Genomic DNA, 57,671 nt, shown 5'->3' with positions numbered 1-57,671 from the left:
AATGTCCAAGTTATTTTCCGTAACGAAGAAACGAACCGGGATGAACAGTCGATTGTTGACGGTCAGAGTCGAAGCGTTGAGAACCAACTGCTCGCTTTTCCCGTTAACCGTCTTAGTAACGGATTTCGTGTCTTGTCCGATCGAATAGACGACGTCGCCCTTCGTCAATACGGCGGCTTTTGTCTTACTGTCATAAGACACTTTGTAACCGAGAGCTTGGCCTACGGCGCTGAGCGGCAACAGAACGGCGTTCGATTTCTGTTGGGCGGGAACATCGGATTTCACGAGACTTCCATTGAACAGCACTTTAATCGATTTATCCGTCGGCAAGTTCGCGGGCTTGGCATATTTCTGAAGCACGCGTACTTTGTTTCCGTATTCGTCCACGACGACAAGACGTCCATCGGCTAGTACGGCAACATCGGTAGGATGATTGAATTGCGCGGAGCCGGCAACTCCGTCCGCTTTCCCGAATTCGGTCGGAACGCCGGCTAGCGTCGATACCTTGCCGTCTTTTACGATACGGATCGCATGATTTAAGCTATCCGCGACGATCAAGGAACCATCGGACGTAAGCGTCAAACCTTCCGGCGCATTAAAGCGGGCTTGCGCTGTTGTCCCATCCGCATAGTCTCCAAGTACGTATGGATCTTGTTTCCCGATCTGGCCGCCGCCGGCAACCGTCGTTACTACCCCCGCAGCGAAATCGATATACCGAATGCGCTGATTGCCTCGATCGCTGACATACAGATTGCCTTTCGGGTCGATCGCGAGACCGCTCGGCTCGTTGAATTTAGCGGCGGAAATCGAACCATCCAGGTAGTCTCCCGTTTCATCAACCGCTCCTGGGAAGTATTCCACGACTCTAGTAGACGCGGCCGTCAATGTCGACACTGTTCCGTCCGGCGCGATTTTGCGAATTACGTTGTTCAAGGTGTCGGCGACGTAAACATTGCCTTTACCGTCAACCGCAACGTCGGACGGCGCGTTAAACGTCGCTTTGCTTCCCACGCCATCGTCGGATCCCAGCAAACCGTTTCCGGCTAACGTAGTCACTTTACCATCCTTAGCAATTTTCCGTATGGCATTATTGTTCGTATCCGCCACGTAAACGTTGCCTTGTCCATCGATCGCAAGACCGGATGGCGTGTCGAATGCCGCTTGGGTCAACACGTCGTCGTTATATGCGCCGATCGGCTGGTTCGATTCGTCCTCGCCCAGATTCAATCCCGCATAAGCGGATACCGAATCTACGGATATCGTACGAATAAAATGATTGCTAGAATCGGACACGAGCAACTTCCCGTCCGGTAGGGCGACTACCGATCTCGGATGATAGAAGGTTGCCTGTCCGAGAGTGCCGTTGGCATGTCCGACATCGGATTTGCCTGTCAATGTGCGCACTTCGTAAAGTCTTGAAGACTGGGTCCAGTCGGTGTTCGCGGCTGCGGACGCAAAACTTGGGGCGGAAAATGCCATTACCGAGATCATCGTTCCAATTAAAATCTTGTTTCTTATTCTATTCATCGTATTTCTCCTTTTATTCAAGCTGGGTTACCCGGAAAAACGACTTCGTATTTTATCCGTCGACCCTGATTATCAACGACGACAAAACTAAAAATCTGAGCCCACACGAAGCTCGTTACTTTCCACTTGACTTGATAATGTCCTTGGGACGTTTTCACGACGGTTAACGAATCATCGTTTTCGTCGTATAAACTAAGATCTAGGTTGGAACTGGAGTCATTCAAAACGAGATTAAGAGTGACTTGTCCCGACTGCTGCAATGTACCGGTAAAAGTAAAATCCTCTACATTCCTGTAATCAGAAACTTCGTGAAGGACAGATGATTCACCTAAAGTACCTGATATGGACGATAAAGCTAAGCTATTCGGGATTTCCCCGACATAAATCCATAATCTGAACGTTTTCCCCGTTCCGTTATGAAAAGGATCGTAAATAATCGTGACCGAATTGACGCCGTTTTCTAATCCTTGGATATAATAATAATTCGACCCTTCGGAATACCATGGCCGTTTTATTTCGGCATTGTGCCAAATGAACCGAATATCATTTGTCGTCGCGTCTAAGTTGCCCAAGAAATTATGCAAATTAAACTCCACGTCTTCCGTGCCCGTCGGTAAACCTACGAAGAATGAAGAATCTTCGGCGTAAATAGCCTGATAATACTCTGCATAGTCACGATAAATACTTGCTTCGATCCCCCCAGCATACAGGAATGCATATTCAGGTTCTCCGACCTTGATCATAAGCTCGAAACTCGATTCTCCAATGACAAGAACGAACTTATTGTAGGCATTATTTTCAACAGGAAGCGAAATTGAGTTGATACCTCCCTCAAGATCTACATTCTCCTGTTCATAATTTACTTGGAGGTAAGCATTCCGGATTCCTTCAACCAACTCTATCTTCAACGTTGTTAGATTCGTCTCGGTATTAGCTATCGATGCCGAGAATCTAGCATCATGCGATCCATAATAACCGGAGACAGGCTGAATGCTATTCTCTTGACCGTTAATCGTCCAAGATAACACGCCAGTCGGTTTTGCAGCTCTCGTAATCGTAAAGGAGTATGCATGGGTATAGTATCCCGACATATCCTCTGTCTCGTAAATAACTTGATTAACTCCAAAATTAAGCTCTATGAAAAATCCGTACATATTATTCAGTTCTACGCCGTTCACTAAAATACGAGAAGGTAGAATACTTGTTTCGTTCTCAGTGAATCCCGGCACGAGATAGATAGTCCCAATTTCCGCAGGAACGACCGCAGCGAAATTTTGATCAAGCGAAATCGATTGTTCGTCCTCGCCCTCTGGATAAAGAGTAAATGCTGCATTGGCATTCGGCCAAACAGGCTCGGATACTCCTCTTAAGACATACAATATAGAACAATTTTCGAATTCGCTTTGAAGCGGATTTGCTTTGGATACTTTAATGCTAAAGACGTTGTAACCCTCATTTGGAATAGAGATCGATTTTATTTCACCGCTAGTTGACCAAGTGGTCACGGTTGGCATAGTTTCTTCCGAATTCAAGGTCATAAGCTCGACTTTCGTTACGTCAGACCCGAAGCTAAATTGCACGTTAATCGAGGAAGCATTGGCACCCGCGTTAACGGAGTATTGCTTATAGAACGAATTGCTTCTCTTCAAGCTCAGCGATTGACTTCCGTTCGTGATACTTAATCCCGTAATGCCGTCAGGCAATGTAACCGGCGGCGTAACGATGCCACCCCCACCCGATCCCGTGCCTGGGCTAGGACTAGCAGTTTGCTGCTGTTGCTTGAGCTCCTCTTCGCGTTTCTTGTTTTCTTCCTCGAACTTCTTCCTCTCTACCTCGGCAAGCTGTTTCTCGTATTCTTCTTTTGCTTTCTTTTTCTTCAGTTCTTCTGCGGCTTTATTCGCATCTTGCGTTTTCTTCTTTTGTTCTTCCAGCTTCTTCAGCAATTCTTCTTGCTTCCGTTTGGCGTCTTCTAATTCTTTTTGCTTCTTGAGCTGATCTTCCTTTTCTTTCAGTTTCTTAAGGATTTCCGCTTGTTTGGCTTTTTCTTTGTCCGTTAGCTCAAGAGGTTGAACGTTATCCAAATTGATCTTCTTGGCTAGGTTCAAGTTGGCTTCGTCGACGATTTTCTTGATCGCGTCTTTGTTCACGATATTGTTGTCGATGGCTTTCTTTACAAGGTTGGAGATGAGGTTATCCAAATTTCTCGAGATGCGTTCGAGATCGGACAGCGTTTTGATGTCGAGCGTCGTATTCGTTTCGGCTTGGCCGCCGTTCTCGAGCAACTGTTTTTGCTTATTGATGAAATCTTCGTTTTCCTTATCGATAGCCGCCTTGGATTTGATGATCTCCTCGATAATCTTAGGAGAAACGTTCCGAATAAGGGAGTCAAGATCGACGGGGATGATATTGCCTTGAAGATCTCCGGACTGACTGTCGTCCAGCGACAGTTGCTGGCTTGGGTAGATAAAATAGGAGTTCCGCGGATCTTGACCGTTAGCCGCTTTCGGAGTGACTTGGCCTACGCCCGAAGCAATGAAAAACTTCGATTCGCCGGTAAGCGGATCGACGCCGACGAATAAATTCGTTCCGCGTACGCCCATGATGGCCGTCGGGGTCTCGAGAGTGAATTGGTCGTCTTTGTTCTTGATCGACTTGACGCTAGACCAGACGGAGCCTTTCAGCATGCTCACTTTCGTGGTCGTTCCGTTGCGGTCGGACAACTTGGAGAACGTGAGCGTCGTATTCGAAGAAACGCCCATCTGGTCATCCTCGGACGTACCGTTCGCGAATTGAAGAACGGCAGAGCCTCCTTCGCCTACGATTAGAATATCCCCCTCGTTCAGGCTCATTTTCGCGAACGCGGTGAACTCTTTGGAGCCCCCCGCTTTCTTCACCTTTACCGAACCTTTGAGTTCCTTCACGACAGCGACGCGAGAAGTTGCAGCGGATGCTCCTTGCGCAAGCGCGCCTAACAGGGGCAATAACGCCAGAATCAAAACAAGAAAACGTAATGTTTGCTTTTTCAACATGACTCTCTCCTTACTCTATTGGAATTTCATTTCTTCTTAGTCCGCCTTGCAAACGTGATTCTTCTTATTCCTTCAACCCCAGCACTTCGTATACTCTAATCGGATGGGATTTCCCCTTGAACATGCGATCTTCGCCTTCGTCGAAGCGGAAATCCTCTTTCGTCTTCTCGTACACTTGCTCGGAGACGTGAACTTGTCCCTTCTTGGTCTGCGACTCGATCCGCGCCGCTATGTTCACGTTATCCCCGATCGCGGTGTAGTCGACCCTGAGATAAGAGCCTATATTCCCGACGACGACGTTCCCTGTATGTATGCCGATTCCGACGTTGACCTCGCATTGGTACTTCTCCATAATCTGATCCCGGATGACTTTCATGCCCTGCTGAATCTCGTAGGCGGTTTTAACCGCCATCCGCTCATGCTCGGCTACGTCAAGCGGGGCGTTAAACAAGATCATGGCGGCATCGCCGATAAACTTGTCGATCGTACCCTCGTTCCGAAGCGTCGTCTCGGTAATCATATTGAACATCGTGTTCAGCGTATCGACGAGTTCCGGCGGCGTCAGCTTCTCGGACAAAGGCGTAAATCCGCGAATATCCAGGAACAAAATCGTAATCAGCTTCAGGTCTCCGCCCAGCTTAATATCGATATCTTGCGCCACAATCTGTTTGACGAGATCGGGAGATATATAACGGCCGAATTGGCGCGTAACGAAGCTTTTCTGGGCGCTGTCGAGATAGGATTTCAGGGACACGTTGGTTAGATAGGCCAGCATCATAGCTAGAAGCGCATAAACGACATTCGCATGAATGTTAGATGCCACGTATAATGCGTATTGTCCATAGAGGACGCCTGCGAATACCGCCAAGAAGATCAGAATCGAGTAAATGTTCTTTAGTCTCCACGGCAAGTAAACGAATAGGAAGAAGAGCAATGCGGCGAACAATAGCTCGGCCCAGTTAGGGGTATAAGAGACTACCGTTCCCTTGAGCAATTGATTGGCGATGTTGGCATGCGCGTAAACGAGCTTGATGTTCTTCTCGATCGGCGTCGTCGCCGTATCCTGCCCGCCGTCGCCGGATAAGCCTACCGCGGAAAATCCGATGAATACGATCGCGTCTTTAAACCGATCGGGAGGGATAACGCCGTTCAACACGTCGACAAACGAAAAAGTCGTGAAATCGTCCGTCTCCAGTTGGAAATCGATCGTTACGGTGTTCTTCGCGACGTTCTCCTTCGTTTTCTTCGGATCGGTCAAGCCGTCGTACTTGCTTAGGTCCGCTCCGGCCATTTCCGCGGCTTTGTATGCGAGCGAAGGAATGACTTCCCCGTCCGGGCCTTGGATTTTCAGCCACGTCTTGCGAATGATTCCGTCCGGGCTGACAACCCTGTTGATGTGCCCGTGTTGAACGAGATCCGTGAACATGTCGTAAGGCTTGTCCACTTTCTGGGCTTGAATCAATTGAGTTCTCTTCGCGATCGACGTGCTGAATACATCGCCCATAATGCCGACGTCGGGCAATATGACATTTGGATACTGGGACAATGCTTCCGCGAAAGCCATATCGCTATCCGGATTCTGGCTCTCCTCGCTGAACACGATATCGAACGCGATCGCCTTCGGAATGTTGCCTTCCTGGTTCAAATTCGCCAGGAACGGCGCGTACACCGCCCGATCCCAAGGAAATCTTCCCAATTCGGCCAAAGATGCGTCATCGATCGTGATGACGACGATTCTCTCGTTCTCGACATGGTCGGCGGTCTGTTTCATGGAGTAATCGAAGAGCGAGTTATCGATTTTCTGCAAAGATTCGAAATGATAGATTCCGTATGCTATGAGTAGCAACATTACGTTCAGAAGGATTGCAATTCTCTTAATTCTTTCCTTCAACCGTTATCACGCCCTATGTAAAAGATACCAATTAATCATCATTATACCTTATGCAATAGGATTTTTGTTGTATTTTGTCTAATTGATGACTATCATGACGATAGTCACAAAAACCATCGAAAAAAAGCCCTTTCCTAGGTCGTAACACCTAGAAAAGGGCTTTTCTGTTCCGCTTATGATTACATGTTGAACTTGGAATCCGCTACTTTAATGGAATCAGTCGGACAGCCGTCTGCAGCGTCTTGAAGATCGTCGTAAAGATCCTCGGGAATTTCCGTGTTGCCGTGGTTCCCGTCGCTTCCATAGATCGTTTCCGCCAAACCTTCGTCGTCGTAATCGTAAATGTCAGGAGCCGTTGCGCCGCATGCGCCACAAGCAATACATGTGTCTTTATCTACGTAGGTATACTTAGCCATGAGTTAACCTCCTAATATCAACCGAGTCGAATACATAAGTAGTCCACTACTGTTCAATATAATACAAAATCAAGCCAAGATCAAACGAAATCGCATAACGAATCGCTCTTCTTCTTACTTATTCAAAGTCGTCGCCGCCGTCTCCCTTATCTCGCAAAAAATCTTTCTGAAGCGACGTCCCCCTAAGCTTCTTGTTGCGAATGAGCGTCGAAGGATCATCCCCCAGCATGCCTGCCGTAAGAATGGCGTTTTCTCCGTATTTATCCCTCAAGGAATCCATCGCCGTCGTAAGGCGGTCTTTCTTGGGTTTTTCCTCGTACGAAAATAAATCCAGCTGCAACGGCGTTTCTTCCTTGGAAGTTAATCCCTGCAACGTAATGCCGAGCAGCCTTACGGGCTTGCTTTCTTTCCAGTGGGCGTCCATGAGCTTGCAAGCGATCCGGTATACTTCGTCGGAAGCATCTGTCGGTATATTCACTGTAGTCGATCTCGATATCGTCCGCATGTCCGGATCGCGAATCGATATCTGAATCGTCGTGCACACCATCCTTTGATGCCTTAGTCTCCGGGTCGTCTGATCGGCCAAATTCAGAAGAACGCGCCGATACTGTTCCCGTTCGGTTAAGTCGGCAGGCAACGTCGTCGTGTGACCGATCGATTTCGGAGCTTCGTGCAAGGGCTGTACCGGCGAATCGTCTATCCCGTTCGCGGCTTGCTTCATCCACGCGCCGTATATTCCGAATCGCTCGCTCAGCATACGCTCGTCCGCGCCGGCTAATTCGCCGATCGTCCGAATATTTAGCTTCAATAGTTTGTCCGCCGAACGCGCCCCGATTCCATGAAGCGTCTGGCACGGCTTGTCCCACAGAAGCCGAGGCATATCCCGCCTGCGTAAAATCGTAATCGCGTTCGGCTTGCGCATATCGGAAGCCATTTTGGCTAGCAATTTATTCGGAGCGATGCCGATCGAGCAAGGAAGCGAGAGCTCGTCTTTCACTCGGCGGGCAATCGTCTCGGCGATCTCGACGGGCGAACCGAACTGCGAACTGCCCGTAATGTCGAGGTAACATTCATCGATAGAAACGGCTTCGAGCAGAGGCGTATAATTGCCTGCGATTCGCATGAATGCTTTGCTGTATTTTCGGTATATTTCGAAATCCGGACGGATCAGGATCAGCTCCGGGCAAACGTTAAGCGCTTGACGAACGGTCACTCCCGTACGGACGCCCTTTGCCCTCGCCTCGTAAGAACTCGTTACGACGATCCCTTTGCGCAATTCCACGCTGCCGGCGACGGCAGTCGGTTTTCCTTGATACTTTTCCGGTTCTTCGGCGGCATGAACGGAACAATAGAAGGCGTTCATGTCGATATGCAAAATCACTCTGCCTTTGGCGGCAATCGCGTTATCGCCCACGTACATCCCTTCCCTTCCGTTCTTTGTCGTCGTTACTCATTATACCGAGCGGATGAACGCCGCCGCAACGCACCTTGGACTCTACATTTGATGCTAGCCGTGCTATAATAGTTTCACCTGTTTTTACCGAAGGAGGCATTCCGGTTACGCATGTCAACTCCCCTTTGCATTTTTGACACGACCTTGCGCGACGGCACGCAAGGCGAAGGTATCAGCCTAACCGCTGAAGACAAAGTGAAAATCGCGTTGAAACTCGACGCTATGGGCGTCCACTATATTGAAGGCGGCAACCCGGGCAGCAACAGCAAAGACATCGAATTTTTCCGACGCATACGAGAGTCGAAGCTGCAAGCGAAGCTGACGGCATTCGGAAGCACCCGAAGGAAAAATAGCCTCTGCGAGCAAGACATTAACCTAAAGCACTTGACCGAATCGGGAGCCAGAGCGGCTACGCTTGTCGGCAAAACTTGGGATTTCCACGTACACACGGCGCTTCAGACGACATTGGAAGAAAACCTTGCGATGATCTACGAGTCGCTAGCTTTCGTAAAAAATAGCGGTATGGAAGCTTTGTTCGACGCGGAACATTTCTTCGACGGATATAAAGCGAATCCGGATTACGCGCTCGCGGCTCTGGCTAAGGCTAAGGCTGCGGGATCGGCATGGATCGTTCTCTGCGATACGAACGGCGGCACTTTGCCGGGAGAGATTAACGAAATCGTCTCCCGCGTGGTCAGAGAGATCGACGCTCCTATCGGAATTCACACCCATAACGATTGCGAATTGGCGGTGGCCAATACGCTTGCGGCGGTCTCGGCGGGCGCCCGGCAAATCCAAGGAACGATCAACGGTTATGGGGAACGTTGCGGCAACGCGAACCTTTGCTCCATACTACCCACATTGCAATTGAAGATGGGCCATGACTGCGTAAGCGACGAACAACTCAAAACGCTTACGAACGTTGCAAGGTACGTAAGCGAAATCGCCAACGTCCATATGCCGGTGAATCAGCCGTATGTCGGCAATGCGGCATTCGCGCACAAAGGCGGCATCCATGTTTCCGCGATCATGAAAGATTCCAAAACATACGAACACATCGAGCCCCAACTGGTCGGCAACAAACAACGCGTACTCGTATCCGAGCTTGCCGGGCAGAGCAATATTTTGTCCAAAGCGCAGGAAATGGGGCTGGATGTCAATCCTGACAGCATGAAATCGCGTAACGTCATCGACCGGATTAAAGAATTGGAGCATCAAGGCTACCAATTCGAAGGCGCTGACGCTTCCTTGGAATTGTTGCTAAGAGACGCGTACGGCGGATCGGTTCAAATCTTCACCGTCGATTCCTTTAAGATCATGGTCGAGAAAACGGGCGGCCAGATGACTACGGAAGCCATCGTAAAAATCAGCGTGGCCGGCGAACAAGTCTACACCGTAGCCGAAGGTAACGGTCCCGTCAACGCGATGGACAATGCTCTGCGCAAAGCGCTCGTTCAATACTATCCGGGAATTCGCGATATACATTTGACCGACTATAAGGTGCGCGTGCTGGACGAAAAAGACGCTACGGCGGGCAAGGTGCGCGTGTTGATCGAATCTACGGACTTCAAGGATACGTGGAACACGGTCGGAGTCTCCTCAAACGTGATCGAAGCAAGCTGGGAAGCGCTGATCGACAGCATCCGGTATGCTCTGCTCGATATGGTCAAGGACGACATAGAACCCGAATTCGTTGGCGGGACGCATGGTTTAGTTAATCATTAGAAATTACGGAGAGGCTGCGGCCTCTCTTTTTTTGTCGATTTTGGACATGCAAGCGACTGACCTTGCAAACGAGCATAAAGAAATCGCCCGAGCTTCACCCGGGCGATTCGACGATAATGCGTATCAAAGCTGAAGTTACCAGCCTTTCTAGAGCACCTCTTCTAAATATTGCTCCCACTTCTTCCGGTCGATAACGCCTTCGATCCGGTGCCTAATAACGCCATTGCGATCGATGATAAAGCTGATCGGGAAAGAAAACACCTTATACTGGTCTCCGACCGTGCCCTTGGCATCCGTCAGGATCGGGAAAGGGAGTTGCTGCTCTTTAACGAAATCGTTCGCCTCCCTGAGCTTATCGAACTTCGTCGCGTTTACGGCATATAGATCCAATTTATCTTTATGTTTCTCATAGATATCCTTAAGGTCTGGCGCTTCCAATTCGCACGGATAACACCACGCGGCCCAGAAATTGACGATTAGCGCTTTATCCCTTTTGCCGCCGACTTCATAAGTCGTTGTTCCATCCAAACTGGACAACGTAAACGAAGGCGCATAACGGTTATCCTTCGGAGCCGGCTCGGATGGTATTTCGGAATCCGCGCTGCCTGCCGCTACCCCTTCCGATACATTACTCCCCAATGTCTTGCCGCCGGAAGCCTTATCGCGAGTATCCCAGATCCAAGCTGAAGCGGCGACGACCGCCACCAATACAAGTATGATTATGTTTCTTCTCATGTACGAACCAACTTTCCGATCATGTTGTTTCCTTCTATCTTACCCCATTTCTCCGCATATCGCCAAGTTTGCAGGGGCAACTTAATCTTGGTATCCGCAGGGTCATGACAGGGATAAGGGATTCACCAAAAGGAGGTATTCGCATTGTCAGCCACGACGAAATCCCGACGAAAGCTTACGGTTTCCTTTACGAGCGAAATCTCACCCCAGGACGAACAAACCCAAACAAAAGAAAAGTCGTCTAAGGGCTCACAGGGGGGACGAAAAAGCAAGATCGCGGAGTATATCGCCCTTTCTACGGTCCCGCTCGTTCTCGTACTCGGCAACTCCATGCTCGTGCCCATTCTTCCAACGCTCCAGAGCAAGCTAGGCATTTCCCAGTTCCAGAGCAGCCTGGTCATAAGCTTGTTTTCCGTAGCCGCCGCCTTAATCATCCCGATCGCCGGCTATTTATCCGATAAATTCACGCGCAAAGCGGTTATGATTCCTTCGCTTATCGTTTACGGCGGAGCCGGCGTCCTCGCGGGTTTCGCGGCCGTGTGGGATTCGTATGGCCTTTTGATCGGCGCAAGGGCTCTGCAGGGGATCGGAGCGGCCGGAACGGCACCGATCGCGATGGCGCTCGTAGGTGACCTATACAAAGACGGGGAAGAAAGCCAAGCCCTTGGATTAATCGAAGCCTCGAACGGAACAGGCAAAGTCGTCAGTCCGATTCTCGGCTCGTTGCTGGCGTTAATCGTCTGGTATGCCGCCTTTTTCGCATTTCCCGTTTTTTGTCTTCTTTCCCTGATCGCCGTTTTGTTCATGCTCAAGGAACCGAAGCGCAAGGAAAAGGCCAAACCTCTCAAGCAATACTTGCAATCGATCAAAAACATATTCGCCAAGGACGGTCGCTGGCTTCTCGCTTCGTTTTTCGGCGGCTCGCTCGCTTTGTTTATTTTGTTCGGAGTGCTGTTCTTCTTATCCAACATTTTGGAGAAACCGCCCTATTCCATCGAAGGAGTCCGCAAAGGTTTCGTGCTTGCCATTCCCTTATTCGGCATGGTCGCCACCGCTTATATTACGGGGACCAAAATCAGCAAAAACGGCATCCTCATGCGTTGGCTCATGAACATTGGCTTAGTCCTTATGGTCGTTTCGTTGGCTCTGGCCATTTGGTTAAACACGAATTTGTACGTTTTTATCGGCTTGTTGACGGTAAGCAGCATCGGAACCGGCTTATTGCTTCCCTGCTTGAACACGATGATCACCGGCGCCGTCGAGAAAGCCGAACGGGGCATGATTACTTCGCTATATAGCAGTTTGCGCTTTTTTGGCGTAGCCTTCGGCCCACCGTTGTTCGGTTGGTTAATGGATATTTCTCACCAACTCGTATTCATCGTGGTGTCCAGTTTGTCCCTGATCGCATTGGGACTTGTCTTTTTCCTGGTCAAACCGGGCAAGCAGGTTGCCTGACGCGCCTCCATCCCGCATACTGAACGCAGGGAGGCGAGCTTAGATGGTTCAACTGGTAATTATGCCCGAACGACTCGAGGAACGATTAATCGATGCCGCGCGGCAGAGATACCCGTATGAAGCGTGCGGACTCATCTATGGCACGTTGACGGACTCCGCGATACGCGCGGATAACTTCGACCTTGTTCGTAATGTCGCCGTCTACCCGGAGCGCGCATTCGTATTCGATCCGGAACAATGGATCCGCCTCTATTTCGAAGCGCAAAAAAACCAACGAGCGATCGTCGGTTTTTTCCATTCCCACCCTCAAGGTTCATCCGCACCTAGCTTGCAGGACATTCTACAATCGTTTCCTTGGGGCACTTATTGGATTGTCGGCTCAGCGTCGGCCCAGGGCGAAATCTCCGTCTATCGGATCGAATCCGATCGTCGATGGATTCGCCTGCCGGTCGAACGTTTGCCGTAATGGTCTAAGTTAATGGCGGCTCAAATAGGCATATAGCTCGCCCAAAGTCGTCACTTGCCGATCTTTAATAAGCTTAAGAAATTTGAAATATAACTTGGCGGTCATGATCGAATCGTGAAGCGCGTGATGGCGTTCCGTAACCTCGACTCCGAATCTCCCCAACACTTCGTCCAAGCCGTAATGAATCGCCTTCGGCTCCAACCATTTCGCGATCATCATCGTATCCACGATTCGGTGGGTCAAATTCACCTTCGAAGTGCGCCAAAGCGCGCAATTCAGGAATTGCTTGTCATGTCCGCTACCGTGAGCGATCAACACCCTCTTGCCCACGAAGTCCATGAAATCATGCAGCACTTGCATCAGTTCCGGCGCGTTCTCCGCCATTTCGTTCGTAATGCCGGTCAACTCGGTAATGTGCCTCGGTATTTTCCTTTTCGGGTTGACGAGCTGGTAGAACGGCTCCACATCCTCGAAATTGCCCCCCCGTATAACCACTCCGCCGATCGAAAGAATCTCATCTCCGTTATAAGGATAAAATCCGGTTGTCTCCAGATCGAAAACAACCGAATCCATTTCCGAAAGTTGCATTTCCAATGAGCTTTCTTTGCGCTGATCGCGAGACATCGAACGGATAAAGGCCATTTGCTGAGCGTTGGACGAACCGAGCATGGAGGCGATAGCCGGAGTGATCCCGCCCATCTTGTATAAATTCCACATTCTCCCCATGGAGTTCGTATCCTTAGGTTCCTTCATCGCTTTCACCTCCCGCCGAAGCGGCGCTGCAACTCCCGTTGAACCCTGCGTTGCATTTGTTTGCCGGCTTTCAATGCTTGTTTGAGTTGACCGATCGCTTCCTTCGGCAACTGATCGACGCGAATTTTACCCGTGCCCTGCAATTCGCCGTTATCCGGCGAACATGTCGTAATTAATCTCCATCTCAGAAAAACGATAAAAGCCTGCTTGGCGTCGTTCGCTTCTTCGTCCGTCAGCACGTCCGACCGGTTAAGCGCGTCGATTCTTTTTAGCGTGCTCGTTTCTCGGATACCCGCTTGAATGGCCAGGAGCCTGCAAGCGTTCACCATCGGAATGTACGCCCCGTACTTCATATCCAAACTTCCTGCGTTTTCTCCGTACCTTTCGACCAGTAATTGACCGAATACGCCGACCAGAACCTTATGCCGAATCGTATTTTCCATCATTCTTCCGGCGATAACCGGAGTGCCGAGCATATCGCCGAAAAATCGGTTTTGCAATCGCTGGGCTAATTCATGATCTCCCGCGATCGCCCTTCCGTCGGCTACGATGAGCAGGTACCTGACGTTTTCCCAACTCGGCTCCGCGAACCAAGCATCGATTTTACATTCCCACTCTTGAATCGACATGCGCCAGTTCGAATTGGAAGCAATGACTTCTCCTTCGCAAGGCGGATACCCCAGTTCGATCAACGACTCGACCATTACCTGCGACAATCGAGCGAAGTAGGAGCGATTGCTTTCTTCTTCCGATTCGTTCGCCGCTTCCGCATATACGAGACCGCTATCTTGATCGCTATACAGGGTCTGCTCGTAACGCCCTGCGCTGCCATACAGTATATACGTATAAGGCACGGGCGGAGCTGAAAACCCCGACCGTGCCAAATCGTTCTCCGCAAGCTTAAGCACCCGAGCAATCAGCGCGTCGTGAAGTCGATTTAACTCTTCGATTACTTCGTCCGCCGGAGAAGCAGATGAGAGTAATTTCGCCGCCAATCGGTTCTGTTCGCTCTCTCTAACCGACTTTAACTGCTCGATCGTCTCGGCGCCGGCGATGTCTAGCAACCGCGTCTCCCATAAGGGATTAATCATGCGGTTTCAACACCTCCTGTAATTACGCCGGTGGAAGGAATACGGTTAGACCGATGTGCCGGCTTTTTTCATTTGTTCCGGATATCCGTAGTTGCCATGTTCGCTCAGATCCAAACCGATGATTTCTTGTTCTTCCGTTACGCGGAAACCGATAACTTGTTTCACGACCCACAATACGATGAAGGAAGCGGCGAACGCGAAAGCTCCGCAGACGATAACCGATTCCGCTTGCACCCACAGTTGCCCCCAACCGCCGCCTTCGAACAAGCCTGCTTTACCGATGCCGACTTTGCCGGACAATTCTTCCGTTGCAAACAAACCATTCGCCAGCGTTCCCCAAACTCCTGCCGCTCCGTGTACGGATAACGCGAAGATCGGATCGTCGACTTTGATTTTCTCGAAAAATTTGGCGCTGAAGAATACGAGCACGCCGGCTACTAGACCGATCACTACCGCAGCCCAAGGATCTACGAACGCGCAAGATGCGGTAATGGCAACCAGACCGGCCAATGCGCCGTTAAGCATGGCCGTAATGTCGGCTTTGCCGTTAACGAGCCAGGAGATCAGCAACGCCGCTACCGCGCCGGCAGCCGCGCCCAATTGCGTATTAAACGCTACGAAGCCGAAGAAACCGTCGCCGATCGCAACCGTGCTGCCAGCGTTGAAACCGAACCAGCCCACCCACAGGATCAACACGGCCAATGCCGTGAACACTTGGTTATGTCCGAGGATTTCGTTAGCTGAACCGTCTTTATTGAACTTTCCGATCCGCGGCTTCAAGAGAATCGTTGCCGCCAGAGCGCCGATCGCGCCCGTCAAGTGAACGACCGTCGAGCCCGCGAAGTCTTGAGCTCCGTCTTTAGCCAACCAACCGCCGCCCCAGATCCAGTGAGCGACGACAGGATAAATCACGGATACGAAGAATAGCGTAAAGATAAGGTAAGCGGATAGTTTAGCGCGTTCCGCAAAGCCGCCCCATGCGATGGATAGCGATACTGCCGCGAACGCCAATTGGAAAATAAAGAATACCGAGGAAGGATAGCTATCTCCTTCCGCTGCGGCATGGCCCGGGTCGAAGAAGAAGTTGCCGAGTCCGATGAATTTGTTCAGGGATTCGGAAGCATCTCCGCCGAATGTGAAGCCGTAACCAACAGCCCAGTAGACAATAGAAGCAAGACCGAGCGTAAAGATCGTTTTACCGGCAACGTGGCCGGCATTTTTCATCCGGGTCGATCCTGCTTCGAGCAGGATAAATCCGCCTTGCATAAGCAGAACCAGAATACCGGCTAACATGACCCACAATGCATTAAGCCCGACGTTCAATTGCCCGGCTGTTGGATCATCGGCAAATGCCATTGTCGGGAACATCAAGAGAAGAGCACCCAACGCTATCAAACTTTTCTTAACCACAAAGACCACTCTCCTACATGTTATGTTTCATGACATTTCAAGAAAGGCTTAGTGTCATTATAGGGTGATCTTTATGATTTGACAATATGGTTTTCGTAAATTTATCCGAGAATATCGCCAAAAATCTAACATTAACCTTCAGATTCATTTTCAATGTTAGGATTTAGACCATTATTTATTAAAATATATGGGTAGTACCGATTAAAAAGTCCATTTCCCTTCCGAAAAACCTAACATCAATCCACCACACGTGAGTTAACGTCTCACATAGACAATAAAAGCCTATAAGGATAGGCTTAGTCGGCATAAGTATGACGTTTGACTGTACGGTTCGCCTTTCTGTATGATAGAGGCAGAAATCATATGTAGAAAAGAAGGTGAGATCGATGCGGAACGGATCGATGAATGCCGGACGCCTGTACCGGATCGGAGAATTGTCTTCGTTAGCCGGGATTAGCCCTCGCACGATTGATTATTACACGGGTTTGGGACTGCTGGCGCCAGCCAAAAGATCAACGGGAAATTATCGATTATATGATGATGAAACTTTGCAACGCATACGCCGTATAGAACAGATGAAGGCTCAAAAGTTTTCCCTGGAAGAGATCCGCGAGCAATTCACCGCTTTGAACCGGGTAGCCGCAGACGAGGCGGTCACCCGCAAGCTGACCGATCTTCAGTCTCACCTTGCTCAGCTAGAACGGGAAGTCAAGGAACTGGAACCCGTGCTCGACCAAATGAAGCCGCAGCAGGCTAAGCGACTATTCCGCGCGATTACTCCGCAGACCGCAGCTTGTATCGAAGCGCTTTTGCTCCTTTTAGGGAAAAGTAATTTCATGTAATTCGTTCGGGCCTTCGAACGAAAGACATTCGCCCATTACAATGGAGGGAACACGCCATGTTGTTTTTTCATCCGATGGATTTTTTGATTATTATCGCGTTTTTATTGTCACTGTGGGCCCAATTCCGCGTTAGCAGTACGTTTAATCGATGGTCGGAAGTCCAAAACGCTAACGGAATGACGGGTTACGAAGCCGCTCGCCGGATGCTGGACCGTAACGGCCTTCAAGACGTTCCGATCGAACCCGTACCAGGCAAGCTCTCCGACCACTACGATCCGGTACATCGAGTCGTACGCTTGTCGGAGCATGTCTATTACGAAAGCTCGATCTCGGCGATATCCGTCGCCTGCCATGAAGTCGGCCACGCCATCCAGCATCAGCAGTCCTACCCGATGCTCGTAATGCGCCACCGTATGTTCCCGGTCGTTCGCTTCGCTTCCGGGTTCGCGCCGATTCTGTTAATTGCGGGATTCCTGTTGCAGTCGCTTAACTTGATCGGCTTCGGGATCATCTTTTTCTCCGCGGCCGTCGCCTTCCAACTCGTTACGCTCCCGGTCGAATTCAACGCCAGCTCCCGGGCACGCCATATCATGGTATCCGAAGGCTTCATTACGCGCGACGAAGAACGCGGAGTAGCCAAAGTATTGAATGCCGCGGCATTAACTTACGTAGCCGCCGCTTTAATCGCTATGCTGGAATTGATCAAATACATTATGATTTTCACTTCAAGCAATCGCGACTAATCCGCGAAGCGCAAATACGCAGAACAACCCCGCCGATGATCGGCGGGGTTTGTTTATCGTTATCGATCGACGATATCAGAGTGATTTGTATTGGTGCTTAAAGAAATCGATCATGAACGCATGGAACATCTGCACGACAAGAGGCAGTTTCTCCCCGGACCTGCGAATAAGTCCGATCGTACGCGTCACGTGCGGTTCGCGAATCTTTACGACTGCCGGCATCATCGAACTTGTCTCGTACATCGCCATCTCCGGCAATAGACTAACGCCCATTCCCGCGGCTACAAGCCCGCGTATGGTCCCCGCCTCCTCGCCTTCGAACCCGATATTCGGCGTAAACCCCGCCTGTCTGCAGGCCTCCATTACGATAGGGCGCAAAGAATATCCGGCATCGAAGAGAACGAACGTCTCTTCCTTCAATTCGCTAAGCTGGATGGAATCATTCTTCGCCAACCGATGCGAATCGGGAAGAATGGCGAATAACTCCTCAGTTAAGACTACCTCGCCGGTTACTTGCTCGTTCTTGTCCGGGAAGGGCGAGATAAACGCGATATCTACTTCCGCATCGACGACGTCTCGAATCAAAGAAGGGTACATCCCTTGGCGGAATCGGAATTTGACGTTCGGATGCAGCTTGCGAAATGCGGCAACAACCTGCGGAACGAGATGAATCCCTAGACTATGCGGAAAACCCAACCGTATCTCGCCGACCTCCGGATCGAGAAATTCATGAATTTCCATAACCGCACGATCTAGATCGCCAAGTAACGCCTCCGCTCTGCGAAGAAAAAGCTGGCCGACCGGCGTTAATTGAACATTACGCCCACGCTGCATGAAAAGGCGTATCCCGAGCTCTTCCTCAAGTCTGTGGATTTGCCTGCTGACGGCGGACTGGGCCACGTGAAGCTCCTCAGCCGCCTTCGTGACGTGCTGAAGGCGAGCCACTCGAACGAAATATTGCAACTGTCTAAGTTCCACCCGATAACCCCCTCCCAAGACCGCCTCTAGTGCCAAACATTGGACAATGGTATTCGATAACGATTATAATAATTACGGCAAACCTTATCAATGAAGGAGGAATATAAACATGTCCCAAGAACGTTCGGTTACTTTAAAAGGCAATCCTATCACGCTCGTTGGTCCCGTACTGCAGGCCGGAGATACCGCTCCAGACTTCACTTTAAACAAAAATCTGCTCGAAACTTCTTCGCTGCAGGATTTCTCCGGTAAAGTCAAATTAATCAGCGTCGTCCCTTCGATCGACACTGGCGTATGTGACGCGCAAACTCGCCGCTTCAACGAAGAAGCTTCCAAGCTAGGCGACAATGTCGTTATTATTACCGTAAGCGCGGATTTGCCTTTTGCGCAAGCTCGTTGGTGCGGTGCCGCGGGAGTCGATCGCGTCGTTCTCTTGTCCGATTACAAAGATAACAGCTTCGGCAAAGCTTATGGCGTATTCATCAAAGAGTTACATTTGGACATGAGAGCGATCTTCGTTCTTGACGGCGACAACAAGATCACATACGTAGAAGTGTTGAACGAAATGACCGAGCATCCGAACTACGAAGCGGCCGTCGAAGCGGTTAAAAGCTTGATCTAAGCTATCCCGTTCACGCGCAAGCTACCGCATAAAAAAGCGAGGTAAGGCAAATGCCTTCCTCGCCTTTTTTTATGTCCAATACGAAAAGTTCGTTATGTTCTGTATGAGGACAGTTTCTTGTCCAACACACCGTAAATTTCCTGTATGTTTCTATAATTAGAACCTAAATCCCCAAGCGAACCACGTGATGCGGAGTAAATGTCGACCGCGCTATTCCCTGGGCTTGTACCCACGACTTGAATCGTGATGTCCATCGTACGTCCGGACATCGACTTCTTCTCCATTACGATTTCCCCGACCGTCTGAACTTCGTGAAGAACTTTGTAGCCCTTCATTTTCTTCAGAATGGAAGTAACTTCGTCCCATGCGCGATCCTTCGAAAGCCGATAATAATGAGACTTAAGCTTTGGATCTTTGGCCTTGTCGCTCGTATGTTCATGGCTGCGGATTAATCCAATCAGCAATCGTTTCAATGCTTTCTCTCCCTCCGGTTACCCTTGGCGCTACATTCCATCTTATCACGCCTAACCCGGGCATTAAAGTCCAAGGATAGAGAAAACCCGCCTATGCCGTCCGACGTGCATGTTTCTGAACCTGCTTTGGCAGGTGGGTGCCCGCAGCGCGGCTTTTGACTTCCCTTTTCGAGGGCCTGTCAGCTACCGGGCAATCTAGAGCTCCCTGGAAACAAACATTGGTTCAAAACATTTAAGCGTCGTAACGCACAAGGCAGGAGTATTCTCATTATAAGCACGTGAGTAAGAAAAGTAAAATGGTTAGCTCTGGGTTTGCTTCTCTTCTTCCGAATCCGACTCGGAATCGTTCTCCGTTTCGGCCGCTTCCTTCATTAGCATCATTTTTTGAATCACTAGATTAAAGTTGTAGAAGGTATAGATCGCGATAATGCTTCCGAAGAAGAAAGGGATCAAGAATGTGATCCGCGTACTGAGGTACAGCACGGCAGCGGCACCGAGCGCCATAATAATCGATCTGACCGGTCGCCCGATCGTCAGGATTAGCGCGTTCTTGAGCAATTGAACCGTTTTCATATGAAAATGGGACAACAGCGAGAAGAAATGCAGTAAAGATATTAGCAATAAGATCATGAGAGCGATGAACAAGTAAGCGATCAACTGAAATCCGCTCATCTGGTTCAAGTAAACTTGGAAATCGATAATCAGAACCGCGAACAGCAAAGCATAGAACAGGCCGCCAACCATGGCCTGTACATAGTTTTGCTTGTAATTGCGGAAGAAGGTTTTGAAGAGCGGAACATCCGTATCGCCCAGAACCCATTTCCGGGCGACCGAGAACATCGCCGAGGTCGCCGGAAACAGTGTGAAAGGAGCTACGATCGCAAGCATGATAATGTTTGCTTTTAATTGATCCGCGTCTTCAACCTGGAAGAACAGGATGAGCATTAACCAAAACGGAACGGAAGTGACGAGCCACAACACATTCGTAACCGACAACCTCATGACCCACTCGGACAACCTATAAAAGCCGCCCATCATGCCCCGCATTTCCATGGGGATTCCTCCCTGATGACAATCGTCAGTTAGCTACTGGTGAAAATTGAGTGCTTAGATTTTGACGAAATCTTCGCTTTGCGAACGGGTTCCGCGATAATCGTCGCGACGTTCCGGACGTCCGCGATTCGAATCGCGATATCCTTCTCCGCTCGGACGGCTTCCGCCGCTACCGCCGTATGGCTTGCGTTGACCGCCGCCGCTGCCGTAGCTGGAACCGCTGCGACCTTGACCGCCGCCTTGACGGTACGAACCGCCAGAGCCGCCTGTGCCGCCGCTACTGCCGTAACGACGTTGTCCGCCGCTGCCGTATCCGCCGGAGCCGCTGCGATTGCCTTCGAACTTGCGCTTCTTCGAACGGATCGGATCCTCCGGTGTCAGTTCGATGTTCACGTCTTTTTTGTCGCCCGTCATTAACTTCATTGCCGCCGCAAGCAATTCGACCGAATCGTATTGCTCAAGAAGCTGCATGGCCACCCATTTGAACGGGTTGACTTCTTCTACGGAACGAACGGTATCCATAATGCGCTCGGCAAGAATCTTCTGTTTGCCTTCCATCGCCTCGGACAACGTCGGAAGGACTTTTTTGGAAATCCGGTGACGCGTTACTTTTTCGATGAAGTGCAGATGATCCGTCTCGCGATGCGTAACGAAGGACCAGGAAGTTCCTTCTTTGCCCGCGCGACCCGTACGACCGATCCGGTGAACATAGCTTTCCGGATCTTGCGGCAAGTCGAAGTTGATTACGTGAGTTACGCCGGAAACGTCTAGACCGCGAGCGGCAACGTCCGTTGCAACCAGAATATCGATGCTGCCGTCGCGGAACTTCCGCATAACGGAATCCCGTTGATTCTGGGAAAGATCGCCATGCAATCCGTCGCAAGCATATCCGCGTTTCATCAACGCTTCGGACAACTCGGCTACGCGGCGTTTCGTACGACCGAAGATGATTGCCAGTTCGGGCGGTTCCATGTCAAGCAGTCGGCACAAGCCGTCGAATTTCATGCGTTCTTGAATTTCAACGTAGAATTGCTGAATCGAGGGCGCGCTAAGCAGCTTCGATTCGACTTTGACGTGCTCCGGATCGCGTAGGAATTGTTGAGCCAATCTTTGGATGTTCGCAGGCATCGTAGCCGAGAACAGCAAAGTCTGGCGTTCGTCCGGCACGAGCTTCAGGATGGATTGAATATCTTCCATGAAGCCCATGTCGAGCATTTCGTCCGCTTCGTCCAATACGACGCTGCGTACGTCGTCGAGGCGAATCGTCTTGCGGTTAATGTGGTCTAGCAAACGACCTGGCGTACCGATAATGATTTGCGGCTTCCGCTTCAAGGAGCGGATCTGACGTGAGATGTCTTGACCGCCATATATAGCCAAGGAACGAAGTCCCTTGAAACGTCCAAGCTTCTCGATTTCTTCCGATACCTGAATCGCCAATTCGCGAGTCGGGGCCATGATCAGGGCAACAATGCGGTCTTCCGATGCTGCGATTTTGCTAATAAGCGGAATACCGAAAGCAGCTGTTTTACCTGTACCTGTCTGGGCCTGCCCGATCATATCCTTGCCGGCAATGGCAACGGGAATGGCTTTCGCTTGGATTGGGGTCGCTTCTTCAAATCCCATCTCCGATATGGCTTGAAGAACGTCGGACTCCAAACCAAACTCTGCAAATGTGCTCAAACTTTTTCAATCTCCTTCTGTGTTGGGCCTTCAACTTACGGCTTCCAAAAAAATGATCAGTTCATTATAGCACATACCCTCTTGTAAACTCCAGTCTAAGGAAAAGAGTACCAGTCGTTGAATGATCGGCTTTTCCTAGGGGAACCTAAAAAAGGAATCGTCCCATCCCTATCGCAAGGAGTGCTAACATGAAAAGGTTTGCCATAATCGGCCCCGTATTTTTGATGATTCTTAGCGCCGTCGCGGTCGGTTGCGGCTTCCAGCTCCTGCTCATTCCGGAAAAACTGCTCAGCAGCGGCGTTTCCGGCGTAGCCATGGTCATCGGCTATTTAAGCGGATGGAATATCGGCTGGTTGTATTTTGCCCTGAATGTCCCGATTTTGTTCTGGGGATATCGGGTACTTGGGAAACGATTTATATTACTGAGCGTGGTCACCGTTGTATCTACGGCGTTATCCATGCAGATCATTCCCCAGTTCGAGCTGACAGACGACCGTCTGCTCGCTTCCGTATTCGGCGGAGTGCTCGTCGGATTAGGTTCAACGGCAGCGCTGCGATTTGGAGGATCGACAGGCGGCTTTGACATCATCGCCTCCATTATATCACGTTCAAGGAACTTGCCTATCGGAATCCTTATCGTGCTCCTTAATACGATCGTCGTCGCGGCGCTAGGTTTCTTGAAGGACGATTGGAACGCCGCTCTTTATTCTATGCTGTCGATCTATTTAACGGGAAAAATAATTGATGCCGTCCACACCCCGCATCATAAAATTACCGCCTTTATCGTCACCACCCATACCCAAGAACTTGCATCGAGGCTGTTGAAAATCCCGCGAGGCGTTACGATCATTAAAACGCGCGGCGCCTTTACGAGCGAGGAACGCGATATGTTGATGACGGTTACGACCCGTTACGAGCTTGCGGAATTGCGCAAGCTCGTAACGCAAATCGACTCCAAAGCGTTCGTAAACGTCGTACAGACGATCGACGTCATCGGGGAATTTCGCAAACGTTAAACCGATCGAATATTTATCAGGGTAAATATGACCAAATTCCGCAAAATACTACAAAATACCTGTGTCTACTCCCCCCTAACTCGTTTATAATCTTGTTACAGAGCTGATGGGAGAGAGAAAATATGAATATTTTAATGGCTTTATTATTGCTGCTCAATACGACGATAGGCGGTTCGCAGCCCCACGACAAAGGAATTAGTGGATTATGGAAAACGGTTACAACAAAAGCCCAACAGCTCCAACAACAGCCTACGAATGTCTCGGATCCTGCGGATTCGAATTCCGGCGACGGATCTTCGGTACAAGGCGATCCCCAACCGAATGCCCCGGTCGTGAAAGGAATTTACGTAACGGCTTACAGCGCGGGCGGCGAGAAGATGGCTTCGCTCCTCGACTTGCTCGATCGCACCGAATTAAACACGATGGTAATAGACATTAAGGACGATCTCGGCAACATTACATACAAGACGGACAATCCGGAATTGCAAAAACTAGGTAGCCCTCAGCCGTACATCAAGGATATTCATAAGCTGATGACGACACTCGAGGAGCACAAAATTTATCCGATCGCGCGCGTTGTCGTTTTCAAAGATAGCGTGCTCGCGAAGAAACATCCGGAATTATCTTACGTTCAAAAAGACGGCACGCTTTGGCAAAATAAAAACCAAGACAAATTCGTTAATCCCTATCGCAAGGAAGTATGGGAATATAACGTCGCCATCGCCAAGGAAGCGGCCAAACTCGGCTTCAAAGAAATCCAGTTCGATTACGTCCGGTTCCCGGAAGGCTTCGAGAAAAAGGCGGATGGCCTGACATTCACGAAAAGCGAACTTAGTCGCGTCGACATCGTCGCCGGATTCGTGGAATACGCGAAGAAGGAACTCGCACCGCTCGGAGTGAGGATTTCCGTGGATATCTTCGGTTACGCCGCGTCCGTGCCCGCCGCGGAAGGCATCGGCCAAGACTTCGTCAAAATATCGAACGCCGTTAACGTAATCAGCCCGATGATCTACCCTAGCCACTACAGCACGGGTTGGTTTAAGCAGAAGGAACCCGATCTCTCTCCTTACGCTACGATCAAGGGAGCCATGGACGATACCCACAAGAAACTCGATCCGCTAGGCGATAGCAAACCGATTATTCGACCTTGGATTCAGGACTTCACGGCCAAATGGCTCGGCAAAGGACATTATATGACTTACGGCGCGGCCGAGGTCGATGCTCAAATTAAAGCTTTGCACGACAGCGGGGTTCAAGAATATCTCTTATGGAACGCAGGGAACAGATATTCGGAAGGCGCGAAGTTCTAAGGGTTAATGCCATCATACGATTAACAAAAAGCACTTGGGCGGATTGCCCAAGTGCTTTTTGTTTTCGGAGAAGCTATCGCTTTCCTGGGAAGTACGGCTCGCCTAATGCCCCCGGAGCTTTCGAGCGGCCAACCGCTCCGACGAGCACGAGGATCGTCAGTACGTATGGCAACATGTAGATGAACTCTGCCGGAATATGAGACGAGAAGTCGAACAGTTGAAGCACGTTGTTGATCGATTGGGCGAAGCCGAAGAATACGGCGGCTCCCAATGCGCCCAACGGATTCCATTTTCCGAAAATAACCGCGGCGAGAGCGATGAAGCCTTGCCCGGATATCGTGTTATGCGAGAACGTCCCGGTAGTGGTCAAGGCGATCGTAGCTCCGCCGATTCCGGCGAGCACGCCGCTCATCAATACTGCCGTATAGCGCATCCTTAGCACTTTAATGCCGACCGTGTCAGCCGCGCTAGGATGTTCGCCGACCGCGCGCAAGCGCAAGCCGAACGACGTCTTGTAGAGCATGTAGAAGATAACGCCGACCAGAATCAGAGCCAGATAAGTCGTCGGATAGGAATTGAAAATCCCATCGCCGATTATCGGGATATCGGATAAGCCGGGAATTTTCCACTTGTGGAACGTCTGATCGACGAGAGGAGTTTCGCCCGCGCCATCGAACAACAGCTTCACGAGATATAGCGTGGTACCTCCCGCGATAAAGTTGATGACGATACCGCTTACGACTTGATCCGCCCTAAAGGTGATCGTCGCCACGGCGTGAATCAGAGCGAACAAGACTCCGAACAATGCGCCGGCCAGCAATCCGATCCATGGGGACGCTGAGCCGTATCCTGCTTCTTGAGCCCGGTACGCGGATACCGCGGCCGCGAATGCTCCCGCCGTCATCAAGCCTTCGAGGCCGATATTCACGACGCCTGAGCGTTCGGATATAATGCCGCCGAGGGCTGCCAGGATAAGCGCGGTAGAGAATACGAATGCGGTATTGAGCATATGCCCGAGCGTTGCGATATCCATCTAGACCACCTCTCCTTTGCGCTTCTTGGCGGACAACCGTTTCATTAGCCAACGGATAATTCCCGGCGCTGCAACGAAGAAGATAACGGAACCGATAACGATTCGTATAATCTCCGGAGGAACGTCAGCTCCGAAGCTCATTCCGGCCGCACCGTACGATAGCGTACCGAACAGAACCGCCCCGAATAGAACGCCAACCGGATTGTTGCCGCCAAGCAAGGCGACCGCGATTCCGTCGAAGCCGTGTCCGGTCGGACTTGCGGCTATCGCTTGGTTCATGAATACCCCAAGCACTTGGAATACGCCGGCCATACCCGCGAAAGCTCCGGAAATGAACATTGCCTTAACAATGCTTTTGTTCACGTTAATGCCCGCGTATTGCGCGGCATCGGAATTGCTCCCGACTACGCGAAGCTCGTATCCTTGCTTCGTTCTAAAGAGATAGACATAGAAGAATACGACGCACAGCAACGCGAAGAACATACCCCAGTGAACGCGCGCGTCGTCAAGCAGACGCGATAACCATCCGATCGTGACTTGAGCGGAAGGATCGATCATGTAGGATCGGCCTTTGCCCGGTTCGAGCAAGAAATGGTTTACCGTATAGTTCGCCAAATGAAGCGCGATCCAGTTCAACATGATCGTGGTAATGACCTCGTTGACGCCTCTAGCCGCCTTCAGGTAGCCTGCGATCATACCCCAGATTCCGCCGATCAGCGTACCTACGATGATCGCGAACGGAGCGTGGAGGTACCATGGCATATGGAGGTTGACGCCGACGAATGTCGCGCCGGTCATACCCATGATATATTGGCCCTCGGCTCCGATGTTGAACAATCCGGTACGGAAAGCGAATGCGACCGAAAGTCCCGTGAATACGAGAGGCGTAATCGCCGTCAGCGTTTCGCCGAAATCGTAGGGATTGCCGAACACCTTGTTCAGCAACGAGCGATAAGCAAGAATCGGATCGTAACCGCCGATCAGCATGATGATCGCTCCGACGATCAACCCCAGCACGATCGCGATAAACGGGACGATCGCGGATTCTTTCGTGATGATTTTAAGAAACTTATTCAATGTTGTCCGGACCTCCCTGCGGTTGTTTATAGTCCGTCATCATCAGGCCGAGCTGTTGGTCGTTCGTCTCCGACGGTTTAACTTCCCCGACGATGCGTCCTTCATAAATAACCGCTATGCGGTCGGAGAGTTGCATGATCTCGTCCAGTTCGTAGGAAACGAGCAACACGGCTTTACCCATGTTCCGCTGCTCCACGAGACGCTTGTGAATGAATTCGATCGCTCCTACGTCAAGTCCGCGCGTCGGTTGGGCGGCGATCAATACTTCGGGATTCTTGTCGACTTCCCTTGCGATGATCGCTTTCTGTTGGTTACCGCCGGACAAAGCGCGAGCATCCGTCATGATCGAAGGCGTTCGTACGTCGAACTCCTTCACCAGTCTTTCCGCGTGTTTCTCGATGGCGCCGAAATCCAAAAATCCGTTTTTGTTGAATTGAGGCTGGTAATAAGTCTCGAGCACCATATTCTCGCGAATCGGGAAATCGAGCACCAAACCGTGCTTATGGCGATCTTCCGGTATAAGAGAGAGGCCCGCTTCGGATATTTTTCTCGGCGTCTGGCCCGAGATGATCTCGTCGCCAAGCTTAATCGATCCGCTCGTTACCGAGCGCAAGCCGGTTAACGCTTCGATCAACTCGCTTTGCCCATTGCCTTCGACTCCCGCGATACCGAGAATTTCTCCACGTTTCAAGACGAATGACGTTTCGTTAAGCGCATTGAGCCCCGAACGGCCTTTCACGACCAGGCGATCGACCTCGAGGACTGGCTCGCCCAATACGGCATCCTTTTTATCCAGCTTGAGCGACACTTCGCGACCGACCATTTTCTCAGCCAATTGGTTCGGATTCGTTCCGGCCGTCGGCAAGCTGTCAATGACCTTACCGCGGCGCACAATTGTCACCGTGTCGGCAATCGCCATAATTTCCTTAAGTTTGTGGGTGATCAAAATAATCGACTTTCCTTGCTGCACAAGGTTACGCATAATGACCAACAGTTCGCTAATCTCTTGTGGCGTCAGTACGGCCGTCGGCTCGTCGAATATGAGAATATCCGCGCCGCGATATAACGTTTTCAAGATTTCTACCCTTTGTTGCATGCCGACCGAAATATCGTCGATCTTGGCATAAGGATCGATATTCAAACCGTATTGCTTGGATAACTTGCCGATTTTCTCGTAAGCCAACTTCTTATCGACCGAAAGTCCCATCCATTTCTTGGGCTCGCTGCCAAGAATGATATTCTCCGTGACGGTAAAAGGATGCACCAGTTTGAAATGTTGATGCACCATTCCGATCCCGAGACTGATTGCTTTGTTAGGTCCGTCGATGGCTACTTCCTGCCCATTTACGAATATTTCCCCTTCTTCGGGCTGATACAGTCCGAATAAGATGTTCATCAGCGTCGACTTGCCAGCGCCGTTCTCGCCGAGAAGGGCGTGAATCTCGCCCTTGCTCAGCTTGAAGGAGACGTTGTCATTGGCGACGATGCCGGGGAAACGCTTCGTAATGTTCCGCATCTCTACAACCGTTCTCGTCTGTTCCATGAGTAGCACCCTTTATCGGTTATTGATTATTGGGCAGTCGGTACCGTGATTTCGCCGCTGATGATTTTTTGTTTGTACTCTTCTACTTTATCCAAGATTTCTTTGGATACGTTTTTGGAAGAAGTGTCAGGCAAACCAACCGCATCGTCTTTCAGACCTAGCACCGTGATTTTACCAGCAGGGAAATCGCCAGCGATCAATTCTTTGGATACCGTGTAAACCGCTTGGTCAACGCGTTTCAACATAGATGTCAACGTAACGTCGTCGCCGAACTCGATGGATTGGTCTTTATCTACGCCGATAACCCATACTTTTTTGTCAGCGGCAGCCGTTTTGTTGCGCTCTTTCGCTTCGTTGAAGACGCCGTTTCCAGTACCGCCGGCAGCGTGGAAAATGATGTCGTTTTTGTCGTTGTACAGCGAAGCCGCAGCCGCTTTACCAAGATCCGCTTTGTCGAACGCGCCAGTGTACACAACTGTAACTTTCGCATCCGGATTTACCGCTTTAACGCCCGCTACGAAACCAAGTTCGAAACGTTTGATAACCGGAATCTCGATTCCGCCTACGAATCCGATTTTGTTCGTTTTCGTCGTCAGACCCGCAACTACGCCAACGAGGAACGAACCTTCGTTCTCGGCGAACGTAATGGAAGCCACGTTAGGTGCATCTACTACGTTGTCGATGATTGCAAGCTGAGCATCAGGGTTTTTCGTAGCAGCGTCTTTAACTGCATCGCCCATCAAGAAGCCGATACCCCAAGTCAGGTTGTATTTGTCGCGAACGAATTGGTTCATGTTCGTCAAGTAGTTCGTTGCTTCTTTGCTCTCGAGGTATTTCACGCTTGCGCCTGTGTCGGCTTCCAGCTTTTTGAGACCTTCCCATGCGCCTTGGTTAAACGATTTGTCGTTTACTCCGCCTACGTCGGTAACCATAGCGATTTTGAAGCCTTTGCCGCTGTTGTCGGCGGAAGCGCTCGGGCTTGCAGGTGCGCTTGCGCTTGGGGAGCTAGCCCCGTTGTTTGTGTTGTTTTTCGCTCCGCAAGCCGTTAAAGCAAGGGAAGCGACGAGCATAATTCCTGTGAAAATCTTTGTCGATTTTTTCATTTGTGTCTCTCCTTCTGGATAATTAATGGTTATATGGTTGTACTACATAAAACCCGGAGTAACGATTGTCGTTCGATCGCCTTACAGCCGCGATACGATCTCTTTAACAAGGGAGATAAATATCGGCTTCGTGCGATTGGCCACTTCGATAACCTGCTCGTGGCTTAACGGCTCGAGCTCCTCACCGATAGCCATATCCGTGACGCAAGAGATTCCGATAACTTTCATCGCCATATGGCTTGCCACGATTACCTCGGGAACCGTCGACATCCCAACGGCATCTCCGCCCATTTTGCGCAGCATGATCAGCTCCGCGGGGGTCATGTAAGTAGGCCCCGTAATTCCGGCATAAACGCCGCGTTGCACTTGAATGCCAAGCGACTGTGCCGTCTCCGCTACGAGTTCGAGCAATTCTGGTGTGTACGCTCGGCTCATATCCGGAAATCTCGGCCCCAATGCAGGCTCGTTCGCTCCGATGAGCGGATTTGCCCCGGTCATGTTCAAATGATCGGAGATCAGCATCAAATCTCCCGCCTTGAAGTCGGGATTCATGCCTCCGCAAGCATTCGTAACGATAAGGTGGTCAACTCCCAACGCTTTCATTACGCGAACGGGGAAAGTGACCTCTTGCATGGAATAGCCCTCGTAATAATGAAACCGCCCTTGCATTGCGATAACGGTCTGATTATGGAGTCGGCCCGTTACGAGCTGGCCTGCATGCCCTTCGACGGTCGATACCGGGAAATGCGGAATCGATTCGTAAGCGATGCGAACAGCGTCTTGAATGTCGTCGGCGAGTTCGCCCAGACCGGAACCCAGAATCAATCCGATTGTCGGCTGAACGTTAATTTGTGACTGAATATAGGATTTCGCCTCTTCCATTCGCTGAAGCAACTGGCCCATTTTCAAATCACCCCCTTAAAAAAGTATACCCCATTATTACCAACTGCTTGTACGTCGTCAATACTATTTCACTTCTCCCACTAATAAAGGAGGAGGATTGACCGGATTTTCCTGAATCTGTATCGACTTGTATATTTGAGTAATGACGTCGCTTACAGACTCGCCGTTGGCATGAATCGTAGCTAAAGATTCGCCGTCTTTAACCGAATCCCCGACTTTCTTGTGAAGAAAGATTCCGACGGCCAAGTCGATGCTCGACTCCTTGGTCGCGCGCCCCGCTCCGAGGAGCATGGCCGCCAGTCCCATATTCTCTGCGGCGATCGACGATACGTATCCCGCAGCTTTCGCGGGCACCTCGAAGCGATACTTCGCCGAAGGCAACCGTTCCGGTTCGTCCACGACGGACGCATCCCCGCCCTGCGCGGACAAGAACAATTTGAACTTCTCGAGGGCATGTCCATTCGCGATGGATTGCTCCAGCATTTTACGAGCGGCTTGTTGATCGGACGCTACGCCCGCAAGGACGGCCATATGGCTGCCAAGAGTCAAGCAAAGTTCCGTAAGGTCCTCCGGACCGACTCCCCGAAGCGTATCGATTGCTTCCCGCACTTCCAAGGCATTACCGATCGCATTGCCCAAAGGCTGGCTCATGTCCGACAGTACGGCGATCGTACGGCGACCGACGCGGTTACCGATATCGACCATGCACGCCGCCAATTCTTCCGCCTCGGACAATTCTTTCATGAAAGCGCCGTCACCTGTTTTCACATCGAGCACGATCGCGTCCGCTCCGGATGCGATCTTCTTGCTCATGATCGAGCTTGCGATTAGCGGAATCGAATTCACCGTTCCGGTTACGTCGCGTAAACCATACAGCTTCTTATCGGCAGGAGTTAGATTATCGCTTTGTCCGATAACCGCCAATCCGTTGCGATTGACGAGCTCGAGAAATTGTTCGTTATCGATCTCGACATGAAATCCGGGGACGGATTCCAGTTTATCGATCGTTCCGCCGGTATGTCCGAGACCGCGTCCCGACATCTTCGCGACGGGTACGCCGATCGAGGCGACCAGCGGAGCGAGCACGAGAGTCGTTGTGTCGCCCACGCCGCCAGTACTGTGTTTATCCACCTTGATTCCGTCGATGCCGGACAAATCGATCGTTTCCCCGGAATGGACCATCGCCATCGTCAGATCGGCTCTTTCGGTAGGAGTCATTCCTTTGAAGAAAATCGCCATCGCCATCGCGGACATCTGGTAATCGGGAACCGATCCGTCCGTGTAACCGCGAATGAGGATGTTTATTTCCTCTTTAGTAAGTTCTCCGCCGTCGCGTTTTTTCGTAATTAAGTCTACCGTTCTCATTGCTTTATTACCTCCCCGTAACTCGCTATCGTCAGCATAGCCTTTAATAGCCTTGGCCAACCCCGCCGGTGACGATCGCGATGGAAGAACTCGCTCCCAGACGCGTAGCGCCGGCTTGAATGAGCTTGCGAGCGATTTCAAGATCGCGAACTCCGCCGGAAGCTTTAATTCCCATTTCCGGACCTACGACATGACGAATGAGCGCGATATCCTCTACCGTGGCGCCGCCCGTACCGAATCCTGTCGACGTCTTAACGAAATCCGCTCCCGCTTCTTTGCACAATAGCGATGCTTGGCGTTTCTCCTCATCCGTCAAGTAACACGTTTCGATAATTACTTTCAAAGGCGCCTTACCCGCGCATGCCGCGACGACGGCTTCGATATCTTGTTTTACCGCATCTACCATTCCGGACTTCAGGGCTCCGACGTTAAGCACCATGTCGATTTCCGTTGCTCCAGCCGCGATCGCATCGGAAGCTTCAACTGCCTTAATTTCCGTACGGCTAGCGCCGAGAGGGAAACCGATTACAGTAGTAAGTCCAACTTTGCTGCCCGCGAGCTCGCGGGAGGCAACGGGTACCCAGTATGGATTCACGCACACGGTCGCGAAACCGTATTGCTTCGCTTCGGAGCAAATGCGGATGACTTCCGCTTCCGTGCTTACCGCGCTTAACAGAGTGTGATCGATCATTCCTGCGATTTGTTCTGGGGTCATCATAATCATTTCTCCTGTTGTTCCAATTTTTTAAGTAATGCTTTTGCCGTGATTTGATCCGTCACAAGCGTATTGCCGTATCTGCCCTTCAACGCTCCGTAGATTGCGTTAATCTTGGAAGGTCCGCCCGCGACGAGAATCGAGTGCTCTTTGTTTTTCAAATCCGCCAACTCGATGCCGACCGTACGTTCGTCCAGACTAGGTAAGCACATCTCTCCGTTGCTGTCGTAATACCTCGAGCAGATGTCTCCGACCGCCTTTTTCTTCACGATCTCAAGTTCGTCTTCCCGGAAATAATTCGAATTGATGAGTACGGAGTCCGGAGTTAGCGAACCTGCCGTAAACACGGCGATATTCGCGCTCTTGCCCATATCCATCACGCGGCGAATGTGACGGTCCGTCATCATCGACTGCTTAACGAGAATATGATCCACGATTGCCGGCAAATACATGAAGTAAGGCATGATGTTAAATGCCTTGCCGAACAAATGAACAATTTCCGATGGAGAAATGTGCACATCCGCGTCGCTAACGCCGCCATTCAATTGAACCACGTACGAATTAATCAGGGATTTGGATTTCAGTTGCAACGCGACCTGATACATTGTCGATCCCCATGAAGCCCCGATCGTATCCCCATCTTTGACTATCTCCGTCAAGTAAGACGCGGCTGCTTGCCCAATGTACTTCTTGACGATGCTATCTTCGTAAGTCGGGGTAAAGGCGACTACGGCTTGCTTCAGTTCGAATCTTTCTTTTAGCAGGTTGCGCAGCACTTCGACATCTTCCGTCGGATCCTTAATCTCGATCGTAACGATGCCTTCCGCTTTCGCTTGCTGTAGGAGTCTCGATACCGTCGGCCTAGACACGCCAAGGGCATCCGCGATCTGATTCTGGCTATAGTCCAGTTGGTAGTAAAGTTTCGCGGCTTCGATCACCTTTTTAATTTTGTCGTTTTCCAACAAAAGTCACACCATTCAGAGAGAAAATTTTTTTGAAATTTTGTTCATACATGGTGAAATTATGTTCTTCTCCGCTATTATAATGGATAATAGGATTCCGCGCTAGAGTAAATTGCATACAAAAAGCCGATACCTGCGATCGGTGTCGACTTTTTCTTGAAACCGCTTCATTTTTGTTCGATAACGTAAGCGGATCCCTTGTTAGCGCGCTTCTTCTCAACAAGCACGATTTCGCGGATTACGGGCGGAACGACGTAATATTTGGACAGGTGCATCTCCGCTTCGTTCATTACCTCTTCATCGGAATCTCCCATTACGATGAGAACGACTTCCCGATCCGCGAGTAGAACTTCCAACTTATATAGAAACATTATCCAGGTCCCCTCGTCTCTCTATTCGCAAAAGAACTGCCCAATGGATTGTACGATCCCCTTGGGCAGTCCCTTCGCTCGGCTTTATTATTGCGCCAATCTGAGCGCTAAGTTATACAAATCCAAATTAAAGGATTTTTTCGTGGTGATGACCTTCTCGATATCCGTAGCCACGAATTCGCCTTTGATAATGCCGATCCCTTTGCCGGAATCGCCTTCTTGCAGACGTTGTACCGCAAAATCGGCCAATTGGCTGGCAAGAATCCGATCGTTGTGCGTCGGCGATCCGCCGCGTTGAATATGACCTAATACGGTAACGCGAGGTTCAATGCCGCTGAACTCGGTAATTTGTCTCGCTACCTCTTCCCCGCTGCATACTCCCTCGGCAACGATGACGATACCGTGCCGTTTGCCCTTCTGGAAGTTTTCTTTCATTCGCTCGGAAATATCCTTGATATCATGGGGAACTTCGGGTACGAGTATCGCTTCCGCTCCGCTCGCTAGTCCGGCATACAAAGCGATATCCCCGCAATGGCGTCCCATAACTTCCACGACCGACGATCTCTCGTGGGAAGTCATCGTATCGCGCAGCTTATTGATCGCGTCCACGACGATGCTTACGGCCGTATCGAAGCCGATCGTAAAGTCCGTAAACGGAATATCGTTATCTATCGTTCCGGGCAAGCCCATCGTCTTGATCCCTAGCTTGCTAAGTTTATTGGCTCCTTGATAAGAACCGTCTCCGCCGATGACGACGAGACCGTCGATCCCTTGCTCGCGAAGAACTTCGGCTCCGCGCTGTTGCCCTTCGGCGGTCATGAACTCCTTGCAGCGAGCAGTCTGCAGAATCGTGCCTCCGCGCTGGATGATATCGCCGACGCTGCGCAGATCCATCTGACGCAAATCTTGATTCAACAGCCCTTGGTACCCCCGCTGAACGCCGTAAACTTCAAGGCCGCGAAACAAGGCGCTTCTTACGACGGCGCGAACCGCCGCGTTCATTCCTTGCGAATCCCCGCCGCTCGTCAGTACGGCGATTTTCTTTACTTCACTCATGTCCGATTCCTCCCAATACTAGGTGTAACGCTACATCGCTTTTCTTATCCAATGGCTGTTCAGCCAGAAGAAAACTCGAGTCCATGGGCTCCCTTTCATAAGAAGCTTGGCCGTCCGTCTAACGTCCCGCTGATCGCGGACTTTCGGGTCGGACAAATAGAGCGCCACGAGTCCTTCCACGATCATTCGGTGAAAATGTCCGAACGGAAGCTTGTCGGCGGATTCCCGAGCCGCTCGCACCATCTGACCCATTCGGTCGTTCAACGCGCTTTGGTCCTCGTAATAGCTGCAGAAATTCAAGTCTCCGCCGATCCGGTCCTCCGCTTGGTCGATCAAGTAATCGAGCAAAATGTGCAATCCGCATATGGACGGAAAATAATGGTCGCGGATTTCATCCGCTTGATTGGCTCCGAGCTCTCGATCGCTGGCCGCAAGAAACAGCATGAACATACCCAATGTCGAACCCGTCGCGGCAGCGAACTCGTTCCACCTCAATTGCGGATAACGGGATGAATGCCGATCCCACCAATCGAGCAGTTCCCGTTCGCGCTGCGAATGGGCGATATGCTTGTAGACTTGCAAGTCCGCGTACAACTGGACAAGCTCGATTACATGCTTCTGAACATGCCGATAGGAAGGCAATGCCGCGATGGAGCTTCTGCATTGCGCGACAAGCGCGGCCAAGTAACCGCCGTCTTCCTGCTCATCCCTCAGCTCGTAATAATTCACGGTTTGCGCTTCCGGCGTTACGGCATCGAGCATGCTCTGATGCAGCAATCGGAAATCGTTCGGGTCCAAGGAAGTGCTGCGATCGCATAGATTGTCCAAGTAATCGCTTATCGTCTGGAGCGCCACGATTAGCGGTATCAACACATGACGTTGCTCCAGATTCGCCGCGGCGTAAACTCCTCCGCCTTCGCAATGGAACTGCTTCGTGTTCATGCTATCGAGCGCTTGTTTTCTTAATTCCGGGTCCGGAATCTCGTTTGCTCTGATCTTCCAACGCGCCAGCTCGGCGCGCACCTCGGGTAAAATGTATTTATATACCCTCTTCATTAGCGTGAACGGCCCACGAGGCGCCTTCCCCTCCAATAGGCTTTGGCTCTTCATTTCATTTTTCCTCCGCGCGGTTCTATCCGACATGCTGCTTCGATTCGCCGCCCCCAGACAAATCCTGGCTCGTGCGAAACCAAATGTTCAAATCGTTGATCCGGCTTGCCAGATCGGCAATCTCTCCGTTAATCCGACAGGATTGGATGAAGTCTTCTTCTTCGAACAGCCGTTGCTGTTGGATTCGAATCATAGCTTCAAAGCCCATGATCCGGTCCGGTATGCTGCCGCGAATCAATTCCCATCTTTCCAGTATCGCGGTTTGACAATCCAGGCTAAGCTCTTCCCATTCGCACTCCAGGCTAGGAATGGGAATTCCGTGCCTATCGCTATATTCGAACTGGCGTTCGAGCCAGCCATCGCCTATCCGCATCGTCGGTCACCCAATCTTATCTCTAGAGCCTATAAAAAAACATTATTCTTTAATTTATCATTTCAGAGCCCCGAAATCCAGCACTATTGTCCGAATTTCGTCCCCGAAAGACAATCCATATCTGCTATAATACAAGCTGATCAGACGAAATGAACTTGACGACCCATTTAAGGAGCACACTAACTATGGCTTCCAATCATGAGCCGGTCTCGTTGAGACGGCTTTTCCTGTTTTTTATTCCGATGGGCATTTCGGTATTATTAATCAATTTATCCCATGTCATCATAAACGGAACGCTAGCGAGATCGGACAACCAAGAGATCATTCTGGCCGGGTACGCTCTCGCGATGAGCTTGCTCGGCGTAACGGAAAAACCTGGCGTCTTGTTTCGACAGACCTGTTCCGCTCTCGTCCGGGACCGAATATCGTTCCGAGCCGTCCGGCAAGTCGGCTTCTACGTTTTCGGAGCTTCGCTCGTTTTCGGCGGGCTCGTCGCTTATACGCCGTTCGGGCATTGGATATTCGGAGGCGCCTACGGTGCCGATCCGATCGTCGAGCGGGAAGCGGTCCATGCTTACTATGCTTTGATGTTTTTATCCGTTTTTTCCGGCGTGCGTTGCTTGTATCAAGGTATCATTATTTACAAAATGCGGACGCGTTGGCTGACGATAGCCATGATATTCCGATTGGGCGGGATGTTCCTTCTTTCCCAATATTTCCTGCGGGTCGGCGTGGATAGCGCTTTGCAAGGCACGATCATCTTCGTATTCGGTATGATGATCGAAGCCGGCATTAGCATGTGGGAAGCTACGCGACTGCTGAAGAAAATGCCCGAGAAATCGGTCGAGTGCGAGGTTACGCGGCCGAAGGAAGTGGCGGCGTTCTATAATCCGTTGCTTTATTCGTCCTTGGTCGTCGTCTGGCTGTTACCGATTATGAACGCGCTCCTCGGCACGACGACAAGAGGAACGTTAGCCGTCGCTTCCTTCGCGGTGGCAGGCAGCCTCATGAACCTCGTTCTGGGCTTCTTTACATACTTTCACCAAATCGCGTTGCTCTTCGTCAAGACGAATCCGGCGATCGTCCGCAGATTCACGCTGTTGCTCGGCTTCGTTCCGCCAATTTTGATGATCGGCTTAGCGTTTACGCCGCTAGGACCTTGGATGTTCTACCATATTCTCGGAGTCAGAGGAGAGCTGCTGCACGCATGTATCCACGCATTGCGCGGATTTCTTCCTTTCGTATTGCTCTTCCCTTGGCTTGATACGTTAAACGGCATCGTGATGGCGCATGGAGAGACGAAGCTCATGTTCGCCTCGCAACTCGCGAACGCGGCCCTAACCGCTATCTGCATCGTGCTTCTCGTATTATTCCTGCCGGGATGGAACGGCGTGTTGGGATCTCTGGCTCAATCCTGCGGTGTATTGGCCGAATTATCGTTATTGGCTTGGCTTTTCCGGCGTCGCCATCTGTCCGGGTTCACGGGAAAATTATAAGATTAGATAGGAGCTTTACGGCATGAGTACAATGCAATCTATGCGGGGGCAACTCTTGATACTCCGATCGATGCAGTTCGCGAACTACGCGACGATGGTGTTGCTCGTTACTTTCTTCCCGCTCTACTTCGCGAGCGTCGGGTTTTCGAAGCTCCAGATCGGAGCGATCTATTCGATCGGTCCGTTCTTGTCGATTATTGCCAACTTGGCCGTAGGGTTGCTGAGCGACAGGACCAAAAATTTGCGTCGGATTCTTACCCTGGTGTATTTTATGCAAATCGTGGCGTTATCGCTGCTCATGCCCCAGAAGGAGTTCGGGATCATGGCGGGAATTATGGCGTTTTTTTATTTATTTCAGACGCCCGTCAATTCGATGCTGGATAGCGTATCCCTGTTAGCCGCCGACCAGATGAAACGAAGCTTTCCGTCCATTCGCATGTTCGGTTCGCTCGGCTATGCGCTCTGCGCGGTTCTGTTCGGCTACTTGCTGAAGAAGTACGGCTCCGACTTGACGGTCATACTGACTTTGTGCACGCTCGGTGTATCGATTGTACTCTCCCTGTCTCTTGGAAATTTCCAAGCTAGCTTGCGCAAATTCGAATTCGGCGGGCTTTGGGGACTGCTGCGCAAAAGAGAAACGGTCGCTTTCTTCGCTCTCATCATGGTCGTCTCGGTCGCTCACCGAATTAACGAAGGATTCCTCGCGATCGCTATGAGAGAAATCGGCGCCGACGATGCGGTCATCGGTTATGCTTCGCTCGCGTCCGCCGTTAGCGAAATCCCGATGTTCTTCTTGCTCGCGAAGTTCGGGCACCGTTTCCGCGAGTTGCCTTTACTCGCTATCGCGAGCTTCTTCTACGTCGTACGGCTAGGACTGCTTAGCTTTTCCAACGAACCCTGGATGATGGTCGCATTGCAGGCGATGCACTCCCTGACCTTCGCGATTTTCTACATAACGGCTCTGCGCTGCCTGCAAGCCCTCATCCCGGACGAGTACCGGTCCTCCGGTCAAGCGGTCTTCGCGGTCGTCTGGTCCGGCTTGGCCGGCCTCATCGCGGGTACGCTCGGCGGATGGTTGTACGACGCGCTCGGCTTAGCGTACGTGTTCCGTGCCGGAGCCATCTTCGCCTTGGTCGGAACCGTCGGATTTTTGATCGTCCATCTTCGCAGAGGAAGCGTATAACCATCTTCACGCGTACGAAAAAAAGACCGAACAAGGCCGTATCGCCTTTGTTCGGTCTTCCCTATTCCGTTTAGCCCGTCTCCGCCTGAGGCTCCCAGTCGGTATTCTCCGCGCGCGTCACCATTAATCTCGAGACGCGTAAATGGTCGGTCTCCTCGATCGTGAACCGGAAGCCTTCTTCCGAAATGACAAACTGGTTCTTCTTAGGCGGATTCTCGATCTGCGAGTAAATCCAGCCACCTATCGTGTCGTAATCCTCAGTAGAAATATCAAGTCCGAAGAAGCTATTCACTTCCTCGATAAGCATCATTCCGCTAATCGAAAAGGTGTTGTCGTCCCGTCTCTCCAAGTCGGGACGTTCTTCGTCGAATTCGTCCTGAATTTCTCCTACGATTTCTTCCATGATATCTTCCAGCGTAACCATACCGGAGGTGCCGCCGTATTCGTCTATCAAAATGGCGATCTGCGATTTGCGCTTCTGCATCAGCTTGAGCAACGCGCTGATCGGCATGCTCTCGGGAATGGTCGTCATCGGCCGCATCAGATCGCGGATATCGTGGATCGAATTGTCGGGTACTTTTAATAAGTCCTTGATATGAACGAAACCGATAATATTATCCTTGTCTTTCTCGCACACCGGATAACGCGTATGCATCTCGCGAAGGGCGATGCCCTTGTTTTCCTCGAACGAAAGGTTACCGTATAGACAACTCATTTCCGTTCTCGGAATCATGATTTCGCGGGCGTTCGTTTCCGCGAATTCGAATATGTTATCCACCAGCGTGAGTTCCGTCTTGTCGATCAATCCGCTCTCGTGGCTTTCCTTTACTAGGATCCGGATTTCTTCCTCCGTATGCGCGGAGTGCGATGCTTCTTTCGTGTCGATGCCGAATGGCCTCAGAAGCAAGCTTGCCGTTCCGTTAAGTACCCAGATGAATGGGCTCATTACTTTGCGGAAGAACATTAGCGGTCTAGCCGTCCATAAGGTGACGATCTCGGCTTTGCGGATGGCTACGGTTTTGGGAGCCAGTTCGCCGAGCACGATATGAAGCACCGTAATGACCGTGAAGCCGATAATGAACGAGAACGGGTGCACGAGCTTGTCGCTAAAACCCAAGGAATGGAACATCGGTTCCAGCATCCTGGCGATCGCGGGTTCCCCGATCCAACCGAGGCCTAGCGAAGCGAGCGTGATACCAAGCTGGCAAGCGGACAAATAAGCATCCAGGTTTTCCACCAGATGAGTGGCGATCTTCGCCTTCTTATGTCCTTCCTGCGCGAGCGTATCGATCCTCGAGCCTCGCACTTTAACCATGGCGAATTCCGCCGCTACGAAGAAACCGTTAAGAAACACCAACAATACGATCAAGACCAAGTCCACGCTTAATGGAAAGGGGTCACTATCCAAATCATCCCTATTCTCTCCGTCGGAGAGGATAGGTACACCTCCTTTATATATTGAAAAATGATGAAAAACTGCGTTAAGCCAACGAATTCCCGTCGATTCTAGTTGTTCTATATAGCTTAGACGGTTTGGGGCGCTCCGTCAAACGGCGATTGACCGCGTAATTCGCCGTAGTATCCATCTCTATTCGCATCAGCCTGCCACCTATGCCGGATTTTCGAACGAAAAGGCCGGATATCCCCGATTCCAATGAATTGCGAACGTTTTTTACTTTTTCTTTCGGTTCGCCCTTCTTTTCAACTGATTTTGCCGGATTTTATCCTCCATGCCTTGCTCGGTCGCCTCATAGAACACCGGAGAAGACAGCTTGTCCGGAAAATAGTTCTGATCGACGTAATGTCCGGGGAAATCGTGCGGATACTGATAACCCACATGCCCGAGTTGCTTCGAGCCGCTATAATGTCCGTCCCGAAGATGCATGGGTACCTCCGCGGATTTGAGCGCGTCGAAGGATGCCATCATCTTGCCGATCGTCACGGCGATCGCATTGGACTTGGGACTCTCGACAGCGAATAGAATCGCTTGTGCTACGATGTATTTGGCTTCGGGCCAACCTATCCGATGGTACGCTTCCATTGCGCTCACCGCTTGAACCATCGCTTGAGGATTCGCGAGCCCGATATCTTCGCTGCAAGCTACCGTCAACCGTCGCAGGAATACCATCGGATCCATGCCCAGCTTCTCTACCGCGTACAGAAACCAGAACAAGGCCGCATCACTGGAGCCCCTAACGCTCTTATGGAACGCCGATAATATATCGTACTGGGTAGACTCGTCCGCTTGAATCGAAGGCTGCCGGATCGACTCCTCGGCTACTTCCAGCGTTACCCGCACGGTTCCGTCCAGTTCGGAAGGCGTCGTAACGGCGGCTAGTTCCAGTGCGGTCAGGGCGCGGCGAATATCGCCGTTCGCCATCGAAGCGATGTGCGCGAGCGCCTCCTCTTCGATCGCGAGCTTCATGAAGCCTAATCCTCTGCCTTTGTCGGATAGCGCTCTCCGCATCGCTAGAAGGGAATGCTCTCTAGTAAGAGGCTCTAGCCTGAACAGCGTGGAACGGGACAGCAATGCTCCGTTGACTGAGTGAAACGGATTTTCCGTCGTCGCCCCGATAAAGGTGATCGTTCCCCTTTCGACGGATGGAAGCAAAGCATCTTGCCTAGCGCTGTTAAAACGGTGCACCTCGTCCAAGAACAAGGTCGTTTTGCGACCATACATGCTTTTGTTGGTTTCCGCTTGCTCGATGACTTCCCTGACGTCTTTTACGGTTGCATCCACCGCGTTCAAGCGAACGAAGTCGCCTTTCGTTTGTTTGGAGATGATATGGGCAAGCGTCGTTTTTCCGCAGCCGGGAGGACCGAATAACAAGATAGACGACACGACGTCCCCTTCGATGGCCCGCCGAAGCAATTTGCCTTGCCCGACGATATGCTCTTGCCCGATATATTCGTCCAGCGTTTCGGGCCGCATCCGATCCGCCAGCAAACGTGCCCGTGGCTCGGATTGTTCGCCAAAGCTGAATAAATCCATGCTGATTCCGCCTTTCTTCTCTCTCCATCATAGCAGAAACGCCTAAAGACAGGAAGAGAATCGGAACAAGCGTTCTCTTATAGATTTTCCATCTCCGCCTTGACGATCGCTCTTCTATCCCGGATATAAGCGCGAATGACGCCGGACTCGCCGAGAAACTCGGCGTACGGCCGCTTCCGATCTCCTTCTTCGCGAATGTATGGAGCGATCCGGCTAAGCAATCCTTCCGCGATCGGCATGAGCTTGTTTTCCGTAAACGGGCCGTCAAGCGCATTCTGCAATATCCGCTTGTATTGCTCTCTGATACTTGGATAACATAATAACTTGCGCGTCAGGCTATTATAGCCCGTTATCGAGACTAGGTCGCTTTGGACGATTCGACCGTAGCAGTTGCGCCCCCAAGTTCCCTCATAATCCCATGGAATCATTCGCAACTTTCCCGTTGGGCGGCTTCTATAGACGGCATAATTCTGTTCGAACCCGTCGTAATTTCCTGTGAGCACCGCGCCCGCCAGCCAGCGCAAATAGTTGTTCGCGTCCAGCCGCTTCTTGATAAAAGCGAAGCCGCGGACTCCGTTCAACAAATTCAATCCTTTAATGAATGTCTTGAGTCTCGCCTTCTCGGCTGAAGCACCGAATCGATACTCGTATCCCGTAAGCAGCGATGATTTCTTGCGGTTCGTTTCCGGATTGAGAATGCCGAAATCGGCTCGATTATTGATTGCGTAGAACAATGAAGATGCCCCGAGTTTCCTCCTTCGGAAGAACGGTTTTTCCACGCCCTCGATTTCCAAATATACGCCATGCGGTTTGCCGTTGAGATTCAAGAGAACGTGTTTAGTACGAGGAGCAGGCACGCCGATAAGCGGAAAAAAAGCGAACGAAAGCGCATTTCGAATCATCGAGGGATCGTCGAATTCGGCATTGTAGTGGAAGGTTCGATTATTGCTTACGACCTCGTACGATCTTTTCGGGTAGTTTCGGGTATGTCCACCCCTGTATCGGATCGATATCGGCATCGTTTTTCCATTCGTAACGATATTGCCTTTGACGTATTTGTCGTTCCATAGATTGTTCTCTAGTTGCCGGATTGCCGTTTCGCTAATGACCAGAGCTCTGACCGGTAGGGGCAATCGGTATCCGCCTTTCCGCATGCGGCGTCGATTCGTTTGGATCAGCGTATGTCGCCCCGGCATCCGCGGAAACGGCTCATGACCATGAACCAAGCCATAAAAGAAAGGCTATCCTCCCGCGAATTCTCGCCTTGGGAAAGCCTTAAGCCGATTCGATCGATTCATCTATTCAATCGTTTATTTACGGCCGCTCATGAGGTCTCCCGACCGTTGGTCCGACCGTTGGCCCGACCGTTGGCCTGTACGTTGGTCCGTACGTTGGTCCGTACGTTGGCCCGTACGTCGGCCCGCGCATTGGACCGGAATGTCCGACATGACCGCCTGAACGACCGCTTGATCTTCCTTCCGAGCGTCCGCTGCTTCTTCCTTCGGAGCGACCGCTGCTTCTTCCTTCCGAACGCCCTTCCGATTTCCCATCGGGCCTGCCTTCGATAGGTTGAGGGCTATTCCAGACCCAAATAGGTTCTCCCCAGTAGCCCCGGACGAAATGTCCATTTTGATGAATATTATTTCCAGGCGTTGGGTTGACTTCACGTTGATCGTGCGTCTCTTCCTTCTTCGTATGATTCTTCTTCCCGCCGTTAACCGTTTTCCAACATTTGCATCTACGGTGCCGACGCTTCGGACGGACTCTAGCCTTGCTATGCAATTCTATGCTCAATGAATCTGCACCTCCCATTAATGATCCATCATTCTATGATGAAAAATCCGTCACCGATAGAGACAAGCGCAGAATTGCGGTGAAAAAGGGCCAATGTATCCCCTTCCTCTGAAAATTTAAAAGGCTATACCCGGTTTATTAATGCCGGGTATAGCCTTTTATTATGGCATGCTTATTTATCCGACGGCCTCTTCAAGCGTCCGTCCAGTTTCTCGATCGCCTTCAGGATACGAGAGGATCGCGTTTCCTCGCGCTTCGCTTCGATGATCCATACAATATATTCCTTCCGATGGGAAGGAGCGAGTCCTTCGAAGAATGCGGCCGCCGCAGGGTGCTCGGCGAGCGCTGCCCTCAGATCGGCAGGCGTTTCCAACGGAACGGCAGGCACCTTGTTCGCCGATTTTCTCTCGTCCGGGCTGGAACGAGGTCTGGGGCCTGCTGCTCCGACGGGACGGAAACGCATGGCGGACCACGTGTCGTCTACGGAAACGAGCGATACGCCCTCCCAGCCTGCAGCCAGCACGGTCGACCATCCGCTGTCGCGATTGAGATCCGTCTTTATTTTCGACGTTCCTTTCGGATAGCAGAGCCACACAATGCCAGCGGGATGTACGGCCCGTAGCGCATTAGGGGCTAAACGATCGACATCCGCTACGTTAGCCGCGAATAGTTGAACGTAGACGTAAGTCCCGAAGTCGCTTTCCATCGGCACAGCTTGCTCCGAATCAAGGCCGATTTGCTCCAGAAAACCTTCCGGGGCGTTGAATACGGCAATCTTCCCTTCGCTAGGCAACCTGAGCTTTTTGACTAACGCCTCATTCATAAGGCTTGTTCACCTTCGCCAGAAGTTCCTTGAACACGACGCTGACCATGATCAACCCGGCCACGGGCGGAACGAAGGCGTTGCTGGACGGGGGTTGCTGCGCCTTGCGAATGTCTTTAGGCGCGGTATCGGGAACGATCTTCTCCGTCACGTCTACCCGGGGCTTGATCGGGAGCTCCGTGGAGAACACGACCTGTACGCCTTTCTTGATGCCCTCGTTGCGCAGCTTCTTACGAATGACGCGGGCGATCGGATCGACCGTCGTCTTCGATATGTCCGCGACCTGGAAACGGGTCGGATCCGTTTTATTCGCCGCCCCCATGCTTGAAATGATGGGAATACGGCGTTCCAAGCATTGCTTGATGAGATGGATCTTGTAGGAGATCGTATCGGAAGCGTCGACGACGTAATCGAGCGGGTACTTAAACAACTCCTCGTACGTCTCCTCCGTATAGAACATCCGCAGCGCGATCACGTCGCAATCCGGGTTGATCAGCTTGATCCGATCTCTCATAAGATCCGCTTTAGGCTGGCCTACCGTCGTCGTGAGCGCGTGAATCTGCCGATTTACGTTCGTGATATCGACGACGTCCTTATCGATCAAGACGATTCGGCCGATTCCGGACCGGGCCAGAGCTTCGGCGGCAATGCCGCCTACTCCGCCGATGCCAAGCACGGCGACTGTGCTGCCTTTAAGCACGTCCAGCCCTTCCGGCCCGATCGCGAGTTCCGTTCTCGAGAACTGATGCAACATCGGTTCGCTTGCTCCTCTCGCTTAAACCTGGCTTGTCGCCGCCGAAGCCGCTTCGTTCTCGGCCGGGGAAGCGTTTTTCGTTTGCGCTGCGATCGCTTTCGCCGACAAACGTACGTGAAGGTCGTCCAGTTGGCGCTCCGTGACCGGGGACGGCGCATCGCACAGCAAGTCCGTCGCGCTCGCGGTTTTCGGGAACGCGATCGTCTCGCGCAAGTTCGTGCGGCCGGCCAGCAGCATGATCAGGCGATCCAAGCCGAAGGCGATTCCGCCGTGAGGCGGCGTGCCGTATTCGAACGCGTCGAGGAAGAAGCCGAACTTCTCTTGCGCTTCTTCTTGGGAGAATCCGAGCGCTTTGAACATTTGCTCTTGAACTTCGCGACGGTAAATCCGCATCGATCCGCCGCCCACTTCGTAGCCGTTAAGGACGATGTCGTAGGCTTGCGCGCGAATCGCACCCGGATCGGATTCGAACAACGGAAGATCTTCGTCGCTTGGGCGGGTGAACGGATGGTGCTCGGCGACGAATCGTTTGCCTTCTTCATCCCAGCCGAGGAGCGGGAAGTCGACGACCCATAGGAATTTGTACGCTTTGTTGTCGATCAGGCCGAGATCGCGTCCGACTTTCTGACGAAGGTTGCCCATGACGTCCGCAGCTGTCTTGAGTTTGTCCGCGGAGAACGTCAGCAAGTCGCCTTCTTCTACGTTTAGGCGCTCGGTCAAAGCCGCGATTTCCTCCGGCTTGAAGAACTTCACGATCGGTCCGCGCCATTCGCCGTCCTTCACGGTAATCCAAGCGATTCCTTTGCCGCCGTAGCGCGCCGCGAACGGCTGCAGGTCGTCGAGCTCCTTGCGGCTCCAACTCGCACAGCCTTTGGCGTTCAGCGCCTTCACGACGCCGCCGGAAGCGGCTACGGATGCGAACACTTTGACTTCGCTGTCTTTTACGATGTCGGTTACGTCTTCGATCTCGAGACCGAAACGAAGATCCGGCTTGTCGGAACCGTATTTATGGATCGCGTCATGGTAAGTGAGACGTTGGAACGGAGTCGGAATTTCGACGCCGACCGTCTCGCGGAACAGACGAGCCATCAACTGCTCCATCATCGCAAGCAATTGGTCTTGGGACAAGAACGAAGTCTCGATATCGATTTGCGTGAATTCGGGTTGACGGTCCGCCCGGAGATCCTCGTCGCGGAAGCAACGCGCCACTTGGTAATAACGTTCGATTCCACCGACCATGAGCAGTTGTTTGAACAGCTGCGGCGATTGCGGCAACGCGAAGAACTCGCCCGGATGAACCCGGCTAGGAACGAGGTAGTCGCGCGCGCCTTCCGGCGTGCTTTTCGTCAGTATCGGCGTTTCGACGTCGATAAAGCCGTTGTCGTCGAGGAAGTCGCGGAATATTTTCGTCGCTTTCGAACGCAACAAGAGCGTCTTCTGCATTTCCGGACGGCGCAAATCCAAGTAGCGGTACTTCAAGCGCAACGATTCGTCTACTTCTACTCCGTCTTCGATCGGGAAAGGAGGCGTTTTGGCCGCGTTAATGATCTCGACTTCTTGCACCTGAACTTCGATTTCCCCGGTCGCGAGATTCGGGTTATACGTCGACGAATCCCGTTCGACGATCGTACCTTTGACGGCAAGCACGTATTCGTTCCGCGCGCGGCTTCCTAATTCAAGCGCTTGACCGGAAAACTCCGGATTGAATACGATTTGCACGATCCCGGAACGGTCTCGAAGGTCGATGAACAGAATGCCTCCGAAATCGCGCCAGCCTTGCACCCAGCCGTTCAGTACGACCGTTTGGCCGACGTTTTCTTTCGTTAATTTACCGCAATCGATGTTTTTGAGCATCATGAGATTTCGTTCCCCTTTTCTGGTGTGGAAATAAGTGTTTGAATCGTTTGCGCCAAAAGTTCCAGCTTCACCGCTTGTTGCTCGCCTCCGGTTATCGGCCTGAGCGAGATTTCCCCGCGGTCAAGCTCGTCGTCGCCGAGAACGGCCGCGAACTTAGCCCCGCTGCGTTCCGCCGCTTTGAACTGAGCTTTGGTCTTGCGCGCGAGATAGTCGCGTTCCGCCGATACGCCCGCGTTGCGCAGCCGTTGCACGAGAGCGGGCAACGCCTTCTCCGCACGTTCTCCTAACGCGACAAGATACACGTCCGCCCCGTTGTTCAACTCCGGCTTCACGCCTTGGCTGTCGAGCAGCAGTAGCGTCCGTTCCAAGCCGATCCCGAAGCCGACGCCAGGACGATCTTCTCCTCCGATTGCTTCCACAAGACCGTTGTACCTGCCGCCGCCTCCGATCGTATCGATAGCGCCGATGCCTTGAGCTTTGTATTCGAACGCGGTGTGCGTATAGTAATCCAAACCGCGTACGAGTCGAGGATTGATATTGTATGGAATGTCCATCTCGTCCAAGCACTCGCGCACGCGAGCGAAATGCGTTTCGCACTCCTCGTCAAGGCAGTCGAGGATGGACGGCGCGTCCGCAAACTTATCTTGATCGACTTTACAATCCAGCACGCGAAGCGGATTTCGTTCCATTCTCGCTTGGCAGTCCCCGCAAAGCGTTTCTTTTATCGGCCGGAGGAAAGCAAGCAGCTTCTCCCGAAACTCCGCGCGGACGGACGGCGTGCCGACCGAATTCAGGTCGACCGAAACGCCCGTAAGACCTAACTCGCGATAGAAGGCATACCCCAATGCGATCACCTCGGCATCGAGCGCCGGGTCGGTTGAGCCAATCGCCTCGACTCCGAATTGGTGAAACTGCCGGTAACGACCGGCTTGCGCGCGTTCATATCTGAACATCGGCCCGCTGTAGTACAACTTCGCGATGTCCGGTTCTCCGTACAGTTTGTTCTCGACGTAAGCTCTAACGACGCCGGCCGTCCCTTCCGGCCGAAGCGTCAAGCTATTCGGCGGAGTATGACGATCCAGGAACGTGTACATCTCTTTCTCCACGATGTCCGTCGTCTCGCCGACTCCCCGTTTGAATAGCTCGGTTCCTTCGAAGATCGGCGTGCGGATTTCTTGATAACGATACCGCCGGCACAAGTCTCTCGCTTTGCTCTCTACGTATTGCCACATCGCCGTCTTTGCGGGCAAGAAATCTTGCGTGCCCGATGGCTTCTGGTAACCCATAATCATTCGCTCCCTCTTCGGAAAATCAAAAAAAGCCCCCGCCCCGCGACGATCCGAAGATCGTCGGGGACGAGAGCTCGATATACATGCTCCCGCGGTGCCACCCGCCATTCAAGCCGTAAATACCTTCATCCATTATTGGGGACGCGGTCTTCTTAGGCTTGCGCTTAATCCGGTTAACGCCCGGCTACGCCGCGAAGCTAATGAGCGTTACCCCTCGTTTATAGGGTATAGCCGTTCGCATCGGGTTCTCGAGGATGTCTTTCGTCCAATCATCGCCGGAAAGCTTGCAGCCAAGTGGCTTTCCTCTCTGGGGGCGTGGGGTCGGAGTACTTCTTCCCGTCATTGAATTCAAGGCAAGATACAATTGATATTTATTGTAGTCTGTCGCAGTTAGCATGTCAAGACGAGACGAAACCCGGCACAAAGAAAATAACCTGCCGAAGATCGGCAGGTTCAATGATCATTATATTGAAAAAGGGGGTCGTCATTAGAATATTCGATTTACTTTAAGAAGGCGTGAAAAATAGATTACAGTTTCTTTACAAAAAAGACAGCGTTATCATGCTTAGCTTACTTGAGGCGAAAAACATCGTAACGGCAACGTTTCTCCCCGGAATTACGCAGCATGCGATGAAAAACATCGTTAGGGTGCTGGATTTCGGCGGAATAGGGGCTTTTGGGGTGCTCTTGCGATGAAAATCATCGTAAGGGCAATGTTTCTCCCCAAAATTACGCAACATGCGATGAAAATCATCGTAAAGGCACCGGATTTCGGCGGAATGAGGGCATTTGACGTGCTCTTGCGGTGAAAAACATCGTAAGGGCAATGTTTCTCCCCAAAATTACGCAACTTGCGATGAAAATCATCGTAAAGGCACCGGATTTCGGCGGAATGAGGGCATTTGACGTGCTCTTGCGATGAAAAACATCGTAAGGGCAATGTTTCTCCCCAAAATTACGCAACATGCGATGAAAATCATCGTATGGGAACCGGATTTCGGCGGAATGGGGGCATTTGGGGTGCTCTTGATGCAAAAAATCCCCTGATTCCGATGGGCGCATGGCCTTGCGGAACCGAGGGGATTTCATGTTGCCGCGCATAACCATTTCCCGAGGCCACTTGTTCTTAGCCCCGGCCGCCGGGCGGATGACGTCTGCCATGCGAAGCGCCCGCCGGAGACCCCGTAGAACCCAGTTCTCCGCCGAATTCCTCGCGCGTCGTGTTAGAGAAGGCCATAGCTTCCCTGCGCTCGGGCATTAAGCCTTCGCGCATCATCCATTCCATATTCGCTTCCTTACGAGATTGCCTCATGCCGCCATCCTCCGAATAGAAGAGATTGACATGTAGTGTTGCCTAATCCTGACGATTTCAATCGTTCTTGCTATCAACGATTAGCGTAACCGGTCCGTCGTTAACAAGAGAAACGTCCATCATCGCGCCGAATTTACCGGTTTCCACTTGCAAGCCTTTGGAGCGAAGCCGTTCATTGAAAGCCTCGTAGAACGATTCCGCTAACTCGGGACGCGCCGCGCCCATGAAGTTCGGACGTTTGCCCTTTCGGCAATCCCCGAATAACGTGAATTGCGACACGGAAAGGATCGCCCCTCCGACGTCTTCGACGGAAAGATTCATTTTCCCGGACTCGTCCTCGAAAATCCGCAAGCCGGCGAGCTTGTCCGCCATCCAATTCAAATCTTGCTCGTTGTCCTCTTGTCCCACTCCGACCAGAAGCAACAATCCTTTGCCGATCTCGCCGACGATTTGTCCATCAACGGCGACTTTCGCTTCCTTCACGCGTTGCAATACGACTTTCATTCCCGCTTCCCCTTCCAAGCCGTTTCATCTTCGTTGCTCTATTGCATCATCCGCTGGACGGAAAAAATATCTTTGACCCGCTTGATCTTGTCTACGACAGATTGCAGATGGTCCTTATTGCGAATGAGTATCGTCATGTGCATGATCGCCATCTTGTTCTTGTCCGAGCGGCCGGAAACGGCAGACATGTTCGTTTTGCTTTCCGATACGGCCTGCAGCACTTCATTCAGCAAGCCCCGGCGATCATGTCCGAGAATCTCGATCTCGACGCTGTAATTCGACTCGACGGTCGTTTCCCATTCGACCTCGATGACGCGAGCCGCTTCTTCGCCGTCATCCGCGGTAGGGATATTCGGACAGTCGGACCGGTGGACGGACACGCCCCGGCCTCTCGTAATATAACCAATGATGCCATCTCCCGGAACCGGGTTACAGCATCGGGCGAACCGAACGAGCAGATTATCGACGCCTTTCACGCTAACGCCGTACGTCTGTCTCCGTTTATTCGCCGACGAAGCCGGGGCCTTCATTTCCTTCACTTCGGTCGTCAATTGAATCTGCTGCGCCTCTTCGGCTTCCTTGCGCAATTTCTCGGTCAGCTTCGTGCAGATTTGGGCTGCCGTAATGCCTCCGAAACCGATCGCCGACATCATGTCTTCCATATCGTTAAACGTGAATTTTCTCGCGACTTCTTGGAGCTTGTCGTCCGTCATCCATTCGTGAGGCTCCAAGTTCAGACGCTTCAATTCCCGCTCGAGCAATTCGTGGCCCTTATCAACGCTTTCCTCGCGCTGTTCCTTCTTGAACCATTGGCGAATCTTGCTTCTGGCGTGGGAAGATTGTGCGATTTTGAGCCAATCCTGGCTTGGTCCGTAAGAATGCTTGGACGTCAGAATTTCCACGATGTCTCCGGTCTTCAGCTTGTGGTCCAGAGGTACGATCCGTCCGTTAACCTTCGCTCCGATCGTCCGGTTGCCGACTTCCGTGTGCACGCGATACGCGAAATCGAGCGGAACCGAGCCGGCAGGCAATTCGAACACTTCGCCCTTCGGCGTAAACACGAATACGAGATCGGTGAAGAAGTCCATCTTCAGCGATTCCATGAACTCGGCAGCGTCCCGTGTTTCCTGCTGCAGCTCGATGATCTCGCGGAACCAGTTCATTTTGTCCCCGAAGCTACCCGGAGCGACGCCTGCGGTATTGCCGTCTTTATAAGCCCAGTGGGCCGCGATTCCGATCTCGCTCGTCCGGTGCATATCCCACGTACGAATCTGCACTTCCGTCGGTTCTCCCGTCGATCCGACGATCGTCGTGTGCAGCGACTGGTACATGTTCGCTTTCGGCATGGCGATATAATCTTTAAAACGCCCCGGCATCGGTTTCCACAAAGTATGGATAATGCCGAGCGTCGCATAACAATCCTTCACGTTGTCCACGAGAATTCGGATCGCGAGCAGATCGTAGATTTCGTTAAACTGCTTATTGCGCGAAGACATTTTCTTATAGACGCTGTAGATGTGCTTGGGACGACCGGAAATATCGCCTTGTATGCCCATTTCCTCAAGCTTCTCGCGAATGCGATCGATAAGCTCCGTAATGTGCTGCTCCCGTTCGGTTCGTTTCATTTTCATCAGATGGGCTATACGGTAATATTGCTGGGGATTGAGAAATCGCAGGGCGATATCTTCCATCTCCCATTTAATCGAACTGATCCCCAGCCGGTGAGCGATCGGACAGAAAATTTCCAGCGTCTCGTGCGCGATGCGCCGCTGGCTCTCTTCGGATTGGAATTTGAGCGTTCTCATATTATGAAGGCGGTCCGCTAGTTTGATTAGAATAACCCGAATGTCGTTGGCCATGGCAACGAACATCTTGCGATAATTCTCGTTCTGCTGCTCTTCCTTCGATTGAAACTGAATGCGTTCCAGCTTCGTAAGTCCGTCGACAAGCCCCGCTATAATGTCGCCGAAACGGTTGCGAATATCGTCGACCGTTACGAGCGTATCTTCGACAACGTCATGAAGCAAAGCCGCCATCACCGTCGTGACGTCCATCTGCATATTCATGCAGATTTCGGCTACGGCTACCGGATGCAGGATATAAGGCTCGCCGGATTTACGAACTTGCCCGCGATGCGCTTCCTCGGCGAATTCGTAAGCGTCCCTGATTTTCTGTAAATCTTGTTCTTTCATATATGCGGTTGCTTTCTCGAGAAGCAGCTCCATGCCCATGCCGAATTCCTTTCCGCTGGCGCCTCACGCCGGAAGTTTCCCCTGAAGTTATTGCTATCATTATGCCTCTAAGCGACGGGAAACGTCAACCTAGACGCATGCCGGCGCTTCACATACAAAATATGAATTGTATAGGCTCCGCGCGACTTCCGAAAAGTCCGGAATGAATAAAGGACACCCCCGGGCCTGATTGGCCGCCGAGAATGTCCCGATTCGATTAGTAAGTGATGAGAGAGGCAATATCGATACCGGACAGTTTATCGCGACCGGTTAAGTAGCTCAGTTCGATCAGGAACGCCGCACCGACGACTTCTCCGCCCAACTTCTGGATAAGTTCGATCGAAGTCGAAATCGTGCCACCCGTTGCTAACAAGTCATCGGCGATCAGTACCTTCTGTCCCGGCAGGATAGAATCGCTGTGAATGGCTAGGCGATCATTGCCATACTCCAGGTCGTACGCCGCTTCGACCGTATCGCCCGGCAGCTTGCCGCTTTTGCGGATGGGGATGAATCCGATGCCCAGCGCGAGCGCAAGCGGTGCTCCGATAACGAACCCGCGCGCTTCGGGACCGGCGATCAGATCGATCTCCTTATCCTTCACGAGCTCCTTCAGCGCATCGATCGCCGCACGGTAAGCTGGACCGTCTTTCAACAAAGTCGTAATATCTTTAAACCGAATACCCGGTTGCGGAAAATCAGGAATGACTCGAATGTAATCTTTGAAATTCACCAATATCATACTCCTTCGTGGGATAAAACTTGAGAAAGCCTAACCGCCGTATCGGGATTACGCACGAAATGCATTATACACTTTTCGCTCTCCCTTGGCTAGAGTAGTACCTTATAACGGCATACCTGCATGTCCATCTCTTAGCCATCGTTCCAATTGTTCCGACGTCATTACGGCCAAGTTCTGGCCTTCGGCAACTTCACGTGCCCGTCGATAACGCGGGGATACATCTAACTCGCGCCTTGGCGGCTCGGCCACGATCTTACGCGAAGCTCCGTCCGCCAAAATAAAACCGAGTTCGATGAAAACTTCGTGCATCATTCTTATCGTTGCCAGTGGCCATCCGGTTTTCTGCGCCGTCTCCAACTGGAATCCGTCCGGACTTTCTAGCCATGAACCTTTCTTGCGACATAACGCGTACACTTCCCCGAATTGCTTCCGATCTGGGAAAGCCTCCACTCTGCTTGCGCGTTCGCTTGCGAGTCGACTCCCTTGCCCTGCGGAAAATACAGTGATTCGTTCCAGATCGATATTCCCGGCTATACGGCGTCTAAGCGAGCGGACATGCTCGGCATCCTGAGGCAAGCCAGCCAAAATCAAATGACGAATCCCCTCCATCGCCTGTACACCCCGTTCGGAAGTCGCGGCCATTTGCGTAAGATCGCCGGGTTCGGCTTCTAGATCGCTTCTTGCAGTCTGAGCATCCTTTTTATTCAGATCTTGGTACAAGCATACGATCGCGCCCCGGTGCCCGTACATCCCGACCGCTTCCGCATAAACCGACGGAGACGCGCAACAGACAACGGATCCCGCGACGGTAGTCTCTCTCAGATCGGAATCGAGCGCGCTCCACAAATCCCTTTCGCCGCGCCGATCATGAACGAATAGGTGCTCCGATCGATAATCTTGAAGCATCAGCTGTACTTTGCGATTACCGTTCCATTCGTTCACGGATAACTCGCCTAGAACGTCGATTCGAATGCCCGGCTCCAATCGTTCCCGGTGATTGCCCATGCCGAAAGCGACCGCGTCGATCGATCTGCCATCCTGCTCGACGGTCACTCGCAAATGCGCGCCCTCTTTGCCCATCGTGCGGCTTTCCCGGATCACGACATCCCGCATGACGACCCGCGGGGTCGGATTCCCATTGCCGAAAGGCTCCATGCTCGCAAGCTGATCCACGGCTCCGATCGTCGCTTCCCGCATCGCGATCATAAGATCGACGCGCCGCTTAGGTTGCCAATCCTCCTCGCTGATTCGTTGACCTGCGATCTCATGCAACCGCTCCGCCAACGACTCGACGAGGTTAACGGACAAGGTCATCCCCGCCGCGGCTTGATGCCCGCCGAAATGATCCAACAAATCCGCGCAATCGGTTAACGCCGCGTGCAGGTCGAATCCGTCTATCGAGCGGGCCGAGCCTTTGCATAATCCCGTGGCTGCATCGGTTGCAAGAACGATCGCCGGGCGATAATACCGTTCGACGAGCTTGGAGGCGACCAATCCCGCGATTCCCGCATTCCATCCTGCCTTCGCGAGCACGATCACGTTCCGTCCTCTCCCCGCACCTTGCGAGGACAGCTGATCTTGCCATAATTCATCCGCTTCCGCCGTAGTAATCTCGACCAGTTCTTGACGTTCTACGTTTAATCTGTCTAATTGTTCTGCCAATCGTTCCGCTTCCTCGATGTCGGCAGCGGCCAATAACCGAACCGCCGTATCGGCATGCTCTAATCTCCCTCCCGCATTAAGCCTTGGCGCAAGAGAGAATCCGACTCTACCGCTGCTCATCTCCTCGTGCTTCACGGATGCAACCTTGGAGAGCGCGCGAATACCGGGAATAGGTAGACGTCGCATCTGCTCCAATCCTAATCGGGCGATAATCCTGTTTTCTCCCACAAGCGGCATAAGATCCGCGATCGTGCCGATCGCAGCCAAATCCGCGTATTCCAGAACCGGTCGTCCCAGCATAGCGTGAGCCAGTTTGAATACGACTCCCGCTCCGCACAACCCCTTAAACGGATAAGGACAATCCTTCTGTTTAGGATTAACGAGCGCGACTGCATCTGGAAGCTTCTCCGGAGGCTCGTGATGATCGGTAACGACCACGTCTATTCCTATGGAAGCCGCATACGCGATTTGCTCGACCGCGCTAATTCCGTTATCTACCGTTACGATCAATTTCACTCCCGCTTGCGAGGCTAAATCGATCGCCGGTATATTAAGCCCGTAACCTTCCCGGCTTCTGTGAGGGATATACGTATCGAATATGGCTCCGAGCTCCGTCAGAAGCCTAATCATGAGTGCCGTCGAAGTCACGCCGTCGGCATCGTAATCCCCGTAGACGCGAATACGCTCCCCAGCCCTGATCGCCCTGGATATCCGCTCCGTTGCCGCCGACATTCCCTTCATTCCGTAGGGATCCAATAACTGATCTTCCCCGGGATGGAGAAAGTCCGAGGTTTCCCGCGAGAGCTTCCAACCCCGACCCGCGAGAACGCCCGCTACTAAACGATCGACCTTTAATCCTGCGCTTAACTCGGCGACTTCCGCAGCGTCGAGCTTCGGTAAATCCCATCTGTATTTCGACTTCAACAAACGAAGCTTCCTCCCTTCCCAAGGCTCAGAATCAAGCCATAAGCTTTGAACGAAATAAATCCGCCGGCAATTAGACGGCGGATTTATTCCTCGTTGATTCTAGTATAAAACGAATTATTGCAACAAAGAAGACAAATCTTCTTCGTGGTGGTTCGATTTGTACGGATATCCCGGATCGTAAGGTTGAACTCTGACATGAGCATCCGTTACATGAAGGAAACGCTTCGTCAATTGCCGTCGCACCCTGTTCGCGACATCCTGCCCCTCGAAGACGGTGATTCTCGGATTCACGCGTATGATGACTTCCAGCACAAGATAATGTCCCTGTTCCCTTGCTTTGACTTCGTCAACGGCAACGACGCCGTCAATGCGTTGAACGGCTTCGAGCAAGGCCTGCGCATCCGTTTCGTCCAGCGCGATCCGGTCCGACGCCCGAAGGACGTCCGTCGTCAGCTTGTAGCCCATTCGAAGAACGAAAACCGAAATAATCAGTCCTGCCGCCGGATCGAGCACGTACAAGAACGGCATATCGTACATGCCCCCGACGACCGCGCCCGACGTCCCGACTAATGCGGTCAACGAAGCGAAGACGTCCGAACGATTGTCCGCCAATCGATCACCGCGCATCCCGCAACGGCTGTCGCGGCTCTTCTTATAACGGACGAGACCTTCTCTCACGCCGATTCCGACCGCGATCACGATAACGGCGCCGACGCCCGGCGCTTCATCGACTCCGTTCGCGACAGACCGAACCGACGAAACGCCGATTTCGATTCCCGCCACGAGCAGCAATGCCGATAGTACGATAGCGGCTACCGATTCAGGCTGCTGACGGGACTGGCTCGTCGAATTCGGATTCAACCGCGCTTGCCGGATTCCCAAGTAGGAGGTAAAAGTGCTGGCGAAATCCGCCGCAGATTGGCATGCGTCCCCGAGCAAAGCTTTGCTTCCCGTAAGCCATCCGGCCGTGCCTTTCAAAATAAACAAGCCGAGCAGCCCCCACAAGGAAACCAGAGACCCGCGCTCCGCCTTAACGGAGCGTTGTTCCATAGCCAAACGAGCCACTCCTTTCTTGTTGCGTACTGCGACATACGATAGCTTGATAGCCGATGGCGTCAATCGTATCGTCTTAAGGCGTTTGCGGTTTAACCGCTGTTTTCTTAATCGGTTGCTTCTTCTTAAAGTACAGCCACAATTGGCTCGCGATGAAGATCGAAGAATACGCGCCGCTTGCCAGACCGAAGATCATGGCGAGCGAGAACAATTTAATCGATTCTCCGCCGAAGACGAACAAACAGACGGCTGCCAACAATACCGTAATTACCGTATTGATCGAACGCGCCAACGTTTGCCATATACTGTCGTTGACCAAGCGATCCAAGTCCGCGTGGGTTTTGATCTTGGCGAAGCGCAGGTTTTCCCGGATCCGGTCGAAAATAACGACCGTATCGTTGATGGAATAACCTATGATCGTCAGTACCGCCAATATGAACGGCAGATTGACCTCCAGACGGAAAATGGAGAACATGCAGACGACGAACAAAGCGTCGTATACGATCGATGCGACCGCCGCCAAGGCGAACCGCCATTCGAATCGGATGCTTAAATAAAGAACGATTCCGATACAGGCGATTGCCATGCCGAGCATTGCGTTCGTTTGTTGCTCCTTGGCGATATCGACGTCAACGATGTTGACCTCGAAGGAAGCAGCTGGATCAATCTTGGCGAGGAAGTCCGCCTTGAACGCCTTCTCCTCATCAGAGCTTAACGCATGCTTGAAGCGGACGGTTTCACGGTTTACCCCGGAAGTGTGCGAATATTCGCCGAAC

52 protein-coding genes and 1 other RNA gene (2 of these 53 only partly in view) are annotated in these 57,671 nt (G+C 51.8%); 11 read left to right on the top strand and 42 right to left on the bottom strand.

What is annotated here, in order from left to right:
- From D7Z26_RS13220 to D7Z26_RS13200, 5 genes are all read right to left on the bottom strand, one after another.
- On the bottom strand, positions 1-1,527 hold the 5' portion of the coding sequence (locus tag D7Z26_RS13220; RefSeq protein ID WP_120977424.1) for a stalk domain-containing protein. 54 nt of this gene lie to the left of the window's left edge; the window shows 1,527 of its 1,581 coding nt (coding positions 1-1,527); its start codon is at positions 1,525-1,527; its stop codon lies off the left edge, out of view.
- 17 nt (positions 1,528-1,544) lie between these two features.
- Positions 1,545-4,556, bottom strand: coding sequence for a FecR domain-containing protein (locus tag D7Z26_RS13215; protein ID WP_120977423.1), 3,012 nt, complete (start codon positions 4,554-4,556; stop codon positions 1,545-1,547).
- A 64-nt stretch (positions 4,557-4,620) separates the two neighbouring features.
- Positions 4,621-6,447, bottom strand: coding sequence for a CHASE2 domain-containing protein (locus tag D7Z26_RS13210; protein ID WP_120977422.1), 1,827 nt, complete (start codon positions 6,445-6,447; stop codon positions 4,621-4,623).
- 179 nt (positions 6,448-6,626) lie between these two features.
- Entirely contained in the window at positions 6,627-6,863 is a 237-nt protein-coding gene (locus D7Z26_RS13205; RefSeq protein ID WP_120977421.1) for a ferredoxin, read from the bottom strand.
- 118 nt (positions 6,864-6,981) lie between these two features.
- The gene (locus D7Z26_RS13200) at positions 6,982-8,283 is read right to left on the bottom strand and encodes a DNA polymerase IV (protein ID WP_120977420.1); all 1,302 of its coding nucleotides are present in this window, start codon (positions 8,281-8,283) and stop codon (positions 6,982-6,984) included.
- Between the two features lie 144 nt (positions 8,284-8,427).
- On the opposite strand from D7Z26_RS13200, the gene cimA reads away from it, so the two are divergent.
- Positions 8,428-10,041 (top strand): citramalate synthase, encoded by a 1,614-nt coding sequence (gene cimA / locus D7Z26_RS13195; protein ID WP_120977419.1) that lies wholly within the window; start codon positions 8,428-8,430, stop codon positions 10,039-10,041.
- Between the two features lie 147 nt (positions 10,042-10,188).
- On the opposite strand, the gene D7Z26_RS13190 is transcribed toward cimA, so the two are convergent.
- Entirely contained in the window at positions 10,189-10,776 is a 588-nt protein-coding gene (locus D7Z26_RS13190; protein ID WP_120977418.1) for a peroxiredoxin family protein, read from the bottom strand.
- Between the two features lie 144 nt (positions 10,777-10,920).
- Here D7Z26_RS13190 and D7Z26_RS13185 point away from each other — a divergent pair, with 144 nt between their 5' ends.
- Positions 10,921-12,231: an MFS transporter gene (locus tag D7Z26_RS13185; protein ID WP_120977417.1), complete on the top strand. Its 1,311-nt coding sequence runs from the start codon at positions 10,921-10,923 to the stop codon at positions 12,229-12,231.
- Between the two features lie 43 nt (positions 12,232-12,274).
- Positions 12,275-12,697: a Mov34/MPN/PAD-1 family protein gene (locus D7Z26_RS13180; protein WP_120977416.1), complete on the top strand. Its 423-nt coding sequence runs from the start codon at positions 12,275-12,277 to the stop codon at positions 12,695-12,697.
- Between the two features lie 9 nt (positions 12,698-12,706).
- Here the strand turns inward: D7Z26_RS13180 and D7Z26_RS13175 are convergent, their stop codons facing one another.
- Genes D7Z26_RS13175 through D7Z26_RS13165 form a run of 3 tightly spaced genes read right to left on the bottom strand, consistent with a single transcriptional unit; the run spans position 12,707 to position 15,897 of the window.
- Entirely contained in the window at positions 12,707-13,450 is a 744-nt protein-coding gene (locus D7Z26_RS13175; RefSeq protein ID WP_120977415.1) for an exonuclease domain-containing protein, read from the bottom strand.
- A gap of 5 nt (positions 13,451-13,455) precedes the next feature.
- Positions 13,456-14,541 (bottom strand): DUF294 nucleotidyltransferase-like domain-containing protein, encoded by a 1,086-nt coding sequence (locus D7Z26_RS13170; protein ID WP_120977414.1) that lies wholly within the window; start codon positions 14,539-14,541, stop codon positions 13,456-13,458.
- A 45-nt stretch (positions 14,542-14,586) separates the two neighbouring features.
- A complete protein-coding gene (locus tag D7Z26_RS13165; protein WP_199731708.1) occupies positions 14,587-15,897 on the bottom strand; it encodes an ammonium transporter in 1,311 nt (436 codons plus the stop codon).
- Positions 15,898-16,337: 440 nt separating this feature from the next.
- Between D7Z26_RS13165 and D7Z26_RS13160 the strand changes: the two genes are divergently transcribed.
- Together D7Z26_RS13160 and D7Z26_RS13155 are read left to right on the top strand one after the other, a co-directional pair.
- The gene (locus D7Z26_RS13160; protein WP_120977412.1) at positions 16,338-16,793 is read left to right on the top strand and encodes a MerR family transcriptional regulator; all 456 of its coding nucleotides are present in this window, start codon (positions 16,338-16,340) and stop codon (positions 16,791-16,793) included.
- A 56-nt stretch (positions 16,794-16,849) separates the two neighbouring features.
- Positions 16,850-17,536: a zinc metallopeptidase gene (locus D7Z26_RS13155; protein ID WP_120977411.1), complete on the top strand. Its 687-nt coding sequence runs from the start codon at positions 16,850-16,852 to the stop codon at positions 17,534-17,536.
- A 75-nt stretch (positions 17,537-17,611) separates the two neighbouring features.
- Here D7Z26_RS13155 and D7Z26_RS13150 read toward each other — a convergent pair whose 3' ends face one another.
- Positions 17,612-18,514 (bottom strand): LysR family transcriptional regulator, encoded by a 903-nt coding sequence (locus D7Z26_RS13150; RefSeq protein ID WP_120977410.1) that lies wholly within the window; start codon positions 18,512-18,514, stop codon positions 17,612-17,614.
- A gap of 109 nt (positions 18,515-18,623) precedes the next feature.
- Between D7Z26_RS13150 and tpx the strand changes: the two genes are divergently transcribed.
- Positions 18,624-19,136 (top strand): thiol peroxidase, encoded by a 513-nt coding sequence (gene tpx / locus D7Z26_RS13145; protein ID WP_120977409.1) that lies wholly within the window; start codon positions 18,624-18,626, stop codon positions 19,134-19,136.
- Between the two features lie 92 nt (positions 19,137-19,228).
- Here tpx and D7Z26_RS13140 read toward each other — a convergent pair whose 3' ends face one another.
- From D7Z26_RS13140 to D7Z26_RS13125, 4 genes are all read right to left on the bottom strand, one after another.
- Positions 19,229-19,609, bottom strand: a complete 381-nt coding sequence (locus tag D7Z26_RS13140) for a DUF1499 domain-containing protein (RefSeq protein WP_120977408.1) — start codon at positions 19,607-19,609, stop codon at positions 19,229-19,231.
- 80 nt (positions 19,610-19,689) lie between these two features.
- Positions 19,690-19,872, bottom strand: a non-coding RNA gene (gene ssrS / locus D7Z26_RS13135) — 6S RNA.
- 37 nt (positions 19,873-19,909) lie between these two features.
- Positions 19,910-20,662 (bottom strand): YesL family protein, encoded by a 753-nt coding sequence (locus D7Z26_RS13130; RefSeq protein WP_120977407.1) that lies wholly within the window; start codon positions 20,660-20,662, stop codon positions 19,910-19,912.
- Between the two features lie 54 nt (positions 20,663-20,716).
- Positions 20,717-22,342, bottom strand: coding sequence for a DEAD/DEAH box helicase (locus D7Z26_RS13125; RefSeq protein WP_120977406.1), 1,626 nt, complete (start codon positions 22,340-22,342; stop codon positions 20,717-20,719).
- A 188-nt stretch (positions 22,343-22,530) separates the two neighbouring features.
- Here D7Z26_RS13125 and D7Z26_RS13120 point away from each other — a divergent pair, with 188 nt between their 5' ends.
- Together D7Z26_RS13120 and D7Z26_RS13115 are read left to right on the top strand one after the other, a co-directional pair.
- Entirely contained in the window at positions 22,531-23,358 is an 828-nt protein-coding gene (locus D7Z26_RS13120) for a YitT family protein (protein WP_120977405.1), read from the top strand.
- Between the two features lie 122 nt (positions 23,359-23,480).
- Positions 23,481-24,668, top strand: coding sequence for a putative glycoside hydrolase (locus D7Z26_RS13115; RefSeq protein ID WP_120977404.1), 1,188 nt, complete (start codon positions 23,481-23,483; stop codon positions 24,666-24,668).
- A 73-nt stretch (positions 24,669-24,741) separates the two neighbouring features.
- On the opposite strand, the gene D7Z26_RS13110 is transcribed toward D7Z26_RS13115, so the two are convergent.
- The 12 genes from D7Z26_RS13110 to D7Z26_RS13055 form a co-directional block, all read right to left on the bottom strand.
- Positions 24,742-25,701, bottom strand: coding sequence for an ABC transporter permease (locus tag D7Z26_RS13110; RefSeq protein WP_120977403.1), 960 nt, complete (start codon positions 25,699-25,701; stop codon positions 24,742-24,744).
- The gene (locus D7Z26_RS13105) at positions 25,702-26,778 is read right to left on the bottom strand and encodes an ABC transporter permease (RefSeq protein ID WP_120977402.1); all 1,077 of its coding nucleotides are present in this window, start codon (positions 26,776-26,778) and stop codon (positions 25,702-25,704) included.
- On the bottom strand, positions 26,771-28,321 hold the full coding sequence (locus D7Z26_RS13100) for an ABC transporter ATP-binding protein (RefSeq protein ID WP_120977401.1): 1,551 nt from the start codon (positions 28,319-28,321) through the stop codon (positions 26,771-26,773). Before D7Z26_RS13100 ends, D7Z26_RS13105 begins: the two co-directional genes overlap by 8 nt.
- 26 nt (positions 28,322-28,347) lie before the next feature.
- Positions 28,348-29,424, bottom strand: coding sequence for a BMP family lipoprotein (locus D7Z26_RS13095; protein ID WP_120977400.1), 1,077 nt, complete (start codon positions 29,422-29,424; stop codon positions 28,348-28,350).
- An 81-nt stretch (positions 29,425-29,505) separates the two neighbouring features.
- The gene (locus tag D7Z26_RS13090; protein WP_120977399.1) at positions 29,506-30,327 is read right to left on the bottom strand and encodes a purine-nucleoside phosphorylase; all 822 of its coding nucleotides are present in this window, start codon (positions 30,325-30,327) and stop codon (positions 29,506-29,508) included.
- A 63-nt stretch (positions 30,328-30,390) separates the two neighbouring features.
- Positions 30,391-31,692, bottom strand: a complete 1,302-nt coding sequence (locus tag D7Z26_RS13085) for a pyrimidine-nucleoside phosphorylase (protein WP_120977398.1) — start codon at positions 31,690-31,692, stop codon at positions 30,391-30,393.
- Between the two features lie 43 nt (positions 31,693-31,735).
- Complete coding sequence (deoC, locus tag D7Z26_RS13080) at positions 31,736-32,407, bottom strand: deoxyribose-phosphate aldolase (protein WP_120977607.1); 672 nt, start codon at positions 32,405-32,407, stop codon at positions 31,736-31,738.
- 5 nt (positions 32,408-32,412) lie between these two features.
- Positions 32,413-33,369, bottom strand: coding sequence for a sugar-binding transcriptional regulator (locus tag D7Z26_RS13075; protein WP_120977606.1), 957 nt, complete (start codon positions 33,367-33,369; stop codon positions 32,413-32,415).
- A gap of 167 nt (positions 33,370-33,536) precedes the next feature.
- The gene (locus tag D7Z26_RS13070; RefSeq protein WP_120977397.1) at positions 33,537-33,740 is read right to left on the bottom strand and encodes a DUF3906 family protein; all 204 of its coding nucleotides are present in this window, start codon (positions 33,738-33,740) and stop codon (positions 33,537-33,539) included.
- Between the two features lie 87 nt (positions 33,741-33,827).
- A complete protein-coding gene (pfkA, locus tag D7Z26_RS13065) occupies positions 33,828-34,796 on the bottom strand; it encodes a 6-phosphofructokinase (RefSeq protein ID WP_120977396.1) in 969 nt (322 codons plus the stop codon).
- Positions 34,797-34,826: 30 nt separating this feature from the next.
- Positions 34,827-35,906 carry a tetraprenyl-beta-curcumene synthase family protein gene (locus D7Z26_RS13060; RefSeq protein WP_120977395.1) on the bottom strand — a complete coding sequence of 360 codons (1,080 nt, stop codon included), beginning with the start codon at positions 35,904-35,906 and terminating at the stop codon, positions 34,827-34,829.
- A 22-nt stretch (positions 35,907-35,928) separates the two neighbouring features.
- Positions 35,929-36,279, bottom strand: a complete 351-nt coding sequence (locus D7Z26_RS13055) for a hypothetical protein (RefSeq protein ID WP_120977394.1) — start codon at positions 36,277-36,279, stop codon at positions 35,929-35,931.
- Positions 36,280-36,464: 185 nt separating this feature from the next.
- Here D7Z26_RS13055 and D7Z26_RS13050 point away from each other — a divergent pair, with 185 nt between their 5' ends.
- Complete coding sequence (locus tag D7Z26_RS13050; protein ID WP_120977393.1) at positions 36,465-37,775, top strand: multi antimicrobial extrusion protein MatE; 1,311 nt, start codon at positions 36,465-36,467, stop codon at positions 37,773-37,775.
- 22 nt (positions 37,776-37,797) lie between these two features.
- On the top strand, positions 37,798-38,958 hold the full coding sequence (locus D7Z26_RS13045; RefSeq protein ID WP_120977392.1) for an MFS transporter: 1,161 nt from the start codon (positions 37,798-37,800) through the stop codon (positions 38,956-38,958).
- Between the two features lie 70 nt (positions 38,959-39,028).
- Here D7Z26_RS13045 and D7Z26_RS13040 read toward each other — a convergent pair whose 3' ends face one another.
- From D7Z26_RS13040 to hisS, 8 genes are all read right to left on the bottom strand, one after another.
- Entirely contained in the window at positions 39,029-40,366 is a 1,338-nt protein-coding gene (locus tag D7Z26_RS13040; protein WP_120977391.1) for a hemolysin family protein, read from the bottom strand.
- A 264-nt stretch (positions 40,367-40,630) separates the two neighbouring features.
- Positions 40,631-41,950 (bottom strand): replication-associated recombination protein A, encoded by a 1,320-nt coding sequence (locus D7Z26_RS13035; protein ID WP_120977390.1) that lies wholly within the window; start codon positions 41,948-41,950, stop codon positions 40,631-40,633.
- Between the two features lie 77 nt (positions 41,951-42,027).
- Positions 42,028-43,146 carry a CotH kinase family protein gene (locus tag D7Z26_RS13030; protein WP_233566847.1) on the bottom strand — a complete coding sequence of 373 codons (1,119 nt, stop codon included), beginning with the start codon at positions 43,144-43,146 and terminating at the stop codon, positions 42,028-42,030.
- A 114-nt stretch (positions 43,147-43,260) separates the two neighbouring features.
- Positions 43,261-43,500 (bottom strand): hypothetical protein, encoded by a 240-nt coding sequence (locus tag D7Z26_RS13025; RefSeq protein ID WP_120977389.1) that lies wholly within the window; start codon positions 43,498-43,500, stop codon positions 43,261-43,263.
- 416 nt (positions 43,501-43,916) lie between these two features.
- Complete coding sequence (locus tag D7Z26_RS13020) at positions 43,917-44,567, bottom strand: YdeI/OmpD-associated family protein (RefSeq protein WP_120977388.1); 651 nt, start codon at positions 44,565-44,567, stop codon at positions 43,917-43,919.
- Positions 44,560-45,321 (bottom strand): tRNA threonylcarbamoyladenosine dehydratase, encoded by a 762-nt coding sequence (locus D7Z26_RS13015; protein ID WP_120977387.1) that lies wholly within the window; start codon positions 45,319-45,321, stop codon positions 44,560-44,562. The genes D7Z26_RS13020 and D7Z26_RS13015 overlap by 8 nt, the downstream gene beginning before the upstream one ends.
- A gap of 21 nt (positions 45,322-45,342) precedes the next feature.
- Positions 45,343-47,178, bottom strand: a complete 1,836-nt coding sequence (gene aspS / locus D7Z26_RS13010; protein WP_120977386.1) for an aspartate--tRNA ligase — start codon at positions 47,176-47,178, stop codon at positions 45,343-45,345.
- Positions 47,175-48,464, bottom strand: coding sequence for a histidine--tRNA ligase (hisS, locus tag D7Z26_RS13005; RefSeq protein WP_120977604.1), 1,290 nt, complete (start codon positions 48,462-48,464; stop codon positions 47,175-47,177). The genes aspS and hisS overlap by 4 nt, the downstream gene beginning before the upstream one ends.
- A 519-nt stretch (positions 48,465-48,983) precedes the next feature.
- On the opposite strand from hisS, the gene D7Z26_RS13000 reads away from it, so the two are divergent.
- The gene (locus tag D7Z26_RS13000; RefSeq protein ID WP_120977385.1) at positions 48,984-49,163 is read left to right on the top strand and encodes a hypothetical protein; all 180 of its coding nucleotides are present in this window, start codon (positions 48,984-48,986) and stop codon (positions 49,161-49,163) included.
- A gap of 54 nt (positions 49,164-49,217) precedes the next feature.
- Here D7Z26_RS13000 and D7Z26_RS27180 read toward each other — a convergent pair whose 3' ends face one another.
- From D7Z26_RS27180 to secF, 8 genes are all read right to left on the bottom strand, one after another.
- On the bottom strand, positions 49,218-49,628 hold the full coding sequence (locus D7Z26_RS27180; protein WP_147423854.1) for a hypothetical protein: 411 nt from the start codon (positions 49,626-49,628) through the stop codon (positions 49,218-49,220).
- Positions 49,594-49,779 (bottom strand): hypothetical protein, encoded by a 186-nt coding sequence (locus D7Z26_RS12995; RefSeq protein ID WP_120977384.1) that lies wholly within the window; start codon positions 49,777-49,779, stop codon positions 49,594-49,596. Before D7Z26_RS12995 ends, D7Z26_RS27180 begins: the two co-directional genes overlap by 35 nt.
- A gap of 57 nt (positions 49,780-49,836) precedes the next feature.
- Positions 49,837-50,283 carry a D-aminoacyl-tRNA deacylase gene (dtd, locus tag D7Z26_RS12990; protein ID WP_120977383.1) on the bottom strand — a complete coding sequence of 149 codons (447 nt, stop codon included), beginning with the start codon at positions 50,281-50,283 and terminating at the stop codon, positions 49,837-49,839.
- A gap of 38 nt (positions 50,284-50,321) precedes the next feature.
- Positions 50,322-52,514 (bottom strand): RelA/SpoT family protein, encoded by a 2,193-nt coding sequence (locus tag D7Z26_RS12985; protein ID WP_120977382.1) that lies wholly within the window; start codon positions 52,512-52,514, stop codon positions 50,322-50,324.
- Positions 52,515-52,731: 217 nt separating this feature from the next.
- The gene (locus D7Z26_RS12980; RefSeq protein WP_120977381.1) at positions 52,732-53,244 is read right to left on the bottom strand and encodes an adenine phosphoribosyltransferase; all 513 of its coding nucleotides are present in this window, start codon (positions 53,242-53,244) and stop codon (positions 52,732-52,734) included.
- Between the two features lie 111 nt (positions 53,245-53,355).
- Positions 53,356-55,842 carry a single-stranded-DNA-specific exonuclease RecJ gene (gene recJ / locus D7Z26_RS12975; protein WP_120977380.1) on the bottom strand — a complete coding sequence of 829 codons (2,487 nt, stop codon included), beginning with the start codon at positions 55,840-55,842 and terminating at the stop codon, positions 53,356-53,358.
- A 114-nt stretch (positions 55,843-55,956) separates the two neighbouring features.
- Complete coding sequence (locus tag D7Z26_RS12970; protein WP_120977379.1) at positions 55,957-56,892, bottom strand: cation diffusion facilitator family transporter; 936 nt, start codon at positions 56,890-56,892, stop codon at positions 55,957-55,959.
- A 79-nt stretch (positions 56,893-56,971) separates the two neighbouring features.
- Positions 56,972-57,671 carry the 3' portion of a protein translocase subunit SecF gene (gene secF, locus D7Z26_RS27790; protein WP_120977378.1) on the bottom strand. 206 nt of this gene lie beyond the right edge of the window, so 700 of the gene's 906 nt are visible here — the last part of the coding sequence; its start codon lies off the right edge, out of view; its stop codon occupies positions 56,972-56,974.

The sequence above is a fragment of the Cohnella endophytica genome (assembly GCF_003628305.1).
Classification (GTDB): domain Bacteria; phylum Bacillota; class Bacilli; order Paenibacillales; family Paenibacillaceae; genus Cohnella; species Cohnella endophytica.
This window is presented reverse-complemented; position numbering and strand designations above follow the sequence as displayed.

What these genes read in the sequence shown, in the direction of transcription:
- D7Z26_RS13215 (WP_120977423.1), bottom strand. Translation starts at nt 4,556, where the DNA reads ATGTTGAAAAAGCAAACATTACGTTTTCTTGTTTTGATTCTGGCGTTA.
- D7Z26_RS13205 (WP_120977421.1), bottom strand. Translation starts at nt 6,863, where the DNA reads ATGGCTAAGTATACCTACGTAGATAAAGACACATGTATTGCTTGTGGC.
- D7Z26_RS13200 (WP_120977420.1), bottom strand. Translation starts at nt 8,283, where the DNA reads ATGTACGTGGGCGATAACGCGATTGCCGCCAAAGGCAGAGTGATTTTG.
- cimA (WP_120977419.1), top strand. Translation starts at nt 8,428, where the DNA reads ATGTCAACTCCCCTTTGCATTTTTGACACGACCTTGCGCGACGGCACG.
- D7Z26_RS13190 (WP_120977418.1), bottom strand. Translation starts at nt 10,776, where the DNA reads ATGAGAAGAAACATAATCATACTTGTATTGGTGGCGGTCGTCGCCGCT.
- D7Z26_RS13180 (WP_120977416.1), top strand. Translation starts at nt 12,275, where the DNA reads ATGGTTCAACTGGTAATTATGCCCGAACGACTCGAGGAACGATTAATC.
- D7Z26_RS13175 (WP_120977415.1), bottom strand. Translation starts at nt 13,450, where the DNA reads ATGAAGGAACCTAAGGATACGAACTCCATGGGGAGAATGTGGAATTTA.
- D7Z26_RS13170 (WP_120977414.1), bottom strand. Translation starts at nt 14,541, where the DNA reads ATGATTAATCCCTTATGGGAGACGCGGTTGCTAGACATCGCCGGCGCC.
- D7Z26_RS13165 (WP_199731708.1), bottom strand. Translation starts at nt 15,897, where the DNA reads ATGGCATTTGCCGATGATCCAACAGCCGGGCAATTGAACGTCGGGCTT.
- D7Z26_RS13160 (WP_120977412.1), top strand. Translation starts at nt 16,338, where the DNA reads ATGCGGAACGGATCGATGAATGCCGGACGCCTGTACCGGATCGGAGAA.
- D7Z26_RS13155 (WP_120977411.1), top strand. Translation starts at nt 16,850, where the DNA reads ATGTTGTTTTTTCATCCGATGGATTTTTTGATTATTATCGCGTTTTTA.
- tpx (WP_120977409.1), top strand. Translation starts at nt 18,624, where the DNA reads ATGTCCCAAGAACGTTCGGTTACTTTAAAAGGCAATCCTATCACGCTC.
- D7Z26_RS13130 (WP_120977407.1), bottom strand. Translation starts at nt 20,662, where the DNA reads ATGGAAATGCGGGGCATGATGGGCGGCTTTTATAGGTTGTCCGAGTGG.
- D7Z26_RS13120 (WP_120977405.1), top strand. Translation starts at nt 22,531, where the DNA reads ATGAAAAGGTTTGCCATAATCGGCCCCGTATTTTTGATGATTCTTAGC.
- D7Z26_RS13115 (WP_120977404.1), top strand. Translation starts at nt 23,481, where the DNA reads ATGAATATTTTAATGGCTTTATTATTGCTGCTCAATACGACGATAGGC.
- D7Z26_RS13110 (WP_120977403.1), bottom strand. Translation starts at nt 25,701, where the DNA reads ATGGATATCGCAACGCTCGGGCATATGCTCAATACCGCATTCGTATTC.
- D7Z26_RS13100 (WP_120977401.1), bottom strand. Translation starts at nt 28,321, where the DNA reads ATGGAACAGACGAGAACGGTTGTAGAGATGCGGAACATTACGAAGCGT.
- D7Z26_RS13095 (WP_120977400.1), bottom strand. Translation starts at nt 29,424, where the DNA reads ATGAAAAAATCGACAAAGATTTTCACAGGAATTATGCTCGTCGCTTCC.
- D7Z26_RS13090 (WP_120977399.1), bottom strand. Translation starts at nt 30,327, where the DNA reads ATGGGCCAGTTGCTTCAGCGAATGGAAGAGGCGAAATCCTATATTCAG.
- D7Z26_RS13085 (WP_120977398.1), bottom strand. Translation starts at nt 31,692, where the DNA reads ATGAGAACGGTAGACTTAATTACGAAAAAACGCGACGGCGGAGAACTT.
- deoC (WP_120977607.1), bottom strand. Translation starts at nt 32,407, where the DNA reads ATGACCCCAGAACAAATCGCAGGAATGATCGATCACACTCTGTTAAGC.
- D7Z26_RS13070 (WP_120977397.1), bottom strand. Translation starts at nt 33,740, where the DNA reads ATGTTTCTATATAAGTTGGAAGTTCTACTCGCGGATCGGGAAGTCGTT.
- pfkA (WP_120977396.1), bottom strand. Translation starts at nt 34,796, where the DNA reads ATGAGTGAAGTAAAGAAAATCGCCGTACTGACGAGCGGCGGGGATTCG.
- D7Z26_RS13060 (WP_120977395.1), bottom strand. Translation starts at nt 35,906, where the DNA reads ATGAAGAGCCAAAGCCTATTGGAGGGGAAGGCGCCTCGTGGGCCGTTC.
- D7Z26_RS13055 (WP_120977394.1), bottom strand. Translation starts at nt 36,279, where the DNA reads ATGCGGATAGGCGATGGCTGGCTCGAACGCCAGTTCGAATATAGCGAT.
- D7Z26_RS13050 (WP_120977393.1), top strand. Translation starts at nt 36,465, where the DNA reads ATGGCTTCCAATCATGAGCCGGTCTCGTTGAGACGGCTTTTCCTGTTT.
- D7Z26_RS13045 (WP_120977392.1), top strand. Translation starts at nt 37,798, where the DNA reads ATGAGTACAATGCAATCTATGCGGGGGCAACTCTTGATACTCCGATCG.
- D7Z26_RS13035 (WP_120977390.1), bottom strand. Translation starts at nt 41,950, where the DNA reads ATGGATTTATTCAGCTTTGGCGAACAATCCGAGCCACGGGCACGTTTG.
- D7Z26_RS13030 (WP_233566847.1), bottom strand. Translation starts at nt 43,146, where the DNA reads ATGCCGGGGCGACATACGCTGATCCAAACGAATCGACGCCGCATGCGG.
- D7Z26_RS13025 (WP_120977389.1), bottom strand. Translation starts at nt 43,500, where the DNA reads ATGGGAAATCGGAAGGGCGTTCGGAAGGAAGAAGCAGCGGTCGCTCCG.
- D7Z26_RS13020 (WP_120977388.1), bottom strand. Translation starts at nt 44,567, where the DNA reads ATGAATGAGGCGTTAGTCAAAAAGCTCAGGTTGCCTAGCGAAGGGAAG.
- D7Z26_RS13015 (WP_120977387.1), bottom strand. Translation starts at nt 45,321, where the DNA reads ATGTTGCATCAGTTCTCGAGAACGGAACTCGCGATCGGGCCGGAAGGG.
- aspS (WP_120977386.1), bottom strand. Translation starts at nt 47,178, where the DNA reads ATGATGCTCAAAAACATCGATTGCGGTAAATTAACGAAAGAAAACGTC.
- hisS (WP_120977604.1), bottom strand. Translation starts at nt 48,464, where the DNA reads ATGGGTTACCAGAAGCCATCGGGCACGCAAGATTTCTTGCCCGCAAAG.
- D7Z26_RS27180 (WP_147423854.1), bottom strand. Translation starts at nt 49,628, where the DNA reads ATGGCAGACGTCATCCGCCCGGCGGCCGGGGCTAAGAACAAGTGGCCT.
- D7Z26_RS12995 (WP_120977384.1), bottom strand. Translation starts at nt 49,779, where the DNA reads ATGAGGCAATCTCGTAAGGAAGCGAATATGGAATGGATGATGCGCGAA.
- dtd (WP_120977383.1), bottom strand. Translation starts at nt 50,283, where the DNA reads ATGAAAGTCGTATTGCAACGCGTGAAGGAAGCGAAAGTCGCCGTTGAT.
- D7Z26_RS12985 (WP_120977382.1), bottom strand. Translation starts at nt 52,514, where the DNA reads ATGGGCATGGAGCTGCTTCTCGAGAAAGCAACCGCATATATGAAAGAA.
- D7Z26_RS12970 (WP_120977379.1), bottom strand. Translation starts at nt 56,892, where the DNA reads ATGGAACAACGCTCCGTTAAGGCGGAGCGCGGGTCTCTGGTTTCCTTG.